The organism is Pseudomonas sp. NPDC078700 (assembly GCF_044542375.1).
Lineage (GTDB): Bacteria > Pseudomonadota > Gammaproteobacteria > Pseudomonadales > Pseudomonadaceae > Aquipseudomonas.
This window is the reverse complement of sequence record NZ_JBITUI010000003.1, coordinates 766,118-817,997: the sequence shown is the minus strand read 5'-3', so window position 1 is coordinate 817,997 and position 51,880 is coordinate 766,118. Positions and strand designations below refer to the sequence as shown.

Below are 51,880 nucleotides of genomic sequence, written 5' to 3'. Positions count from 1 at the left end.
GGGCTAGCCCCAATTGGACGCCGGATAGATTTAAGCAAGCCAACCATTTCACCCGTTAATCAGTATTGCAAAAAATGGGGTGACCATAGATTTTTATGCCTGACCGTTCGCCCAGCGATGCTTTGAACCTTATTTAGGGTATAGACAAAGCCTCAGAATGACTGATAGGTTATCTAAAGGTATTACCTTTAGATAAAGAGGGCTTGGCCATGGCCACGTCTATCAAAATTGATGAAGCGTTGAAAAAACGCATCCAGCACTTGGCAGGTTTGCGCCAGCGCTCATCCCACTGGATTATGCGTGAAGCAATAGCGCAGTACGTCGACCGTGAAGAGTCTCGCGAGCGTTTTAAACAGGAGGCTTTGTCCTCGTGGGCTGCGTATCAGGAAACCGGCTTGCACCTGACCGGCGAGGAAACGCGGTCTTGGCTCAATACGTGGGGCACTGAATCTGAGGCGAAGCTTCCTAAGTGCCACGATTAGTTATTACCGAAGCCACAGCGCAGGGGTTAGAGCGTTGTCGTCAGTTTCTTGCAGAGAAAGACCCAGTGGTCACTCGGCGAGCAGCCCAAGCCATTGAGCGACATTTCGCTCGGCTGGAACAAAGCCCGGAAGTGGGTCGACCATTTCCAGAGCTGCCGCAACTGCGTGAAATGATTATTGAATTTGGTGATTCGGGCTATGTTGCCCTTTATCGGCATGAGCCTGCCGATGACGCGGTTTACGTACTTGCCTTTCGTCATCAGAAAGAAGTGGGGTACTAAGGCTTAAGCGATGGCGGACAAGCTTCGAGCTGTCGCACCCTGCGCCGGGTGCGACATGTATCACTGGCGCTTCAGTCGTCGAAGTCTTCCCAGCCGCCCATTTCTTTCCAGCGGTTGACGATGCCGCAGAACAGTTCGGCGGTCTTCTCGGTGTCGTAACGGGCTGAATGCGCTTCGCGGCCATCAAACTCAATGCTCGCCGCCTGGCAGGCCTTGGCCAGAACCGTTTGGCCGTAAGCCAAGCCCGCCAAGGTGGCGGTATCAAAGCTTGAGAACGGGTGGAACGGGTTACGCTTCATGCCGGTACGGGCAACCGCGGCATTGAGAAAGCCCAGGTCGAAGCTGCTGTTGTGGCCGACCAGAATGGCACGCTTGCAACCGTTGGCTTTCAGTGACTTGCGCAGGCCACGGAAGATTTCTGTCAGCGCGTGCTCTTCGGTCACAGCCATGCGCAGCGGGTGATCAAGCTTGATGCCGGTGAACTCCAGTGCCGCTTGTTCGATATTGGCACCCTCAAAGGGCTCAACCCGGAAGAAGTGGGTGTGGTCAGGGTAGAGAAAACCCTGTTCATCAATCCCTACCGTTGTCGCGGCAATTTCCAGCAGGGCGTCAGTTGCGCTGTTGAAACCTCCGGTCTCAACATCTACCACCACCGGCAGATAGCCGCGAAAACGGGCGGCCATTGGATGACGTGGGCCAGACGGCGCGCTGCTCTCTAATTCATCGTCGTACTGCTCTTCGCTCATGCATTTTGCTCCAGCAGACGCCAGCGCAGGGTTTCACCCGCACGCAGGGGGATAACAGTTTGCTCGCCGAACGGCAGGCTAGCTGGCACATTCCAGTCTTCGCGAACCAGAGTGATGGTCTCGGTGTTGCGCGGCAGGCCGTAGAAGTCTGGGCCGTTGAGGCTGGCGAAGGCTTCTAGTTTGTCCAGTGCATTACGTTGCTCGAACGCTTCTGCATAAAGCTCGATTGCGGCGAATGCTGTGTAGCAACCCGCGCAGCCACAGGCAGACTCTTTGGCATGTACGGCGTGTGGCGCAGAGTCGGTGCCAAGGAAGAACTTGCGGCTGTCGCTGGTCGCGGCATCGAGCAGGGCTTCCTGGTGCACGTTGCGCTTTAGGATCGGCAGGCAATAGAAGTGCGGGCGAATACCGCCAACCAGCATATGGTTGCGGTTGTACAGCAGGTGGTGGGCAGTAATAGTCGCGCCAACGTTGGCTGGTGCGGCTTTAACGAACTCCACGGCATCACCGGTGGTGATGTGCTCGAACACTACTTTCAGGGTTGGGAAGCGTTCAACTACGCGGGTCAAATGCTCATCGATAAACTGCTTTTCGCGGTCGAAAATATCGATTTCGCTGCGAGTCACTTCGCCGTGAACCAGCAGCGGCAAACCAACCTCTGCCATGACTTCAAGGGTGGCGAAGATTTTGTCGATACTGGTTACGCCAGAGTCGGAGTTGGTGGTCGCGCCAGCCGGATATAACTTTGCTGCGTGAACAAAACCCGAGGCCTTGGCGGTGCGAACATCCTCAGGGCTGGTCTGGTCGGTGAGGTACAACACCATCAAAGGTTCGAACTGGCTGTTTGCCGGACGGACACTGAGGATGCGCTGACGATAAGCATCGGCCTCAATGGCATTGCGCACAGGCGGAACCAGGTTAGGCATGATGATCGCGCGGCCAAAAGTACGCGCAACGTCAGTCACGGTGTGCGGCAGTACGCCACCGTCACGCAGGTGAATATGCCAGTCATCAGGACGGAGCAGAGTAAGGCGGTCGATCATGGAAGCTTCCAGGCGGGTAAAACGTGGCTGGAATCCTACCGGAAAACCCCCACCAGAGCACGCCATCAGTGCGTTCAGTGCAGATAACTCTGACCAGCGTGCTTAAGTTTTCCCGTGGGCAACCGATATCAAGAGCAAACCCGTGATTACGTGTGGAGCCCATTGTGCGCCAACTACCTATTACCCCACTGTGTCTGCTCATGAGTATGAGTCTGTGCCTGCCTGCGTGGGGCATTAGCTTTCAGACGCGTCTGGAAAACGTAGAGTGGAAGGTCGAGGGCGATAAGTTTGAATGCCGGTTGTCGCAGCCCGTGGCTGATTTTGGCGTCGGGGAGTTCGTCAGAAAAGCCGGTGAACAAGCGACTTTTCGCTTGCAGACACAAGGGCTCTGGTTGAGCGCAGGTTCAGCAACCCTGCTGGCTGCGGCCGCGCCTTGGCAGCCGGGCCGCGCAGATATTAATCTGGGGCGTGTCGGCGTCAACGACAGCAACACACCCTTTAATAGTTCTCAGGTGCAAGCCGGGCGTTTGCTGGCGGGCCTGCTGGATGGTCGCAGCCCACTGGTCAAACATCTTGCAATTCAGGGCGGTGAACGCGTTGAAGTTCGCCTGTTGCCGGTCAAGTTTAAGCAGGCATACTCCGATTACCTGGCCTGTACGGCCAAGCTCTTGCCGGTCAACTTCAATCAGGTCAGGCAAAGCCGTATCGCTTTCCCCAATGGCGGGGTTGATCTGGATCCAATGGCTGAGGCCAAGCTGCAAATATTGTTGGATTTTCTCAAGTCAGACCCTGCAGTTAATCGTGTTCTGGTTGAGGGGCATTCAGACAACAGTGGCAGTCGCCTGACCAATCGCGATTTGTCGCGGCGTCGGGCCATCGCGGTAATGAGCTACCTTGAGGCTCACGGCGTACCGGCTGATCAGATCACCATGCGCTTTCACGGCGAGCGTTACCCCATAGTGCCGAATAACAGTCCGGCGAACCGGGCGAAGAACCGCCGGGTGGCGATAACTCTGGATAAAGTCCCCGAGCCTGCAGCGGATAAGGCCCCGGATGCGCCAGCACCAGCAACTACACCTGTTGCGCCAGCCGATCCGGCTGCGACCTCGTAATGGCTGTTTTAGCGGTCGCATCGGCTAAACAATTTGTCGCCTCGTCGTCTTAAGCTGTCGCGCCTCTGTAAATTGGCCGCGAGGGTCAGTAGAATGGTCGGCTTTCCGTACAACCCCATGGAGTTCATGGCATGGCCGATGTAAACAAGGTAGTCCTGGCATATTCCGGTGGCTTGGACACTTCAGTGATCCTCAAGTGGCTACAAGACACCTACAACTGTGAAGTGGTGACCTTCACTGCTGACCTCGGTCAAGGCGAAGAAGTTGAGCCAGCTCGCGCTAAAGCTCAGGCCATGGGCGTTAAAGAAATCTACATCGATGACCTGCGCGAAGAGTTTGTTCGCGATTTCGTGTTCCCGATGTTCCGTGCCAACACGGTTTACGAAGGTGAGTACCTGCTCGGTACCTCGATCGCGCGGCCGCTGATTGCCAAGCGCTTGATCGAAATCGCCAACGAAACTGGCGCAGATGCTATTTCTCACGGTGCAACCGGTAAGGGCAACGACCAGGTTCGTTTTGAGCTGGGTGCTTATGCGCTTAAGCCAGGGGTAAAAGTTATTGCGCCATGGCGTGAGTGGGACCTGATGTCCCGCGAGAAGCTTATGGATTACGCTGAAAAGCACGCCATTCCAATCGAGCGTCACGGTAAGAAAAAATCGCCGTACTCGATGGATGCCAACTTGTTGCACATCTCCTATGAAGGCGGCGTGCTGGAAGACACTTGGACCGAGCATGAAGAAGACATGTGGCGTTGGACCAAGTCGCCGGAAATGGCCCCAGACACCCCAACCTACATTGAGCTGACTTACCGTGCGGGCGACATCGTTGCCATCGACGGCAAAGAGATGACGCCTGCTACCGTGTTGGCTGAGTTGAATCGCATCGGCGGCGAGAACGGTATTGGCCGACTCGACATCGTCGAAAACCGCTTTGTCGGCATGAAGTCCCGCGGCTGCTATGAAACCCCAGGCGGCACCATCATGCTTAAGGGCCATCGTGCCATTGAGTCGATCACTCTGGACCGTGAAGTTGCTCACCTCAAAGATGAGTTGATGCCTAAATATGCCAGCCTGATCTACAACGGTTTCTGGTGGAGCCCTGAGCGCACCATGCTGCAGCAGATGATTGATGCGTCCCAGGCCAATGTAAACGGCGTGGTCCGCATGAAGCTGTATAAAGGCAACGTCATCGTTGTGGGCCGTCAGTCCGATGATTCGCTGTTCGATGCCACTATCGCCACCTTCGAAGAAGACGGCGGGGCGTACAACCAGCAAGACGCGGCTGGCTTTATCAAGCTCAATGCCTTGCGCATGCGTATCGCAGCGAACAAGGGCCGTAAACTGATCTAAGCTTAAACAGCTCTTCAGTGTTTCCCTAAAGCCTCACATAGCCTTGTCTATGTGAGGCTTTTTTATGCGCTATCGACGGGCATGGCTGTGGCTGTCCGTGCTACGGACTACCTCGCCAGATAGGGTGGGTGACGCTTTTTTCACCCACCGATTAATGCGCTGATATCCATGTCTCGCTATGCATATTGGAGCATTGCCAAGTTTGGTCCTGGTGAGCAAGTTGCGCGTTGCTACACCCTCTGAATTGTATGGATGGCGCTTTTTCCATCCGAAGGAGTATTAACCATGCATAAATTATTGGTCGGCCTGTGCATCGGCCTGTTTTGCTTGAATGTGCAGGCTGGCGTCATTGACCCGGACTGCACCGCTGAAAAAGCCGCTAAGAGCGCTGCCATGAAAGCCACAGTGGGCGTTGGTGGGCGCTGCGACGCAAAAGAGGCCGCCTCTGACAGCATGGGGTTGGACGACAAAAAAGACAAAGTGGGCGATGCCAAAGACAACGTCTCTGATAAAAAAGACAAGGCACACGATTCGGGTCGTAAAGCGGTTAAAAAAGCGCTTTAACCCCGCAGCCTGAGTGCATGTGGATCGGCATTCTGGCATCTTGTCAGCCTCAAGACTGGCCAGATTCTGTTAGGACGCTCACAATGGGTGTTCTCTGATAAGGCCGCTGAAGCGGCCTTTGCATTTGCCATAACGACTCTATTGGAGCCTTTATCATGCGCTTGCTGCATACCATGCTACGCGTTGGCGATATGGATAAATCCATCGCTTTTTACACTGAAGTGCTGGGTATGACCCTGCTGCGCCGCAAAGACTATCCGGACGGTAAATTTACCCTGGCCTTTGTTGGCTACGGCGATGAAGCGCACAACTCGGTGCTTGAGTTGACGCAAAACTGGGGCACAGAAAGCTACGATCTCGGCAACGCCTATGGCCACATTGCCCTGGAAGTTGAAGACGTTTACAAAGCCTGTGATGACATTCGTTCCAGGGGCGGGAAAATCACTCGCGAACCCGGCCCGATGATGCACGGCACCAGTATCCTCGCCTTTGTTGAAGACCCCGACGGTTATAAGATTGAACTCTTGTCGCCCTCGCGTAACGACTGACTCGTCTTGCTCAACCTATTGTGCTGCAATCCAGCCAATCCACTGAGCATTTCACTGCCACTGTTTACAAGGTATTCCTATGCATAATCCAGTCTCAGCCGTCGACCCAGAAGGCCTGCTTGAATATTCGGTGGTTTATACCGACCGTTCGCTGAACCACATGTCGCAGTCCTTCCAGCTGGTTATGAATGACATTTCGCGCACCCTCAAGCAGGTTTATAACGCTCACGCAGTGGCTGTGGTCCCTGGCAGCGGTACCTTCGGCATGGAGGCCGTCGCTCGCCAGTTTGCGGGCGATAAAAAGTGCCTGATCGTGCGTAACGGCTGGTTTAGCTACCGTTGGACGCAGATTCTTGAAATGGGCAAGATCGCCGCGCACAGCACGGTGCTTAAAGCCCGTCCGGTCAGCAGCGAACGGCAAGCGCCTTTTGCACCTGCGCCGATTGAAGAAGTGGTTGCCGCCATTCACCAGGAAAAACCTGACGTGGTGTTTGCCCCGCACGTTGAAACGTCTTCAGGGATTATCCTGCCGGACGCCTATATGCGTGCCATTGGCGACGCTGTGCACGCGGTGGGCGGTATTTTTGTGCTCGACTGCATCGCCTCAGGCACGCTCTGGGTGGATATGCAGGCCAATGCTGTGGACATCCTGATCAGCGCGCCTCAGAAGGGCTGGAGTGGCTCACCCTGCTGTGCATTGGTGATGTTCAGTGAACTGGCTCGCGAACGTATTGAAAGCACTGAAAGCAGCAGCTTTGCCTGTGACCTGAAAAAATGGCTGCAAATCATGGGGGCTTACGAGCAGGGCGGCCATGCCTATCATGCGACCATGCCAAGTGACTCGCTGGTGCGCTTTAGCCAGGTCATGAAAGAGACCGAGCAGTATGGTTTTGATCTGGTGCGCAACGAGCAGCAAGAGCTTGGTGACAAAGTTCGTGCGTTGCTGGCCGACAAAGGCTTTAAAAGTGTTGCGGCTGCAGGATTTGAAGCGCCGGGCGTAGTGGTTTGCTACACCGATGATGCGGAAATCAAAAGCGGTAAGAAGTTTGCTGCACAAGGCTTGCAGATCGCCTCAGGCGTGCCGCTGATGTGTGACGAACCCGCAGATTTCCAAACCTTCCGCTTAGGTTTGTTCGGTCTGGATAAGCTGAACAACGTTGAACGCACGGTCAATACGCTGGCAGATGCCTTGGACAAGGTGCTGTCTGAGTAAAGACTCGCGTGGCGGGTGAGGGTAAAACAATGCAATAGCGCTGGTCTGGGACCGCGCTATTGCGTTTCAACCTGCTCAGTCATTGCCGCTGCTTTTGGTGGGCAGGACAGGCTGCTAGGCAGGGCAGTGCTTATAAATCGAAATCGTACTCAGACAGCTGTTTGTTCAGGCGGCGTTCGTCGAGAAAATTATCAATGATTCGGCGCTTGGTCAGGTTGGTTTTTGCCACCTCAACCGGTGCATCGCCATCATCGCTATCGTCTGCGGCAAAGTCGTCGTCGATGTCCAGATCTTCTTTGTCAGTGCTCATATCTTCCACTCCCGGCTGCGTTAGCCATTTGCGCACCTTATAACGGCAAAATCGCAGCGGGTAAAAAAGATTTTTTCAATCAGGTGGATAGAAAAGTCACTGCAAAATCAATCGTCAGAGGTTTTCTGCTTGAATTCACACAAATCTTCGATGCGGCAACTGCCACAGCGCGGCTTGCGCGCCTGACATACGTAGCGCCCGTGGAGGATCATCCAGTGGTGCGCATCGAGTAAAAAATCTTTCGGCACAAACTTCAGCAGCTTCTTTTCCACCTCAAGCACGTTCTTGCCTGGGGCAACGCCAGTGCGGTTACTGAAGCGAAAAATGTGGGTGTCGACCGCCATGGTGAACTGCCTGAACGCGGTGTTTAGCACCACATTGGCCGTTTTACGGCCGACTCCCGGCAACGCCTCAAGTGCTTCACGGGTTTGCGGTACTTCGCTGTTATGCAACTCGACCAGCATACGGCAGGTTTCGATGACGTTTTTCGCCTTGCTTGGGTACAAGCCGATGGTCTTCACGTACTCACACAGGCCATCGTAGCCTAAGGCATAAATCGCTTCCGGGGTGTTGGCAACAGGGTAGAGCTTGGCTGTGGCCTTGTTGACCCCTACGTCGGTGGCTTGAGCCGACAAAATCACTGCAATCAGCAGTTCAAAAGGTGTGCTGTAGGCCAGTTCGGTTTTGGGCTCAGGATTGTCTTCATGCAGACGGCGGAAGATTTCGTAGCGTTTAGCCGCGTTCACTCAATGACTCCTGTTACTCGAACTCGGCGACTTTGCACCACCGCCTCCGGTTGTTTGGCCTTGGCGCGTTCAGCCAGCACCGAGTCGATTCGGTTTTTCCCGGCAATCAACAAACCGAGGACGATAAAGGCACCCGGCGGCAAAATGGCGAGTAAGAAGCCTTGGTAATCGCTGAACACTGTAATCTGCCAATTGGCCGCTGCTGGGCCAAACAGCAACTGCATATTGGCAAATAAAATGCCGGTGCCAAGCAGTTCGCGAATGGCACCGATGGCGACCAGCACCGCAGCAAAGCCCAAGCCCATCATCAAACCATCGTAAGCGGCGCGGCCCGGATCGTTTTTTGCGGCAAAGGCGTCAGCGCGGCCAAGAATCACGCAGTTGGTGGTGATCAGCGGGATAAAAATACCGAGAATCTGGTACAGCTCGTAGGTATATGCCTGCATCAATAACTCGATGCAGGTGGTCAGCGCAGCGATGATCATCACAAAGGCTGGCAAGCGCACAGCGGTATTTACCACGCCACGCACCAGCGATACAGCCGTGTTGGAGCAGATCAACACCAAGGCGCTGGCCAAGGCCAAGCCCAAGGCATTTACAGTGGAGTTACTGGTGCCCAGCAGTGGGCATAGACCGAGCAATTGCACCAGCCCCGGATTATTCTTCCACAGGCCGTTCAAGGTGATTTCGCGGTAGCTGGGGCTGGCCATCAGTTGGACTCCTGCTGCACGGTGCGCTGGCTGGCAAACAATTGTTGCTGGTGAGCATCGAAATACTGCAAGGCTTTATGCACCGCCTTGACCACGGCACGAGGCGTGATGGTCGCGCCAGCGAATTGGTCGAAAACACCACGGTCTTTCTTTACGGCCCAGCCATTATCATCTGGGTTGTTGAGCGACTTACCGTTAAAACCGAGAATCCAGTTGCTCTTGCTCAGGTCAATGCGGTCGCCCAGTCCCGGCGTTTCGCGGTGATTGAGGGCGCGTACACCGGCCAAGGTGCCATTGGCGTTAATCCCGATCAGCAAATGAATCGCACCACTGTAGCCATCGGGTGCGGTGGCTTTGAGGATGATTGCGCTCGGTTGGCCATTCTTCAGGGCGATATAAGCATCTTGTGGCGTTTTAACCCCAAGCAACTTCGGGTCAAATACCTGGACGACATTATCCAGCAGGTGATTGTCGTAACTGCTGCTGGGTAATATTTCTGCCAGTGCGCGGACTTGAGCCTCGCGCTGCGAAGTTTCTATACGCGCTGCAGTACCCAATTGAGTCAGCGCTACTGTACCGACTGTGACCACGGCGAAGAGCCCCAGCACCAAGCTGTTTTTGATCATCGAGCGACTGATTTCAGGCAAGGCCACTGGTTATTCTCCGAGCTTAAAGCCACGGGTGGGCTTGCTGTGACCATAGGTGCGTGGTCGTGTGTAGTAGTCGATGGTTGGGGCTGCGAGATTCATCAGCAATACGCCGAACGCGACGCCATCCGGGTAGCCGCCCCAAGCGCGGATCACGTAGACCAGCACACCTACTCCGATACCGAATAGCAAACGTCCCAGGTTACTGGTCGCACCGGAAACCGGGTCAGTGACAATGAAAAATGCGCCGAGCATGGTTGCGCCGCTCAGGAGGTGAAACAACGGTGAGCCGTGGGAGTCCGAGCCGCTACCGTTCCAGAACACCAAGCTCATTATCGCCAGGGCCGCGAGCATGCCGACGGGGGCATGCCAGGTAAATAAGCGTTTGCGCAGCAGGTAAATACCGCCGAGCAGGAAGGCAATGTTGACCACTTCTGCGCCAGCACCGCCGAAGCGCCCAAAGGCTGGGCTTTGTGCCCAGAGTTCTTCGATGGTCAGGCTTTTATTGATTTTCAGGGCATCCAGCGCTGTCGCTTGCGACCAGCCGTCAGGCAAGTTGGCGATGCCGAAAATCTGCTGGAAGGCATCCAGTGGGCCAATCATGTGCGGCGCGGGCCAAGTGGTCATTTCAACTGGAAACGAAACCAGCACCACCACATAACCGACCATTGCCGGATTAAATGGGTTTTGTCCAAGGCCACCATAGAGTTGTTTGCCAAAACTGATAGCAAAACCTGTAGCGATCAGTGTGAGCCACCAAGGCGCGTAAGGCGGCAGTGCCAGTGCCAGCAGCACTGCCGTCACCAGTGCACTGTAATCCTTCAGGAAGAAGCCTACAGGGCGCTTGCGCAGGGTAAGAATCAGCGCTTCAAACCCTAATGCGCAAGCACTGGCCCAGATCAGGTTAATCAGGGTGCCAAAGCCAAATAGCCAAGTCAGTGCGATAACCCCGGGCACGGTCGCCAGCAATACGTGCAGCATGACCTGCTGAGTACGATTGCTGCCCTTGGCGTGGGGCGATGTGATGCGGGGCAAGGCCATTGGCTATGGGGTCTCTGTTGATGTTGAGTCTGTGGTTTGATGGGCAGCCAGGGCTTGCTCGGCCGCACTGAGGCGTGAGCGGGCGGCCTCAAGGGCTGTGGCCTCGGCGGCTTCATCACGCTCCAGCTTACGCAGGTCGGCGCGAGCGAAAGCAACTTCGGTTTTCAGTGCGCGGCTGGCTTCATCAATCGGCCGTTTATCGGTGCGCTGCAACTGCGGTGCTGGCTTGTTGGATGCCTCTTCCGCTGCGTGTAGAGCCTGTTCCGCCGCTATTAACGCCGTTTTCAATCGGTCTAGCTCAGCCACATCGGCTTCGGCTTTTTCAGCCTTTTTAAATGCGGCACGGGCCATGGCCAATTCAATTTTGGCTTTTTTAAGCGGATCCACTGCGCTTGGCTCCGTGGCTGCTGGTGCTGCTGTTTGCAAGCTGACGAGCAGTTTCTCGGCCGTTTCAAGCTGGCTGCGCAATTGCTGCAATTCGGTTGTTTGCTCGGCAGTAGGCGCTTCGGTTTTTTCCAGCTTGCGCAACTGTGCGCGGAGCATGGCAGCGTCGATCTTGGCTTTTTTCAGCTCGGCGTCGTTGCTCGCTGTAGCGGGCTGCGCAGAGGCAACGGGCGTCTGCAAGCTAACGAGAAGCTTTTCAGCGGCTTCAAGCTGGCTGCGCAGTTGCTGCAATTCGGTTGTTTGCTCTGTGGTTGGTGCTTCGATTTTTTCCAGCTTGCGCAACTGTGCGCGGAGCATGGCAGCGTCGATCTTGGCTTTTTTCAGTTCGGTGTCGTTGCTGGCTGTAGCGGGCTGCGTGGAGGCAACGGGCGTCTGCAAGCTGGCGAGAAGCTTTTCAGCGGCTTCAAGCTGGCTGCGCAATTGCTGCAGTTCGGATGTTTGCTCTGTGGTTGGTGCTTCGATTTTTTCCAGCTTGCGCAACTGTGCGCGCAGCATGGCAGCGTCGATCTTGGCTTTTTTCAGTTCGGCGTCGTTGCTCGCAGGGGCGCTTGCGCTGGCCGCAGGCTCGGCGGCTAGACCTGCATCCAACGCTTTTTGTGCTGTTTCGGCGGCGCTGCGTAACTCGCTGACTTGTGTGTGCAGTTCTGGGGTGTCGTGAGTGGCCAGTTGCTTTTCGGCTTTTTTCAGCGCGACTTGGGCCATGCTCGCTTGAATCTTTAGCTTCTTCAATTCATCGCTTAAGCCGCTGGCTTTGGGCGCAACCACACTGCTAGCCGCTTCGGCAGCCGGCGCATTGGCTTGGGCGGCCTTGGCGAGTGCGGCGCGCTCAAGGCGGGCTTTGCGCTCGGCTTCTTTCTTCTCTTCCGCGAGGCGCAAGCGCTCCTGGCGTAATTCAAAGCGCTGTTTGGATTGTTCAGCCTTGAGTTGTTTTTGCTCAAGGTCACGGATCTCGCCTTTGGCGGCGCGGTAGTACTGGACCAAGGGAATACTTGAGGGGCAAACATAGGCACAGGCACCGCATTCGATGCAGTCAAACAGATTATGTGCCTTGAGTTGCTCATGGTCTTGGCCGAGAGCGAAGAAGTGCAGCTGCTGCGGTAATAGGCTGGCCGGGCAGACTTCTGCGCACTCGCCGCAACGAATGCAGGGCATCGCTTGAGTCGGGGCTGGCAGCTCAGCAGCGCTGGATGCCAGTAAGCAATTGGTGGTTTTAATCACCGGCACATCAGTGTTGGGTAGGGTAAAGCCCATCATTGGGCCGCCCATAATCAAGCGATTCAGTGCGTGTTCGTCCAGACCGGCAAAGCTGAGTAACTCGCTGACGGCTGTGCCCAATAGCGCTTCAACGTTCATCGGCCGCGCCAGTGCTTCACCGGTAAGTGTGGTTATGCGCGATATCAGCGGTTTGCCGAGTACCACTGCGTTGTGCAAGGCGACGGCGGTGCCAACGTTTTGGCAGAGCATACCGATGTCTGCAGGCAGGCCACCGCTAGGCACCTCAACCCCGGTGAGAATCTGGATGAGTTGCTTCTCGCCGCCTGACGGGTACTTGGTGGGGAAGACACAGACTTGATAAGGTCGCTCGCCAACCGCTTGCTTAACCGCAGCGATGGCTTCGGGCTTGTTGTCTTCGATGCCGATCAACACCTGTTCGGGGTTAATCAGGTGGGCGAGGATTTCGATGCCAGAAACCAGTTCGCTTGCATACTCACGCATCAGCATGTCATCGGCGGTGATGTAGGGCTCGCACTCGGTGCCGTTGATAACCAGCGTATGGATTTTCTGCGTGGGCCGCGCTGTCAGTTTTACCGCTGTGGGGAAACCTGCGCCGCCCATACCACTGATACCGGCCTGGCGAATCAAGTCCAGCAGCGCGCTCAGCTCAAGCGCTCGGTAATCGGAACAGGGCTGCAGTTCACACCATTGATCCTTGCCGTCGCTGTCAATAACGATTGCCGGCGCGAGCATGCCAGACACATGGGGATAGGGCTGCGGGCCAATAAAGCTGATGGTGCCAGAAGTGGGGGCATGCACGGGTACGCTGACAAAACCGTTGGCCTTGGCGATTAGCTGGCCCTTGAGCACCGAATCGCCAACCGCAACCACCGGCTCGGCTGGTACACCGATGTGCTGGTTAAGCGGCAGTACCAAGCGCGCAGGCAATGGCGCTTGCTGGATCGGACGTTGGTTGGAGAGGTCTTTGCACTCGGGTGGATGAATGCCGCCCGGAATGTCCCAGATTTGCATCAAGCTCATGCCGCTTCGCCTTTGTGACTGCCGGCACGGTCAGTGGCGATCAATTGGCCGGGTGCAAGTGGCTGTTGCCATTTCCAGGTCTGCACGCTGCTGGCCACTTCGATCATATCGATGCAATCGACCGGGCAGGGCTCCACGCAGAGGTCGCAGCCGGTGCATTCAGACACAATCACGGTATGCATCTGCTTAGCCGCGCCGACAATCGCATCCACTGGGCAGGCTTGAATGCACTTGGTGCAGCCGATGCACTCGGCCTCACGGATGTAGGCGACCATTTGCGGCTTTTCACCTTCCACGGCATCCAGCGGTTCAGGCTCGACATCGAGCAGGTCAGCCAGTGCCTGAATGGTTGCCTCGCCACCCGGCGGGCATTTATTGATCTTGTCGCCGCCAGCAATGGCTTCGGCGTAGGGTTTGCAGCCGGGGTAACCACACTGGCCGCATTGGGTTTGTGGCAGCAGGGCGTTGACCTGCTCGGCAATGGGGTCGCCTTCGACCTTAAAACGCACGGCGGCATAACCCAGGATTGCACCACAGACCAAGCACAGGGCCAGCAGCGCGAGTACTGCGCTGATAACCAGGCTCATAACTTGATCAACCCGGTGAAGCCCATAAACGCCAAGGACATCAAGCCCGCGGTGATCATGCCGATGGCTGCGCCTTCGAATGACTTGGGCACATCAGCAATGGCAATCCGTTCACGCATGGCGGCAAACAACACCAGCACCAAGGAGAAACCGAGACCCGCACCAAAACCGTTGGCGGTCGCAGTGATAAAGGTGAATTCGCTTTTATTGGCGTTGAGCAGAGCGACACCCAGCACGATGCAGTTGGTGGTGATCAGCGGCAGGAAAATACCCAGCACGCGATAGAGCAGCGGGCTGGTCTTGTTGACCACCATCTCGGTGAACTGCACCACAACGGCGATCACCAGAATAAAGCTGATGGTGCGCAGAAACTCGATATCCAGCGGCTTGAGCACATATTGCTGGACCAAATAGCTGCACATGGCGGCCAGGGTCAAAACAAAGGTGGTGGCCAAGGACAAGCCAATCGCTGTTTCGATTTTCTTCGACACACCCATAAATGGGCATAGGCCAAGAAACTGCACCAACACAAAGTTGTTGACCAGGATGGCGCTAACCAGAATGAGTGCGAGTTCGGTCATTGCGGGTACCGTTTGGACGGGCAAAGGCCGTATAAAAAGGCTGTCTATTATCGGTGACAGGTGCAGCGCAGACAAGCCAGCATTGGTTGGGGTGTTATTTGGCTATAAGTCTAGCAGCGCCAGTGGCGGGTGCTGGCAGGCGTTACTGCGCCCGCCACTGGTGTGCTGTTTTACTTAACCCGTTGGCCAGGCTTGGCACCGCTATCAGGGCTGAGCAGGTAAATTTCTTCACCGCCAGGGCCAGCCGCTAAAACCATGCCTTCTGAGACACCAAACTTCATTTTGCGTGCTGCGAGATTGGCTACGTACAGTGTCAGGCGACCTTCCAGTTTGCTTGGGTCTGGGTATGCGCTTTTGATCCCGGAGAAGACGTTGCGCTTGGCATCGCCGATATCCAGGCTCAGGCGCAGCAGCTTGTCAGCACCCTCGACGAATTCGCATTTCTCGATCAGCGCCACACGCAAGTCGACAGCAGCAAAGGCGTCGAAGGCGATTTCGGCAGCGATTGGTTCTTTAACCAGTTCACCATTGCCCGCTGGCTGGTGGGTGGCTTCAGCAGCGAGGTCTTCTTTGGAGGCTTCGATCATGGCTTCGATTTTCGCCGGTTCGATACGGGTCAGCAGTGCGCTGAACGGGTTCAACTGGTGGTCGGCCAGCAGGGTCTTGTAGTCATCCCAGCGCAACGGCTCCACATTGAGGAATGCCTCAGCGTCGCTGGCAAGGTTCGGCAAGACCGGCTTGAGGAAAATCACCAACTGACGGAATAGGTTGATGGCTTGGGCGCAAATCGCCTGGACTTCTTCCTGTTTGCCTTCTTGCTTGTTCAACGACCACGGCGCTTTGTCGGCAATCCAGGCATTAGCACGATCGGCCAAACCCATGATTTCGCGCATGGCGCGGGCAAAGTCGCGGGCCTCATAGGCTTCGGCAATGCTCGGTGCAGCTGCTTGGAAGGCTTCTGTCAGTTCGGGCGCTGCGTTACTGGCGACCAACACGCCAGCGTTACCTTTGTGAATAAACCCGGCGCAACGGCTGGCGATATTGACCACCTTGCCGACCAAGTCAGAGTTGACCTTCTGCACGAAGTCTTCAAGGTTGAGGTCAAGGTCGTCAACGCCACGACCCAGCTTGGCGGCGTAGTAGTAACGCAGGTATTCCGGGTTGAGATGGTCGAGGTAGGTGCGCGCCTTGATAAAGGTGCCGCGCGATTTGGACATTTTCTGACCGTTAACCGTCAGGTAGCCATGGACATTGACCGCCGTTGGCTTGCGCAGGCCCGCGCCTTCAAGCATGGCGGGCCAGAACAGGGCGTGGAAGTTCACAATGTCTTTGCCGATGAAGTGGTACAGCTCGGCGCTGGAGTCTTTGTTCCAGAACGCGTCGAAATCCAGCTCAGGGCGCTTGCTGCACAGGTTCTTGAAGCTGGCCATGTAGCCGATAGGCGCATCCAGCCAGACGTAAAAGTACTTGCCCGGCTCATCTGGAATCTCAAAGCCAAAATACGGCGCGTCGCGGCTGATATCCCACTCGTGAAGGCCTGAATCAAGCCACTCGGCGATCTTGTTGGCCACAGCATCTTGCAGCGCACCGCCGCGAGTCCACTGCTTGAGCATGGCTTCAAACTCAGGCAGCTTGAAGAAAAAGTGCTTGGACTCTTTAAGCACCGGCACTGCACCGGAAATAGCCGAGCGCGGATCTTTCAGCTCGGTTGGCTCGTAGGTCGCGCCGCATTTCTCACAGTTGTCGCCGTACTGATCAGGGGTCGCACATTTCGGGCAGGTGCCTTTAATGAAACGGTCTGCCAGAAACATGCCTTTTTCCGGGTCGAAATACTGAGTCACCGAGCGCGTGGCAATGTGGCCAGCGTCGCGCAGCTTGAGGTAGATCGCGGCCGACAGCTCACGGTTTTCTTCGGAGTGAGTCGAGTGATAGTTATCGAAATCCACGCCGAAGTTGGCAAAGTCGGCGGTATGCTCGGCTTTGACGTTATCAATCAATTGCTCAGGCGTGATGCCTTCTTTTTCGGCACGCAGCATGATCGCTGAGCCATGGGCATCGTCAGCGCAGACATAGATGCACTGATTGCCACGCAGTTTCTGGAAACGCACCCACATGTCGGTCTGGATGTACTCCAGCATGTGGCCAAGGTGTATAGAACCATTGGCATAGGGCAGGGCGCTGGTAACGAGAATCTTGCGGGCTTCAGTCATGGATATCGGCTGCACTGGTAAATCAAAGGAGGTCGCTAACTATATAGCCCTGGCAGGTTTTTTTCATCCCGCGCGGTTCGTTAACGGCTTAAAAGTCCGCATCTGTTGCAAGTCAGGCTTTGCGGTAACATGCTGGGCTGCGTTACTTGACCTTTGTTTGGGAGTTTTCATGTCTGTTACCCGTGAAGTAGTTGAAGCCACCCTGCGTCAGTACACCGATCCGCATTTAAATCAGGATCCGGTCAGCGCCGGTTGCCTGCGTGAAATTGATATTCAAGGCCGCCAGGTCAACGTGCGCCTTGAGCTGGGCTATGCCGCTGGTTTATTCAAGAGCGGTTGGGCACAGGTCTTGGAAATGGCCCTGACTAACCTTGATGGCGTTGATGCAGCCAAGGTGCAGATCGATTGCGTGATTGCTGCGCACAAAGCGCAGGACCAAGTGCCCGCGCTGGCCAATGTTAAGAATATTATTGCGGTTGCCTCGGGCAAAGGCGGTGTAGGCAAGTCCACCACTGCGGCGAATCTGGCACTGGCCTTGGCCCGTGAAGGTGCCAAGGTCGGTATTCTCGATGCTGATATTTACGGGCCGAGCCAGGGCATCATGTTTGGTATCGCTGAAGGCACACGACCGCTCGTCAAGGATCAAAAGTGGTTTGTGCCGCTTGAGGCCCATGGCGTTGAAGTGATGTCGATGGCCTTTCTGACTGACGAAAACACCCCTGTCGTCTGGCGTGGGCCGATGGTGTCTGGCGCGCTTATCCAGCTCATCACGCAAACAGCCTGGACTGACCTGGATTATTTGGTGGTGGATATGCCGCCAGGCACCGGTGATATCCAGCTGACGCTGGCGCAGAAAGTCCCGGTTGCGGGGGCAGTGATTGTGACAACGCCGCAAGATTTGGCCCTGCTTGATGCGAAAAAGGGCGTGGAGATGTTCCGCAAGGTCAATATTCCGGTGTTAGGTGTCGTTGAGAACATGGCCGTGCACATTTGCTCGAACTGCGGGCATGCCGAGCACCTGTTCGGCGAAGGTGGCGGTGAGAAGCTGGCCAAGCAGTTTGATGTCGACCTGTTGGCCTCGTTGCCGTTGTCGATGGCGATTCGCATGCAGTCTGACGGCGGCAGGCCTACCACCATTGCCGATCCGGAAAGCCAGATCGCTATGATCTACCAGGAAACAGCACGCACTGTCGGTGCGCGTATTGCCCAAAGTGGCGCTACAGCTCAAGCCATGCCGACTATTTCGGTAAGCGATGATTGACAGCAATTGCCGGCAGTTACCTTGCTCAAGCTAAGGTAACTGCCGGATAGCCTAAAATGCAGGCATAAAAAAACCCCGCCGAAGCGGGGTTTTTTATAGAAAGTACAAGTTAGATAACTTGTACTTCCTCAGCTTGCATGCCTTTCTGACCACGAGTGGCCACGAAAGTTACTTGCTGGCCTTCTTTCAGGCTCTTGAAGCCATCGCTCTGGATAGCTTTGAAGTGTACGAACAGGTCATCACCAGATTGTGGAGTGATGAAGCCGTAACCTTTCTCATCGTTGAACCACTTAACGGTGCCAGTTTGACGATTAGACATGTGTAATCTCCTAACAAAAGTAATATACAGCCCTGGAAAAAACCAGGCCGGGACTGAGTGCAACGAGTACTAGGAGTCGGACGATGTTTGGATCGAAATCTAGGCATCAAGTAGCGATTCGCGGTGACACATGCAGCACAGTGGAAGCACCATACTCGTTTTTCACGCTAAGCGCGAACACTGTGTGCACCTTTCTGTTATTTAGCGACTGATGGAGCAAAAACTGCTCAGTTTTTGCTCATTCGACGCCAGCCTTTGAACCCTATCGCCAGCCCCGGTAAGATGCGCTCACTTTTTCATCATTTGTTCCATCACTCACATTCAGGACGCCCGCCATGAGCATCAAATCGGATAAGTGGATTCGCCGCATGGCCCAAGAACAGGGCATGATCGAACCTTTCGTTGAGCGCCAAGTACGTACCGAAGGTAGCGAGCGATTAATTTCGTATGGTGTCTCGAGTTACGGCTATGACGTTCGCTGTGCGGATGAATTCAAGGTTTTCACCAATATCAACTCGGCAACTGTCGATCCTAAAAACTTTGATGAAAAAAGTTTTGTTGATGTGAAAAGCGATGTTTGCATCATTCCGCCTAACTCATTCGCCCTGGCGCGCACGGTTGAATTCTTCCGCATTCCGCGCAATGTGCTGACTATCTGCCTAGGCAAGAGCACCTATGCACGTTGCGGCATCATCGTTAACGTCACCCCGCTTGAACCTGAGTGGGAAGGGCACGTAACCCTGGAGTTCTCCAATACCACGACCCTGCCGGCGAAAATCTACGCCAACGAAGGTGTTGCCCAGATGCTTTTCCTTGAGTCCGACGAAGAGTGTGAAGTCTCTTACAAAGACCGTGGCGGCAAATACCAAGGCCAGCGCGGTGTGACCCTGCCTAAAGCCTGATTTCAGCGTGTATAAAAAACCTCTCCTATTTGGCGAGGTTTTTTTTGCCTGTTTGATAAGGGACTGAGGCGAGTCGCTAGCAGCCCTGAAGTATTTCAGGGGTTCCTTAGGCAAAAAAAGAGGTGGTCAGCATCAGCTGACCACCTCAATACCATGGAGTCGCTCGGGGAGAGCGCAGGGTTGAAACGCAAGGCAAGGCGCCTTGCAATACGTTCAACAGCCGTCCAAGGGCATATTGTCCACTCAGAAGGTAGGGGGATAATTGCCCGCAGATGCCAGAAATTTGGCCGATGGTGACAAATAGACGTTAGCGCAATGGCTGGAGTAATACCTTTCAATATGTAACGCCAACGAACTGTCCTGCCGATGTGCCTTCTAATGCATACAGGCCCTGATTCAGGGCGGTCGCTCATAACGATGTAATGAGGAGGCACTATGCCTGTTTGGCGAATTACCTACAGCCATGACGAACGCGCCGAAAGCCTTGAAGTTGAGTCAGCGGAAAAGCCCAGTGTCGATGAAGCGACTCAGCGGGTGCTGAAAATGGCGCAGCAAACGCTCAAAACCCTGCCACCCAAAGAGCTTCCACATGAGAACCAAACCCCAGCGGTGCAGCTATTAGAGCGCTACGCGATTACTGTGACGGGCATTTCACAAGAGTGATTCAGGCCCAACAGCGTAAATTCAAGGCAAAAGAAAGGGCGCCAAAGGCGCCCTAAACGATGTTCGTGGAGTAAGTCCACTATGTTTGAGTGGCGCTTGGGCATTTGGTTCAGCCGTTGCGGCTCAATAATTGCGATCTACCGCAGTTTAGCCCTGACGGATTTGCGGCGCGACCTGATCAGCGCTTTCTGGTGGGTCAATAATTACCGGGGCTTGACCGGCATCGACCCACTGCCAGAACAGTTTATATCCAACGGCGAGTACGACGGGGCCAATAAACAGGCCGATGATTCCGCCTGCCAGCATGCCTCCCAACGCACCGATCAATATGACCGGCATGGGTACATCAACCCCCCGACCCAGCAGCATGGGCTTGAGAATGTTGTCCAGCAGCCCACCTACGAATGTGTAGACAGCAAACACAATGGTGGCGAGTGAGGTGCCCTCGGTGAAGAACGCAAACGCGATGACCGGGATGGTAACCAGTGGTAACGGCAACTGCATGATGCCCAGCAGCAGAATCACCATCGCTAGCAAGCCTGCACCTGGAATACCCATAACGACAAAGCCGAGGCCGATGACTACCATTTGGATGAAGGCGATGCCGATCACACCTTGGGCTACAGCGCGAATCGTTGCGGTGCACAGATGGATGAAGCTGTTGCTGCGGTCAGGGCCGATGATTCGGTTGGCAATGCGCATGGCGCTTTTGTGACCACTTTCACCGTAAGCCATCATGACACCGGCAACCACAAGTGAAGCCATGAAGACTAAAAAGCCAGCGCCAATACCTGCCAGCTTACTCAGTAAACCCAGGGCGAAACCCTTGAGATGCGGTGCCACGCTTTGAAGCACACTGGTCAAGTCAGAGGTTGATTGCACCCAGAAGGCATACAGCGGAGGGCCGATCAGCGGCCATTGCTCGACGGATGCGGGAGGCGGCGGAATGTGCAAGGTGCCGTTTTTGACCGTCTCAATCGCGACATGCACAGATTGTGTAAGTGAGGCACCCAAGAAGTACACCGGAACCAATAGCACGGTAATCGCCAGTACGACGATCAGAGAGGCCGAACGGCCATCATGATTACCCAAACGTGCTTTAACGATACGGTGCAGGGGGTATAAGGTCACCGCCAGAATGAGCGACCAAAGCAGCGTGCTCAGAAAAGGATGGAAAACCTGATAACAGCTGTAAACCAAGATCGCAATGAGCGCAGCACGGATAAAGGTATCCAGCAGATTGCGCGAAAACTGCAGCTCTGGTGGTGGCGTAGACGACATTTGAGTTCCTTTCTGAGGGACTGCGCAACGGCTCTTGAGCACTGCGCATGTGTTGATTCCATAGTTACGTAAAGCATAGCCGCTGAGCAAAAAGACACTTAGGGATCCTCTGAAAAAGGTAGCGAGCGACGGGAGTACAAGGCAAAAAGATGCGAAAAAGCGCAGTTTAGTTGTCCTAAATGAGCATTTTGAGCAGATTTTTAACGCCGTATTACCTAGCGCAGTAGTTTTTCAGAGGTTCCTTAGTCAGATGAAGTGATCTGTCGGCAGCGATTTAGTCATCTAGTTTATAGAGGCAATGACAGGATTAACCATAAAAATGTCATGGGCATGAGTGAGCGCTAGTCTCAGCGCTTAACCTGCTTAGGCGCTTAAAAAGTCGATTCGATTGTTTGACTAATGGTTAATAAATTACGGGCAAAAGAAAGGGCGCCAGAGGCGCCCTAAACGATGATCATGGAGTAAGTCCACTATTTCTGAGTGGCGTTTATCCATTTGGTTCAGTTGCTGCGGCAAATAATTATTACTTACCGGGTGTCAGCAGTAGGCGTTTGCTGCCGTAGACCTTGTCGATGTTCTGTGATTTGAACGGAAAGCTCATGTACTGGCCCTTGAGCCAAGCGTCAATGCCATCGGCGTAGTGATCGCTCGCTGGATTACCTGACTGGCCCGAGCTGTTCACCCCATAAAAGGGTTCATCCAGGCCGAAGTCGACGGCCATGCGCATGGCTGGAATCAACCACGTATCAAAGTCCTGGCCCCAGTGATAAGCCGAGACATTCAAGGTGCTGTGGTCACCGCCGGCTGGGTATGGGCCACGATCCAGATAGCTGCTGATCGTACTCAGGCTGGCGCGTTGGCTGGCGCTGAGCATGGGGGCAGATTTACTGCTGTCGCTGATCCAGTTGTAGTTGTGCAGCTTGCCCCACTGCCAGGTGGATGGATCGCTGCCGAGCTTGCTTTGGGTGAAGCTGGCCGCTGCGCTCAGGCTGCGTGCCAGAATCATCGCCTTGGTTTCTTTTTCCGGGGTGCTGATATCGTCCCAGAATGGGCTGTCGTCGCGGGCTAGCAAGTGATCCGCCTGAGCGGAGTAAGAGGTACCAGCGGTTTCCACCAACGCCTTCCACGCTGCACTGGTGTCAGGACCCAATTCATCAAGGAATATTTGCCGCGCGCTTTCATGTAAAAAAGCACCGTACAACGCGGCATCGGCCGAGTTAGCGGCCAGGTTACCGTCGAATGCCATCAAGCGTTTAAGGGTATTGCGCGCATTTGCAGCATCACTTGGCGGCAACGCATCAATGGCCTGCTTCAGGGGGGCGGCCATGCCTGGCGCTTCAAACATGCCCTGCAGTTTGCCAGCAAATAAAGTGGTTTGATCGTACTGCATGGCTTTGATGCTGCGCAGATCCTGTTTGCCACTGTTGAGCAACTGGGCGATGCGCTCGGCGCGTTCTGGATAATGCCATGAGTTAGACAGCTGCATACCATAGCCGGGTGGTACGGTGCGGTTATTGGCAGTTGCGATCCAGCCTTGTTGTGGGTCTTGATCGTAAGGATGCAACATGGGCTCGGCATAACCGTCCCAGTCGTATTTACCGTCCCAGCCAGGTGATGGCATCAGCCCAACACCCGCGCGGCGATTAGGAAAACGCCCGGTGACTTGCCAGCCGATGTGCTCGGCATCTGCGAACACGATGTTTAAAGGCATGGCGCGGATTTCACGGGTGGCAGTTGAGGCTTGATCAGCCGACTGGGCGCGTGACAGGTCAAAAAACGCATCGAGGCTTTTGTCGGTTTCAAACTGGGCTGTCTGCAAGGCTAAGCCATAACCACTGCTGACTTGCAGCGGCTGTAGCATCTGCTTGCGTTCACCCAGCACCGAGTTCAGTAGGGGGCCGTGGCGGGTTTCGAAGATCGTCTCGCGGATTGGGCTTTGGCCTTTTATAAAAAAGGTTTCCTGGCGCTGTTTGGCCGGCTGCCACTTACCATCGGCGAGGTAGTAAAGCGTGCCATTCTGGCGCTTTACTTGCTCCAGAAAGATGTCTTGGTTGTCACCCATGACCATGGTCATGCCCCAGGCGACTTTGCCGTTGAATCCAGCGACCACCGCAGGTACACCAGCGATTGAAACGCCTGCCACTTGATATTTTGGTGCGCGGATCTGTACGAAATTCCACATCGACGGCAATGACAGCGGCAAATGGGTGTCATTGGCCAGCAAGCTCTTACCACTGCGACTCTTTTGCGGGCTGACGGCCCAGTTGTTTGATGCTGCAACGCTAAGCAAACGGGTGTCAGCCACTTGCTGTATCGCCGAGTCGATGGCGTTTAATCCAGCGATCTGGCCGTTTAGTTTCAGGCCTTTAAGTTTGTCGGCTTCATCAAACGGCAAGCCATCGTCAGGATAAACCGGCAACAACCACGCAAGGTTATTGCTGCCCACTTTCTGAGCCATGATCAAGGCGGCGATTTCTTCTTGCAGGTTCACCGAGAGGCCGAAGTTGATCAGGCTGAAGATCAGTGCTGAATCTTCTGGCTTCCAGTAGGCCGGGCGGTAGCCCGACTCGGCGATGTCCATCGGCAGCTTGTCACGGAAGCGGAACATATAGGCGTTAACGCCACGGGCATAGACCTCGAAAATCTTCTTCAGGCGCGGCGATGCGCCTTTATAGAGCAACTCGGCACTCTGCTTGAGGTTTACCGCACGCATCAGGCGATCCACTTCAAGGGCTCCGGGTCCGACCATTTCCGACAGACGACCTTCAGCCAACAGGCGCATGCCAACCATTTGGCTAAGGCGGTCACCTGCGTGGACATAACCGAGCGTGAAAATTGCATCATGCAGGGTGCTGGTTTCAATCAGCGGCATGCCCAGGGCATTGCGCCGCACGACTGCGCCTTTGGCCAAGCCTTTAACGCTGACAATGCCTTGATCAGGCGGCACGCTGTCACCGTAGCGGCTGCTCAAAAATGACTGGCAGCCGCTGAGCACAAGCCCAGCACTGATTAACGCAGTTAGGCCGAATACGGCTGAGGGACGAAACACACGCGACTGCATGCAGCAAACTCCTGGCGGGTGGAGCAGGTCGATAATAGATTCAGCTATGGTCACTAGCCTAGCAGGCATGCTGGCTGGAGTGATGGGTCATTTGAGCTGTTGGCTTGGCGCTGCGTAAGTTAGTCAGCGGCATTCAAACTGGCAAGAGCTGGATTGAAATTATCAGTGCGGCGCCAGGCTCAAGCCTGCTTCACCAGGTCGATCCGGTCTGGATATACACTGCGGTGTCTTCAGGCCCTCGGGCAACATCGGCGCCCATCACCAAGCCATAGCGTTTGGCAATTAGGTAGCGAAAGCCCGTGCCGTAGCTGTTCACTTCTTCTGCGCTGCCCAACTCGTCGAAGTGATCGGCTGCCCGTCCAGTGCCGGTGAATAAGCCAAGGGTCCAACGCGGCGTGAGTTTATAGTCCAACTGAACTTCGGCTACCCCGATCCGGTCGCCTTGATAGCGCGATTTCGGTACGCCACGCAGGTCAATAAAGGGCGGTACATAAGGCGGCAGGTCTTTGTCGCCACGGGCGTTTACCGCATCCATTTGCACGCGCAGGCCCAGATTCCAGCGGTCACTTAATTGCCAGTAGTTCAAGCCAGCAATCTGGTAGCTGGCGTACTCGACATCACTGCCGAGGCTGTCATCAAACACTGTGTAATTGCCGGAGTAGTAATAACCTTTCTGTGGGTTGAAAGGGTTGTCCCGGCTGTCGTATTCCAACACCACGCCCAAGCCTGAGGTGGTGATGGATTTGTTGGTTTGACGCTCCAGAAAATCCTGAACAGCCGTAGGGAAACGTGACAGGTCAGGAGAATTCGCCAGTTTGCTGGTGACTTTTCGATAAAGCTGGCGGCCGCCGACAAATACCTGGGTGCCGGGAAGCCGGTATTTTAGGTCTTGAAAGGCAACAGGGCCTTTGAGGTTCAGCTCAATCGATTTGTTGAGATCCCCAGTCCTTGGCAGTGAATAAAAGTCTAAGTTCGGTGACGCATAAGCCAGCACGCCCCGGTAGCGCAGAGAATCTTCCATCCAGAAGCCAAGATGGCCAATGGCAGCACCCCAGGTGCCATTCTCGGTGCCCATACCGCCCACTATGCTGATGTTTTCCGGCAGCAGGGCTTTGCCTTGGGTGCGCTGTTTGCGTTGCTCCTCTGACTCATGGAAAAACAGCGCGCCCAGTGCCAAACCTGTGCCGACTGCAGGTTCGGTAATAAGGCTGGGCACTGGCAGGAAACCACTGGGTACTTCGGACAGATAGTGACTGGCGTCAAATTGGCCGTCATCAGGATCAGCCAGCTGCTCGCCAAATGTGCTGGCAAGTGCCAGCGAAGGCAGTGCCAGCAACAATGGAAATACAGGCCGCAACCTTTTGTGGCTCATTAATTGGTGGCCTGGCTCGGATTGGCTTTTGCTTGGGGCAAGCCTAGAAACCAGCGGTAGTAAGGATTGTTTTCGTCGGTCTGGAGCAGTTGGCGAACTTCACGGGTCCAGCCTTCGCGGTCGCGCTGATAGGAAAATAAGCCGGCTGCATAGAAATGTTGCAAGCGCTTCCAGTTATCCTCGACCTCGGCCCGGAAGCCTTCGTCAGCCCCCTCTAATGGCGGTGCAGTACGCAGCTCTAGCAAGGCAGGGAGTACGCGGGTGATTTCATTTGAGCGCACCCAAGGGGCGTACTCGATGCGCGGGCGATCGTCAGTGACGGCTGGTGCATCGGCGGCAAATTGCTCAAGGCCCTTGCGGTCAGTGATCCACGTCGCGAGAAGGGCTGCCGGCGAGTCTATGCCGACCTCATGCAGCGCATCGCGAATCTGCGGACGTTCAAAGCGCTGTTTGATTTGTGCGACCGACAATGACATCGGCTCCAGCGAGCCTATCAGCAACATCTCATGAAGTTCAGTTGTCCAGAGGGTTGCGTGGGGGAATACATCGATAAAACTGCGCACCAATGAGCGGCTGTCCTCGGTGTTTTGAGTGGGCAGCGGGAGCCATTGTGCGACCAGGCCGCCAGGCTTTAAGCGGCTGGCTGCAAGTGAGTAGAAATCTCTGGAGTAGAGGTTGACCACCCCGGCAGCTGAAGGCGGTGGTGGTTCTAAGGTCACCAGGTCATATCGGTCAGCGCTGCGCAGCAATTCCCGGCGGCCGTCGCGAAGGCGGATGTCCAAGCGTGGGTCGTTCTCGGCGTTGTAGTTGCCGTTAAACAACGGGGCCGCTTGCAGCACTTCGGGAAGTAGCTCGGCGACCACCGGTTGCTCCAGATCCTCATCGCGAAGCATGGCACCGACAGTGATGCCTGTGCCGAATCCGATGACCAGGGCTGAGCTGGGTTTGCCATCGTGGATCAATAGCGGCAGCAGGGCTTGCAGGCGCATGTAACGCAGCGAAGGCATGGCATCGCCGGTGTTGGACACGCCTTGAATGTACAAGCGATTGAACTGGCGTTCCGCCCGGCCTTGAGTCACCACCGCGACCGTACCGCTGCGACCTTCCTGATAAAACACGATTTTGCCGTTGCGCGCACCGGGCAGCAGTTCCGCTAGACGCTCCGCAGGCGTCAGGGCTCCACCCACGAGCGTGGCAATGCCGATACCCATAATGGCCAAGCGCAGGCCTTTGCCCACATTGGCCCCTTTAAGGGCTGCAACAAGGCCAATCAATGCCGCCACTACGGCAAGCACAACCAAGGTGTGAACCAAGCCAAGTTCAGGGACCAGAACGAAGCCGGTGAGTACAACCCCAACGATGCCGCCCAAGGTGTTCAATGCCACGACAGTGCCTACATCGCGGCCAACGTGGTCGCTGCTGACCGCTAAACGCAGCGCCAGTGGGAAGGCCGCGCCGAGTAGGGTGGTGGGTAAAAACACCACGCACAGCGCCGCGACGGCAAAGCGGGCGGACATGCCGGCCAGGTCGTTGCCGGTCAGTTGCAAGACCCAAAACTCAGCCTGGGTTTGGGCGATGACCAGCCAGTAGCCAAGACCGGATATCTGCAGCAAGGCCAGCAAACCCGCCGCAGCAATTAGCAGGCCAAACAACCCCCATGGGTCGCGGATGCGGTCAGCGCGGCGTGCATACAGGGCACTGCCTAGGACCAGGCCGGTGAGGTAGGTGGCCAATACCACCGAGAAGGCAAAGGCGCGCGTGCTCATAAAGGGCACAATTGACTGAGTCCAAACCACCTCATAACCCAAGGCAACGCCACCGGCGATGCAATACAAGGCAATGGCAAGGCGTGCCTTGTTGGCTCGCGGGGCTGGGGTCGCAACCACCGGTTGGGTCAGTCCTTGATCATTGCGCCGGGCGAGCCAGGCACCGCCACCGGCAAGCAAGTTAAGCAGAGCCGCGGCATAGGCGCTGCCCGTTACCCCTAACGCTGGGATTAGAAAAAAAGCCGCAAGCAAGGTTCCTGCGATGGCACCGGCTGTGTTTCCGGCATACAGGCGACCACCTGCTTCACCGAGCCGACCATCGGCAGGCGATAAAGCGCGGACCAGTACTGGCAAGGTTCCGCCCATGAAAAATGCAGGCAGACCCACTAATAAAAAAGGCAGCAGCCAAGCGAGCAAGCCGAGGCTGTCTTCAAGGCGAGCGAAAAGCCCCGCCGACTGTGACAAGGCATAAGTTGTCGATATGCCGAGGATGGCAACTATCAGTTCCAGCGCTGCATAGAGCCGAATCGGCCGTGTCAAACGATCTGCCCAGCGGCCAAAAACCAGACCGCCCAAGGCCAGTCCGGCGAAGAACGCACTGATGCCAGTGGTGATGGCATAGACCTCAACCCCAACGACCAGTGAAAGCTGCTTGACCCAAAGCACCTGATAGACCAAGGCTGCACAGCCAGAGGTGAATAGCAGTAAAACCGGAATCAGCATGGGCAGAGCAAGAGGGGTTACAGCAGGATCAACAACCTCACCACGGGAGCGGGCGCGAGACGATTTGGCGGCTGAGGACATCAAAAAAGTGCCTTATCTAATATGAGAAAACCTGCGGCAAGTCACCTTGCCGCAGGTTTTAAGATAGCGCTCCAAAGCCTGGAGCGCCAAGGGCTGAGTTACTGAGTTTTTGCAGCTTCTGCCTCTTTCATTTTGGCTTCGATTTTTTTATCTACATCAGCGCGCACCTGGTCGATGCTAAAGCTCGCCGGACGCTGGCTTGGTGGATATTCAACGAAGGTCTGCAGGAAGGCCGCAGCTTTACGGGTGCCTTGGAAGACTAAGTAGTCATTCTTCGTCAGCCAGTCGTAGTATTGGTCAGACACCACGTCAGCACGCTCGTAAGGGTCCATGCGCAGGTTGAACAGCTTCGGTACCCGCAGGCAGGTGAAGGGTTCGCTCCAGACCTGGAGGCCACCGGGTGCACGTTGCTCACAGTACACCACTTTCCAGTCGCCGAAGCGCATGCCGACTAAATCGCCATCATCGCTGAAGTAGTAGAACTCGTTACGGGCGCTCTTGTCGGTTTTGCCGGTCAGGTAGTCGAGTTGGTTAAAGCCATCAAGGTGAACCTTGAAGTTTTTACCATCAAGGTCGGTCCCTTTAAGCAAACGATCCTTGATGTCGGTGTCGCCGGCTATCGCGAGCAGGGTTGGGAACCAATCGAGACCGGAGAACATTTGGGTGGAAACAGTGTCAGGCTTGATATGGCCCGGCCAGCGGATCATTGCCGGTACCCGATAAGCACCTTCCCAGTTGGAGTTTTTCTCGTTACGGAACGGTGTGGTTGCCGCATCCGGCCATGACCATTGGTTCGGGCCGTTATCGGTGGTGTAGATCACGATGGTGTTGTCGGCGATCTTCAGATCATCCAAGCTTTTAAGCAGCTTGCCAACATCTTCATCGTGCTCAAGCATGCCGTCGGCATATTCATTGCCGACCATACCGCTGCGGCCTTTCATTGAGTCACGCACATGGGTAAAGGCGTGCATGCGGGTGGTGTTCATCCACACGAAGAACGGCTTATCGGCCTTGGCTTGTTTATCAATGAAGTTGATTGCAGCTTGGGTGGTCTCGTCGTCGATGGTTTCCATGCGCTTTTTGTTAAGCGCACCGGTGTCTTCGATCTTACCGTCGGCGCTGGATTTGATTACCCCACGCGGAGAGGCCGCCTTGACAAACTCTGCATCGTCTTTTGGCCAGTAAGGGCGCTCAGGTTCCTCTTCGGCGTTGAGGTGATACAGGTTACCGAAGAACTCGTCGAAACCATGGTTAGTCGGTAGGTATTCATCACGGTCACCCAGGTGGTTCTTGCCGAACTGACCTGTGGCATAGCCCTTTGCTTTAAGCGCTTGGGCAATGGTGACATCGCGGGCTTGCAGACCGACGGGCACCCCTGGCATCCCGACCTTGGACAAGCCTGTACGCAATGGTGACTGGCCTGTGATAAAGGACGAACGGCCCGCCGTGCAGCTGTTCTCTGCATAGTAGTCCGTGAACATCATGCCTTCTTTGGCAATTTTATCGATGTTAGGCGTCTGGTAGCCCACAACACCATGAGCATAGGCGCTGATGTTGGTCTGGCCGACATCATCACCGAATATCACCAGGATATTGGGCTGTTCTGCTGCAAGTGTGGCAGAGGCACTTATAGCCGTTGCCATCGCGATGGCTAATCGCGGTATCCATTTTCTAGGGGCTTTCATTCTTGTATCTCCATGTGTGCGACGAACTTCAATAACAACGGTTTAAAAGCGTAGCTGATTGTTGGCCATATTGATGTTTGTATTGTGACAATTTGACCTATGGCTGATTTGAGTCAAAGGGATAGATGTGTTTCCACTCTTTTGCCATATCGACCACTGTCCAGTCGTTGGCTTTGGCGGCATCAAGTGCTTTGTCAAGGCGGCCGATTTTGCTATCGCGGTCATAGGCCCATTCACGATTAGCATCGGTGTGATGGACTATTCCGGCGAAACGCTTGCCATCTCCAGCGGTGGTCCATTGCAGCATTTGCAGGTCACCATCGGAGTTGCCGAAGGCCAGAATAGGGCGGCGGCCGATGATTGACTGAATACTTACAGGCTTACCGGGACCATCGTCATTGAGGGCCAGCTTTGGTTCACGCAAGATCGAGTATTTGCCATCCTTATCTTGGAACTGGGTGGCAAAAGTTGTGCCTATGACTTGCTCGGGTGGGATGCCGTAGACCTCTTCTGCGAAGGTCCGCATAAACTCCACTTCGCCGCCTGAAACTATGTAGGTTTTAAAGCCGTGTGCACGCAGGTAGTTAAGCAGCTCCAGCATCGGCTGGTAGACCATTTCAGTGAACGGCTTTGCGGTTTTCGGGTGTTTGGCACTGGCGAGCCAACGCTCTACGTTCTCACTGAATTCAGTGGTGCTGATGCCCGTGTGGGTGGCACCCACAATTTTCATTAATCCATCCATGCCGCCGGCTGCCAGAGTCTTCTGGTCATCTTCGAGAACAGCCTTGAAGGGTTGTTCGGTTTTCCATTCAGGATGCTCAGGGGCTAAGCGTTTGACTTCGCTCAACGCGAACAACAGCTGAAAGTACATCGGCTGCTCGCTCCATAAGGTGCCGTCGTTATCGAAAACCGCAATGCGCTGAGCAACAGGCACATAGTCCTTGCTGCCTTCCTCAGTGACGGCCTGAACAAATTCCTCGATGGCTTGGCGCGAGGGGCCATCGTTCCAGGAGGGTAGCTCCTCAGCTGCCTGAGTCAGCAGCGGTAACACCAACAAAAATGCAGTTAACCAACGCAGTGGGCTATACGCAGTTGGGCGGTGCATAGGGTCATCCTTGTGTTATCAAATGTTTGGCGTTTAATGCTCGGGGTTTAGCGGTTTCAAAGCCCCGTCGGTTAAGGCAGAGCTTTGGCTTTTGTTAAATTCTGCACGCACCTTAATCAGTAACTGCTTTTGCTCAGCAGCGCTATCTAGAGCGGTTTTAGCCGGGGCGTAGGGCTTGTTTATCAAGGTTAGCAGGGGATTGCTAAGATGCGAAGGCAATTGCTCACATGCATCCTGAACTGTGCCGACATTCGCACTACGTTTGAGCCAAATGTACAACTCGTTATAGGGCACGGATTGATCATTGAGCTTGGCTTTAAGTTGTCGCCAGGCATATTCAGGTGAGGCCTGCCAGGCCTGTTGCCGTGCTGCGCGTTGTTGCTTGAACAGTTGCAGACCGCGCTGCCAGTAAGGCCGGCCGAAGAATCCAAGCAGCGCTGCGCAGAGCAATAAGCCGGTCAGTAGGAGCCAGTGGCGGGCGATATGCAGTTGAGTGTTTTGCCCTAGCTTGCGTAAGTCTTCGCTGATGGAGAATGGCCCGCTGTAGGCGTTCTGGGCTTGAGCTTTAAAGCTGACCTCAGGCACTGAGGCAGTGTGCGCCTGGCCCGTTTGGTCCCACCACTTGAGCTCCAGGGCAGGCAATGTGTAATTGCCCGGCTCGCTGACAACATAGGTCAGGGTGTCGTTACGCATGCCGCCTGTAATATCGCCTCGACCATTGCCCAGTGGCTGGATATCCGGGGTTTGGACGTATTGCTTTAGCCCTTCAATTTCGTTGTGTTGCGGTGTCGGAATCAGCATGGCTTGTGCGCCCACGGCGCGCACGCTGAGTTGACGGCTGATGCTATCGCCAACCCGCAAGGGGTCGTGGGAGCGAACCAGGGTTTGGCTGTACTCGAGTGATTCGGCGATCAACGCATGCCCGCCATCAGGGGTGCCAGCAGGTTGTGCTGCGCTAAAGCTAAGCGCCTGGGTTTGAACCTGTTGGGGTTGACTGGCCTGACCGGGCTGGATCTGAAAGCTCAGTGCGGGAATGTCGAACTTTTGCGCTTGCTGAGGGGTGATCTGATAGTTGAAACGCAAGCCAAAAAAGGTTTTGCCCTGACGTTGTTGAGTCAGGTTAGTGGCTTCCGAGCTGGGCTCGGAGACAATTGCGCCCGGCAACTTCAGCGGTGGCAATTGCGGCGCGCTGGTGAGCCAGGTATCAACCAGTACATCGACTTGGTACTTAATAGTGCCGCCGACCAAGACTTGTTTATCCGGTACCAGACGGCTGTCAACCAGCACTGTGGGTTCGGCGGCCAATACCGGCCATGGCAATAGCAAGCTGAGTAACAGGATCAGATGTTTCATGGTGTGGTCTCCCGCTCAGCATCTTGCAGCAAAAATTTCTGCTTCAGAAAGCGCGCAGGCGAGGTGGTGAGGTTATCCAGCCATTGTTGATCGGATGCAGCTTTGGCCACTGGTTGTGGGGTCTCTTTGCCTTTGTCGGCTTTGTTATCAAATTTGAGCTCGTCCGGTTTTTCGTCCGGGGTTCCGGCTTCTTGCTGGTCTTCGTAGTCTTTCTGTAACGCTTGGGCCAGCGCCAAGTTGCTGGTGGCTTCGGGGAATTTAGCTTGCAGCTTGAGTGCCTGCTGGTAAGCATTTATGGCTTCAGGGAAGCGAAACAGCCGCACATAGCTATTGCCCATATAGAAGAACGATTGTGCGTTATTGAGTGTGGCAAAACTGAGCAGAGCAGCGTCATAGTCAGCGGCCTCATAAGCGGCTACGCCTTTCCAGTAGGGGTCTTTGAAGTGCTCAGCCGCTTGAGGGTAATGCTGGTGCTCAAACGCCCAGCGGCCTTGCTGGTCCGCAGTGAAAAAAGCATCTGCCAAGGCACCTGCCTGTGCCGGGGCAGAGGGAAGAGTCAGACCAATAGTCAGCAGCAAAGCTGCCAGCCAATGCACACGCCAGCCCCTGCGCACGCAGAACAAGGCGATCAACAATAGCGGCCAACATAACCAGTAACCTGCATCCTTCCAGTGAATTTCCTTGCCCTCGTCACGAATCGCCTGAAAGTGGCGTTGGGCGTGCAGCTCTATCCAATCAAGGTCATCGTCATTGAGGGTCAAGCTGCCGAGCGGCGCATCGGCAGCATCGGCCAAGGCTTCGATCGCTTTGCTGTCAAAGCTGGCCTGCACCGCGCGACCGCTGCTATCAACCTGAGGTAGACCTTGGGCATTACGCACCACGCTGGGCTTGTCGCTGCCAACCGCGAGAACCAACACTTGCAGGTCGACGCCTTTGAGATGTTCAGCTATTTGAGGGTTAAGTGCGGGATCGCTGCCATCGGTAATCAGTACCAGGCTGCCCGGACTTTGCTCAGCTTCGAGCAGGCGTTTGGCTTGATCGATGACGCCCAGCACGTCATGCCCGGGTTTTTCTATCAGGCCTGTGGATAGGGCTTCAACGAAGGTATTGAGCAGTGCCGGATCGTCTGTCGCTGGCAAGACCAAGTGGGCGCTGCCAGCGTAGGCGATCAGTGCTGTACGCGCGCCAGCACGGCGCTCTATCAGGTCGTGTAATTTGTTACGCACGGCACTCAAGCGAGTGGGCGGCACATCGTCAGCATCCATGGACGGCGACAGGTCAACTGCCAGTATCAATGGTGCACGGTCATCGAGAAAGTCTGGACGGTCCTGTTCCCAGGTTGGTCCCGCTGCCGCCAGTGCGCCGACAAACAGTATCGCGGCGAGAAAATGCACAGGGCGCAGGCGTTGATTGTCTTGGGGTTTAATCACCAAGTGCTGCAACAGGTGGGGGGCAATGGCCCCTTGTAGCTGGCGACTCAAATCATGGCGGCGCGCCCAGAGTATCGGCAGTGCAATTGCCGGCAAGATGAGCAGCAACCACAGCGGGCGAAGGAAATGCAGGGCACTCAGGTCGATATCCATCTCAACCCTCCTGTTGTGACTGAGGCGCGCGCGGCGAAGCTATACGAACCCAGAAGGCGGCTATGCACTGACTGATGGCCAGTAACAAAAGTGCAGCGGCCAATGGCCACCAGAACAAGTCGCGCTTGGGCTGATGGCTGAAGGTCTTTACCTTGTGTGGGGTGATCCGGTCGAGTGTGTCATAAACTTGCTTCAACGCCGTGCGGTCATCGGCGCGAAAAAATCTGCCATGGGTGATGTCGGCGATATTTTCCAGCATCTGCAGGTCAACCTTCGATTCGCCTGTGGCCTGCGGATCGCCAATGCCAATGGTGTGTATAACGATGCCCTTGCTGGCGGCCAGCTCGGCTGCATGATCGGGGGTGATGGCGCTGCCGGTGTCGTTGCCATCGGTGAGCAGGATCAACACTTTGTCCTGCTCTTTTGCGGTATCGAGCAGCTTGATGGTCAAGCCAATGGCATCGCCCAGCGCGGTGTTGGGGCCGGCCATGCCAATGCCCACTTCATCGAGCAATATATGCAAGCTGGCATGATCCAACGTCAGCGGTGCCTGTGGGTAGGCCCCGGTGCCAAATACGATTAAGCCGATTCGGTCATCTTTGCGTTCATCAATAAAGCCGCGCACAGCATCTTTCACCGCGCTGAGGCGATCAGTTTGTTCGCCATTAGCGTTGCTGTAGTCACGGGTTTCCATCGATTGGGAAATGTCGATGGCAAGCATCAAATCACGGGTTGGCTGGCTATGTTCGATGGGTTTTTCAACATAAACCGGGCGGGCGCAGGCAAAGAGTAGAAGCGCCCAGACCACTGGGTTGACCAGCAATTGCCAGCGTCCGCCAGCGACTTTGGCCTGTCCGGGTTCTTGGCCAACGGCATGGCTCATCGCTCCGAAAAAGGGTACCCGTACGGCGCTGCGTGCTTCGTGATATTCGCTCATGTAGCGCCAGACCAACCAAGGCAATGGCAGCAAAAGCATCAGCCAAGGGTATTCAAGCTGCCACATGATGAGCCTCAATCCACTGGCGGCAGGTGGCAAACAGCTTATCAAGCTGTTCCTGCGGGAAGTTTTTCAGTTGCTCTTTGGGCGCATACGCCAGCACAGACAATTGCTGGCTGAGGTCGGCAGGTAAGGGCGTGGGGCTGGTGTTTTGCAAAAAATCCTGCCAGTGATTGCCGCTCAAGTTGGCAACCTGCGGTGAGTCCGGCATGGACAGCGCGACGCGTTTAAGCAGCTCAGGCAGTTCACGCAGAGCATGTATACGATGGGCCTGATCATGACTGGCGTCTTGCAATTGAGAGAGCCTAAGTAAGGCTTCGCGGCGGTAACGGTTACGCCGCTGATGTCGCCAGCGCAGTACGGCCCACACAGCGATAACCAGCAAGACCACCAACAGCAGTGCGAGCCAACCCCAAGTCTGAGGGAAGTAGCTAAACTCAGGCACAGGCAAGGCCAGTTCCTTTAGCTGGCTAATTTGGGGCGTCATCGCGCGACCTCGGCAAGGCGGCCCAATTCCTGGCGCAATTGTGTGAGGCTGTCTTCGCCCGTATTGAACATCATCAAGGGCACTTGGCTGAGCCTGAGCAGTTCTGCCACTTGGCGCAATCGTCCGCTGAGAAAGTCGCCCAGAGGCTTGCTCACCCGGCGACGGTCAACCTGGAGTTCAACTTGCAATTCCCCTTGCGTGACCATCAACCGGCCTGTGCTGGGCAGGTTCATGGCAATGGGGTCATAGACTTGCATGGCGATTACATCATTGTGGGCTTTGAGTTCGCGTAGCAGTTGCAGTGTGCGTTCGCTGGTGGCAGCAAAGTCGCTGATGATGCAGATCAAATGGTCATGACCGGCCAGGCTCAGGCAGTTACGCAGGGCTTGGTCGAGTTGATCGGCATGCTCGCTGTCGGGTTGGGTGGCAGACAGCTGCTGATTCTGCCGGACGATGCTGCTGCACAGGGCCTCGATCCGCGAACGGCTGCGCAGCGGGCGAATGTGTTCGATGCGATCGTCCCCAAAGACTAATCCACCCACGCGATCACCCGCTTGCAAGGCGATCCAGGCACTGATTGCTGCCAACTCGGCAGCCGTGACTGATTTGAAGTTACGTTGTGAGCCAAAAAACATGCTCATGCGTTGGTCGACCAGAATCAAGGTCGGCCGATCGCGCTCCTCAGTAAAGCTTCTGACAAAGGGCTTGCCATAGCGCAGCGACGCTCGCCAGTCGAGGTGGCGCAAATTATCGCCGGGCATGTAGTGGCGCAACTCGTCGAAACTCAAACCGCGCCCGCGCATTCGTGAAGCGTGATTGCCTGACAGCACACTGGATATGGACTGGCGCGCCATAAAACTCAGGCCACGCACGCGCTGCTCATAGGCCATGAGTTGTGGCAGTGATGCGTAAACGAACCCGTCAGCCGTGACGTTGGAAGACTGCATGCTATTGCTCCTAATCAGGCGGGAACTGCCACCTTCTCGAGCAAACGATCAAGAACTTGATCGGCGTTTACGCCATCGGCTACAGCGTCGTAGCTGAGCAGTAAGCGATGGCGCAATACTGGATGTATAACTGCACGAACATCGTCCGGTGAAACGAAGTCATTGCCTGACAACCACGCATGGGCTCTGGCCACGCGGTCCAGGCTGATGCCGCCGCGAGGGCTGGCACCGATATGAATCCAGCGCGCCAGATCGGCATCATAATCGGCCGGGTGGCGAGTAGCGTTGACCAGATCAATCAGGTAGCGGTCGATCGCTTCAGACACATGCACTCGGCCCACTTCTTCGCGAGCGGCAAATATCACGTCCTGCGGCAAGCGCATTTCTTGTTCGGTGGTTTTTGCCTGATCCTCGGCTCGCAACATGCGCAAGACCTCGGCCTCGTCTTCGGTGTGGGGGTAGTCCATCACCAGTTTCATCAGAAAGCGATCCATTTGCGCTTCAGGCAATGGATAGGTGCCTTCTTGCTCAATGGGGTTTTGCGTCGCCATGACGATAAATAACTTAGACATCGGGTGAGTCTCACCCGCGACCGTTATTTGCCGCTCTTCCATGGCTTCAAGCAGGGCTGCCTGGACCTTTGCTGGCGCACGGTTGATTTCGTCCGCAAGTATGACATTGCCAAACAATGGCCCCGGCTGGAACTTGATCAGGTTTTGCCCGCCGACCTGTTGCAGGATTTCGCCGCCGGTAATGTCTGACGGCAACAGATCCGGGGTGAATTGAATACGGCTCATCTGGGCATCAAGGTGCTCAGCAAGTGCTTTGACCGTGCGAGTTTTGGCGAGGCCTGGAAGACTTTCCAGCAAGATATGGCCATTGGCCAATAGTCCCAAGATTACATATTTAATAGTCTGTTGCTGGCCAAGTACACGTTGGCTGACGAAACGTTCTAAATTAACAACTTGTTCTCTGCATTCCATGGATATTTCCTTCGCAACGATTCAGCCTGTTCTCCTGAATGCTTACTTGAGCAGTAGAAGCTGGCGGGTGTAGGCAAACTTAAAGCATGGGACTTCAGCTTATTAAATGTAGCTGTTAACTGGCTTTCAGCAAGAAATTTAACCTCACCTCTGTGTCGCCAATATACCCCGTTCTAAAGCCCTTGGTGCATGTTCCTGAGATTTTATCTCGTGCGCAAGTGGCTCCCACTAAGCCAATGTTGATTTGAGGGCAAATGGCAGTTGGTACTCAGATACCCTAATTCGAGTTAACGCAGGGTGTAGGATAATTCCTACGGGCTTTATCTAAAAGTCGGCTATTATCAACGTTCGGGTCTTCGCCTGAATCAGCACGGTCTAATGTTTTGGCCAACGTGATCACAGTATCTTTTGACTGACCCTTAAACAGGGCGCGAAAAACTATTACTGCAACACAGTGTTATTAAACCGTCTGCTTCCAAGCCCCGTGGGTAGCCTGAGCACAGCCGTGTTCGAAACATTAAAATTAATAGGGAAATTGATATGTTTAGAAATGCCAAACTATTTGGTAGCACCTCTAAGGATCCTCTGAAAAAGGTAGCGAGCGACGGGAGTACAAGGCAAAAAGATGCGAAAAAGCGCAGTTTAGTTGTCCTAAATGAGCATTTTGAGCAGATTTTTAACGCCGTAATACCTAGCGCAGTAGTTTTTCAGAGGTTCCCTAAGTGGGTGTTGCTTGCGCTATCGCTTACCGCCCTTGGCAGCGTTGCCCAGGCAGCGGAAACCGTCAAAGAAAGCGCTAAAGCACACTTTGTCGATGCAGCCACCGCTCATATTCCGCAAGGTTATCGTAGCTGGACTCACATCGGCACCTTTGTCACTCCGCCAGGAAGCCACACCATTCTCGGTGGTGGCACTCGAGAGGGTGCTCAATTTGGTAATACCTATGTTGAAACTTCCGCACTCGAAATATACAAGGCCACTCACAAGTGGCCGGACGGTACTCAGTTCGTCAAAGAGTTTAGCGAATCGAGCCTTTCAGATACCTGCGACAAAACCACGGGTGTGTGTGAGCAGAACAAAGGCAAGAAATGGCCTCAAAAGATGGTGAGTTGTGACAAGACCACCGGTGTTTGCGTGACCACGCATGGTAAAGGCATTTTCCAAAATAACTTCTTTGGCGTTACCTACATGGTCAAAGACGCTGCACGTTTCCCCAAGGCACCCGGTAACTGGGGATACTTCAGCTTTGGCCCAGCCAAGGATGCAAAATCATACCCGCAGACATCCAAACTACAGCCGTATGAAAAATGTGCGGGTTGCCATGTGGCTAAGGTTGCGGACAAAGACTATGTGTTCAGTGATTTGCACTTGGGTCTGCAATAAATAGCGCTTCGTTTGTTCTAGCTTGTTCTGCGCGCTGGCGGCCTATGGCTCACAGCGCGCTTCTACTTCCATTGTTTTGCCCCGAACAGTCTTATCGAACGGTTGCTGCGGTGAGTGTTCGCAATAGGCAGTCTCTTGCCAGGCGTTCGCTGTCAACCAGCTCTCGGTAGCAGTGGTGCGCAGATAGGCTGTTACAGCTCGAAAATTTATTTACGCATGAAATACCGAGCCTTCTGTAAAAATAGACTAGTGTTGCAAGGAAGATTATTTCGGTTAGGGATCCTCTGAAAAAGGTAGCGAGCGACGGGAGTACAAGGCAAAAAGATGCGAAAAAGCGCAGTTTAGTTGTCCTAAATGAGCATTTTGAGCAGATTTTTAACGCCGTAATACCTAGCGCAGTAGTTTTTCAGAGGTTCCTTAGGCGCAGGATTTGGTTTGTCCGAATCTGTCCTTATTGATGACCTTTCAAACCCGAGTGCATTTACAGGAGTAACAGATGCGTAGACTTATTCTTACCACGCTGGGTTTGGCGGTCGCTTGTTCTGCGCAAGCCTTCGACCGTATACCTAAGAAGGATGGTTTTAGTGGTTATGTCTATCTTGGCGCCAGTACTAACCGCATGGAAAGTAATACGGTTGCGACCTTGGGCGGCACCGATGTCAGCGACAGCCATATTGATTCTTTAAACAGCTCGCCCGACAGCAAGAGCTTTAGCAAAATCCTTCCGGCGTTTGGCCTGTCTTATAAACTGCAAGGCAGCCGCACCGAGTTTTTCGGCGGTACTGAACTTGAAGACTTCCTGACCCAAGACGGCACGCTTGCCCTCGGCGTTCGCCAAGGCATTGGCCAGTTGGGCAACCTCAGCGCCAGCTTTTTGGCCTCGACCCCGGTTGAAGTCTGGGAAGACCCCTATTTGGTCAACGGCAAGCGCAAAGAAACCGACCGCACCAGCAGCGGCGCGCGGGTGGCTTGGGAACACATTTTTCAGTCCGACTTTGATGTGACCCTCACCCACCGCAAAATAGACATCGACGACGAAAATAGCGGTGAGGCATTGGGCCTGACTCCAGCACAGCGTGACTTGCTGGACCGTGAAGGCGACGAAAACAAAGTCGATGTGCGTTATGTCTGGGGGATCGGCACTGATCACATCGTGATCCCGACCCTGAGCTACATCAACCGTGACCTCGATGGCGATGCCATGGCCATGGACGGTTATCAGCTGGAGTTGAACTACGCGTACACCGGTTTTGATCGTTGGGAGTTGGTGACCAACTTGACGGCGGGCCATCTGGAAAGCGATGACGACAACCCGATCTACGATAAAAAAACTGATCTGGACCGCATGGGTATCTCGCTTGCGGCCACCTACAAAGAGCCGTTCGGCCTGAAAAACTGGCGTGCCCGTGTCGTGGCCAACTACGGCGAAGAAGACAGCAACGTCGACTTCTATGACACCAGCATCAAGAGCTTAAGCTTGGGTATGCTTTACAACTTCTGACCTTTGGCCGCTGTTCTGGATACACCCAGAACAGCGTTTTCTAGTGACTCTCCGGATTGGGTGTCAGCTGCTCTAACTGTGGGCAGGCCCATTCAACGAAAGCCCGCACCCGCGGCGAGAGCTGCAGGCTATGGGGATAAACCAGCTGAATGGGTAAATCCACAGGCTCGAAGTCTCTGAGTATCCTCACGAGTCGACCCTCTGCCAGATCATCTGCCACCTGATAATGCATCAATCGGGTAATTCCAACACCCTGCTGACAGGCCAGGCGTGCGGCGCGGATTTGATCGCACACCAGCCGCGGTGCGACTGACTGCATCAGCTCCTTGCCCTGATGGCGAAAGTACCAATGGCGGCCGTGTGAAGCTTGTGTGATGCAGGCATGCGCGTGCAGCGTTTCCGGCGTGTCGATAGACGGCGTGCGAGCAAGGTATTCAGGGCTGGCGCAGGTGATGAGCCGGGTTGCGCCAACCTGACGGGCGACCATGGCCGAGTCAGGTAAATGACCAATGCGCAGCGCCAGATCAAGGCGCTCATCCAATAATGAGATCACCTGATCATTGAGCCTCAGCTCGATCTTGATATCGCGGTGTTGATTGAGAAACTGATTGACCAAAGGCGCGATAAAACGCTGGCCAAATTCTACGGGCGCAGTGAGGCGAAGCAGGCCGCGAACAATGCCGTCCTGTGCGTCCAGGCGCTGTTCCATGTCATCGAAGTCGGCGAGCATGCGCCGGCTCCAGTCAAGGTAGTGCGCGCCTTCATCAGTCAGGGCCATGCTTCGCGTGTTGCGGTTTAATAAACGAACCCCTAGGTAGCGCTCCAATGCTGCCAGTGAGCGCACCAGTGATGCCACTGACTGGCCTGTGGTATCGGCCGCTGAACTCAAGCTGCCGCAGTCGACGATTCGAACGAAATTGGCCATTGCCTTGAGTCTGTCCATTGCCAGCATCCGATTTGTGCAATTAGTGCATAAGTATTGTCAGGTTCGCGCCATAGGTGAAAGTGCAGTTTGCCCTGAAACTTTAGTGATCTTGTTCTCTGAAGGCGGCCGCAGCATGAACCTAAGCCCTAACCCTGCACGAATTTGTGCCTACGATCACATCGGCATTCGTGTCAGCGATAAAAGCCGAGCCATCGCTTTTTATCAGGCGCTCGGGTTTATAGAGAGTGCCACTTTCCCGCTTTATGAAGCCAACGAGATGCTCAGCGCGGACGGTGTGCGGATCAATCTGATCTTCAATGGTGCCCGTCAACCCAAGGCACACAACGCGCTACTGGACGCTCCCCTGAAGTTACCGGGGCTCACGCATCCCGCCTTTGTTGTTGATGACCTGCAAGCCCTTGAGACTTGGCTGCATGAGCAGGGCATCACGATTACTGAAGGCCCGCACCCGATAGGTCCGAGAAGAGTCGCGCTGTTTATCCGCGACCCCGATGGCAATGTCCTTGAATTCAATCAACTGATTAATGGAGATCAATAATGAAACTCTACGATTTAGACGCGTCCGGTAACTGCTACAAAGTCCGGCTTTTAGCGTCTTTGGCTCAGATCGAGCTTGAAGTGGTTGCGGTGGACTTCATAAACGGCGCGCACAAAACATCACCGCTTGTAGACCTGAATCCACTGGGTCAGTTGCCCATTCTTGAGGATGGATCGCAGGTTGTTCGCGATTCCCAAGCCATTTTGATTTACCTCGCTGGGGTATACGGCGGCTTGGCGTGGTGGCCTGCGCACGCCCAGGGTCAGGCTGAAATTATGCAATGGTTGTCGTTCGCGGCTAATGAGGTTGATCACAGTCTTTGCGCGGCGCGCTTGGTGAAGAAATTTGGCGCTGAACTGGATCACCTGCAAGCACTGCAAAAGTCGGCATTGACCCTCTCGCAACTGGATAAACACCTGGAGCACAAGGAGTGGCTGGCGATTGGACGGCCGACCATTGCCGATTGCGCCGTCTACCCTTACGTGGCTCTCGCCCATGAGGGTGATGTGGATCTTTCGCCCTACAGCCACATTGCACGGTGGATGAAGCGGCTAGAGGCATTACCGGGTTACTTAGCCAAGCCTCAGTAGGGAATCGCCTCCATAGCAAAGGCTGTTTAAAGCGTTTTGCGAGTCAACCATGCGCCCCAGAAGAGGCTGCTGAAGAAGCGGGTGGCGTCACCGAACCCGGCGTCATGCAACAGCTTTTGCACCGCTGCCTCAGAGTGTGGAGGATCGGCCCCTTGCAGGATTTTGCCCAGCTTGACCTTCACTTCATCAGCACTGGCCCCTTGTTGCCGCCAGCGTTGCCCCCATGCATCAAGCAATAACGGTTGGCTGGCATAGGCATAATGATTACCTGCCACGATCAGCGGCGCCCCCGGCTTTAAGTGAGCCTGAATGGATTTCAGAAGTGCTCGTTTGGGGTCATCGCCTGGCACGTGATGGAGCACACCAATTAAGGTGGCCGCGTCGAAAGCTTGATCAGCGGCTAGGGTCTCAACAGAACCTAGGTGCACATCGGTTCGATCAAGGAGTCGATTGGCGGTTAACGCCTGTGTTGCGACCGCCAGCATTGGCTCAGAGGGGTCAACAGCAGTGAAGCGCCAACTCGGCTCCAGCTTCGCCATCGAAATGATTTCCTGAGCCGTACCGCCAGCGCCAACCACCAGTATTTTCGCCGAGTCCATACTGGCAAGACTTGCAGCCAGCATGCAGGCCGCCAGATCGTGGCAGGCGTCATACCCGGCCAAGGCAATTCGGCTCTGTTTGCCGTATTCATCAGCCCGTGAAGTATCAAATTTCTCAACAGCGCTGCTTGTGGATGATTTCAAGGTGCGTCTCCGTGGCCTTGAATCACACTACGCTACCGATATGAATAATAAAAATTCATTAATTTTATGCCATGCATTCCTGTGTGGAATGCATAGCGCTGTTTACCACAGCTTGTCATGTTGTGGCTGCAGTCCAGTAGTGACCTAGAGGTTCATGGCCACTGCCAGCCGGTTAAAGGCATTCATCAGGGAAACTGCCAGTGTCAGGTCAGAAATCTCGACATCAGAGAAGTGGTCTTTCAATGCCAGGTACAAGGGCTCTGGCGCACCTTTTTCACTGATATAGGTGAGGGTCTCGGCCCATGCCAAGGCGGCGCGTTCGCGATCGTTAAACAGTTCGCTGATTTTCCAGCCAGCGAGACAATCGAGTTTGGCTTGCGGCACCTCGCATTCGCGCAGGGTCTGGGAATGTGTGCCCAGGCAGTAAGCGCAGCCGTTGATCTGCGAGATTCGCAAATATACCAGTTCAATCAGTGGCAAACCGAGCGGGCTCTTTGCCAGTGCTGTATTGGTGGCGAGCAAGCCTTGGTAAGCGGCAGGTGATAGGGAGGTAAACGGCAGTCTGAGTTGGCTCATGATTTAACACCTGTAGAAAGTGATTGGTGGCAAGCAAGGTTGGCAAATAAGGGGTCGTGAGACAGGAGGGTGCGAGCCTCTTCGAGAGTAGCGCGCACGGCTTCTTCACCGAGCACTAACCCTTGGAGGTAGGTGAACTGCAGGTCGAAAAGGCCGAGTGTGTTCAGTGCATGGCGCAGGTAAACCGTTAGAAAATCCGGTTGGCGTGCGCGCTCGCCTCGGTGAAATCCGCCGGAGCCAACCACTATATGGACGGGGCGATCCTCGATCAGGCCGATCTTACCTTTAGCGCTCGAACTGAATGTCCGCTGGATACGCAACACATAATCGATCCAGAGCTTGAGAGCGGCGGGCACGGTGAAGTTGTGCATTGGCGTGGCGATAAACAGCGCCTCACTGCGTTCAATCTCGCGAATCAACACTTCGGACGATTCGAACACCGGTGAATCAAGTGGCGTAGCAGTGGTGAGCGCATGGGCGTAGTCGCTACCAATGGGCGGCAGCGGATTTGCGCCCAGGTCACGCTCAATAAGTTCAAGCCCCGGATATTGTTGGTGCAAGGAAGCGGTTAACTCCAGTGCTAACTGATGTGCATGGGAAGCATGGCCATGGGGGCTGGCGTTTACCAACAGAACATTTTTCATACAGGCCCGACCTCGCGCAGACCCTGAGTGAAATGCATGCCGCGAGCCAGCAGCCCTTGGCGGAAATAAAAGCGCTGGGCCAAGGGCATATGCAATCCGGTATCGAGCACGAAGTGATCACAGTCTAGGCGTACCGCTTCATCGCGAACGGCATCCAGTAGCCGTCCGCCCAATCCGCTGCGCTGCAGAGTCGGACTGACTACAAGATCATCAACGTAGATGAAACGTCCGTAGAGCAGGTTCTCTAACTCACGGTAACCCGCCAAACCGACAATTTGCCCGCCATTACGCGCAGCGAGTAGACGGTAGCCTTGTTGATTCTGCCGAACCAGTTGCGCGACATAGCTGGCTGAATCTGCAAGTTGTGGGCGCAAGACACGCATCAGGTCGAAACTGTCCAGAAAGGCGTTGTGGCTTTCGAGGTGTTCAAGGGTGAATGGCATGTTCGTCAGCCTGCTCAAGAAAGATGACTTACTTTAGAGTCAGGATGGCTTAATCTATAGATCCAAAAAATGCATAAATGACTAGGCCATGATTGTGCAGTTTGAGTTGGATCGCAGCCAGCCAGCACCTATTTACCGGCAACTTTATCAGCGCTTTCTTGAGTCGATTGCTGACGGTCGCCTGCGTCCGGGGGATCGGGTGCCGGCTGTTCGTGCGCTGGCGGCAGAGCTGAATTTGGCACGTGGAACGGTGGATGCCGCTTACCAGTTACTCATTGGTGAGGGTTACCTGACCGCACGGGGAGCCGCCGGGACTGTTGTTACCCCTCAATTGACCACGGTTTCTTTACCTGCACCTCGTGCATCGGTGGCGTCGATGGACTATCAGGGTACACATTCTGGAGGTTTGCCCCTGGCACTGCAGATGGGCCTTCCTGCACTGGATGCGTTTCCGCGCAAGGTGTGGACGAGACTGGCGGGCAGGCAACTGCGCCAATCAGGTCTCGAAGGCCTGGTCTACCCGGACTCGCGCGGCTATGCACCGTTGCGGATGGCCATTGCTGCTTATCTGGGGATTTCGCGGGGGATTAACTGCCACCCGGATCAAGTATTGGTCTGTGCAGGCTATCGCGCTTGCCTGGACCTGATTAGCCACACATTGATGCGCTCAGGTGACAAGTGTTGGCTGGAGGATCCCGGCTATTTCATGGCGAGAGAAGCCTTGAAGGAGGGTGGTGCAGAGCTTGTGCCGGTACCGGTAGATGACCAGGGGCTGGACGTTGCACAAGGTATTGCACGGTGCCCGGATGCACGCTTTGCTGTGGTTACACCGACTCACCAAAGCCCGCTGGGGATGTCGTTATCACTGGCCCGCCGGTTAGCGTTATTAGACTGGGCCAGCCGCACGGGTAGCTGGGTCATCGAGGATGATTACGACAGTGAATACCGTTATCAAGGGAAGCCTTTACCTGCCCTGAAGAGTCTCGATCAGCAAGGTCGTGTGCTTTATACCGGAACCTTCAGTAAGGTTCTGTTTCCCGGCTTGCGTTTGGCTTATCTGGTGGTGCCGGCTGAGCAGAGTCAGGCATTTGCCCGTCAAGCTGATCGCTTGCATAACCACTGTCCGCACCTGCTTCAGGCGACTGTGGCAGCCTTTCTCAGTGAGGGCCACTTTGCACGGCATTTGAAGAAAATGCGCAGCCTTTATGCGCGTCGCAGGCAGTGGTTGATCGACGCATTGCGCCAGCAGTTCGGCGACCGCTTGCAGATCAATCCGCATGCGGGAGGGATGCATCTGGTCGCGGTGCTAGGCGAGGGTGATGATCGCCTGCTTGCTCAGCGCGCCCGGGCGCAGGGCATTGCTATTGAACCGCTGTCACATTGGTATGTGGAGGCCAAACCCAAGCAGGGTCTGGTCATGGGTTTCACCAACATCATCAGTGCCAGGCATGCTTCGGAAGTGGCGCTTCGACTGGCTCAAGTCATCTAATTGAACGCGACCACAGGGCCTGTCTGAGATTTTAGGCCCAGTGCGGATTATTGCTGTTGGGCCTTGGTTCGAAAGGGTGGCATCGGCTTCAGTTATGCTGGGCCGCGCAGCGTGCTTCAAATGCCCGGTTTAGCTCGCCAAGGCTGATGGCGCTAAGCCGTTTGACCAGTATTGACTCCGCATCGCGCAGCGCGTCGGCCACCGCATCATTGACGACCTGCTCGATCACGCAGTCGGGGTTGGCGTTGTGGTTACCGATCGCAAACACCTTAGGCCCTCCAACCGCCCGATATACATCGAACAAGGATAGCTGTTCAAAATCGCACGCGATGACCCAGCCTCCGCCATGGCCTTTTTCCGAGCTTACATAGCCTGCATCCCTTAACCCGGCCATCGTCCGGCGGATGACAGCCGAGTTTGTGCCAAGCATCGTTGCGATACTTTCAGATGTCATCGGTCCTGCATGTCGCGCCATATGGACGAGGACGTGCAGCATTCGAGAAAGGCGGCTGTCATTTCGCACAGATTGATCCTCTGCCAGTTTCTGGTTGGCATGTGTAGATACTCATGATACTTATAAAGATACATGAATGGCGAGGACAAGAAAATGCACGAGTTCGAAAACCCGGATCACTGGAACGTTGCGGCCAAACATTATCAAAAGACTGCCCATCCGTTCACTGCACATTTTGCAGAGGCTGCACTGGCTCGGGTGGTGCTCACGCCCAGCAGCCGTGTGCTCGACGTTGCCGCAGGGACTGGCGCGCTGGCATTAGCGGCGGCGCGCACTGGAGCGCAGGTTCTTGCAACGGACTTTTCCGCCGCCATGGTGGCATGCGTGGCAGCGGCAAGGTTGCCCAATGTAGACGCGCGAGTGATGGACGGTCAGGCGCTCGACCTCCCTGATGAAAGTTTCGATGCTGTCTTTTCGATCTTTGGCGTGATCATGTTTCCTGATTGGCGCAAGGGGCTCGAAGAGATGCAGCGGGTGACTAAACCCGGTGGGCATGGCGTGGTTGCCACCTGGCAAGACCAGGGCGCGGCAACTTTTCTATTGCTTGGCAATATACGCCGCAAGCTCTTTCCTGAACGTGCAGGTATGACGATGCCTGCGGGTGTGCAGGCATTGAGTAATCCTGATGATTTCGCCCACGCATTGATCGCAGCGGGTTTTTGCAATCCGGTTATTGAGCGGGTGACCCATGATTATCTGCTGGATGTTGCAGCCCTTGATGAACCAGACACCTTGTTTGGCATGTCACCTGACTGGTCCAGTCTCAGTGCATCCGACAAATCAGCAGTAATTGCCGAAGTTCGGCAAATGGCCGGTGCTCAGCCAATCCTCCCCATCCCCTCAACAGCGCTGATTGCTGTGGCGAAAAAATGAGCCGGCGACGGGCAGATATTCTGCGTGAAACGGCTTGAGGTTACCGCTGCCTGCATCACACAGGTACGGAGCGCCAGTAAAGGAACACCATCCAATTCACTGACGGGCTGACCGCTATTGGCCGCACTGTTGCTTTGGGTTTGGACCTAGGATACATCGGTTCAAGCGCCCAACATTAACCCCAACCTTGCAGCACTTGGCTTAGCTCTTTTAGGCGAGAACTTAGCTGAGTGCCAGCGTATGCCCCTGTGTGCTTTGACTGAGCCAGTACCTACACGGGCTGGCATTTTTCCAGTCACAGCAAATGGAGAATGATCATGGACTATCAGCAACCATCCCGGCTGCAAGCTGCCATTCTTGACTGGGCCGGCACCGTCGTCGACTTTGGCTCTTTTGCGCCCACGCAGATATTCGTCGAAGCGTTTGCCGAATTCGGGGTGCAGGTTTCTCTGGAGGAGGCACGAGGCCCGATGGGCATGGGCAAGTGGGATCACATTCGTACCCTGTGCAACATCCCGGAGATTGCCGAGCGTTACCGCGCAGTTTGTGGCCGCACACCGACGGACGCTGATGTCAGCGCCATCTATGAACGTTTTATGCCCTTGCAGATAGAAAAGATTGCCGAGCACTCGGCATTGATACCGGGTGCGCTCGACGCCATTGCCTCTTTGCGCGACAAAGGTTTAAAAGTCGGCACATGTTCGGGCTATCCGGCGGTCGTCATGGCTCGAGTGGTCGAACTAGCCCGCGAAAATGGCTATGTCCCGGATCATGTGGTCGCAACCGACGAGGTGCCGAATGGCCGCCCGCACCCCGCTCAGTCGCTGGCTAACGTGATCGCTCTGGGTATCAATGATGTGGCCGCTTGCGTGAAGGTGGACAACACTTGGCCGGGTATTCTTGAAGGTCGCAGCGCAGGTATGTGGACAGTCGCACTGACTTGCTCCGGCAATGCACTGGGCCTGACGTACCAGCAGTTCAAAAACTTGCCGCAAGACAAGCTGGAGGCGGCCCGTGGGCGCATCAGCCAGATGTTTGAAGGTGCTCGTCCGCACTACCTGATAGACACCATCACCGATTTACCCGCAGTGATCGATGCCATCAACGCCCGCTTGGCGCGGGGGGAAATGCCGCAGAGCAACTGAGTTTACTACTGATAGTCAGTGCCTAAAGCACAACACCGGCGCAAGGCCGGTGTTGTGGGTGATTCAAGCGAGGTTTGCCAGTGGTTAGAAGCTGTACTTCGCAGAAGCGGTAAAGCTTCGGGGTGCGCCGTAAGTCATGGCACCGTAGGCGTCGAAAATATCGAAGTACTTTTCATCGGTGATGTTATCGGCATTCAACTGCGCCGACAGGTTGTCGGTGAATTCATAACGTGCCATCAAGTTGACCAGCGCATAAGCATCTTGCTCGATCTTCTCACTGTTGCCCGCCGGGTTGGTTGCATAGGTGTAGATGCTGTCCTGCCAATTCACGCCGCCGCCAATGGTCAGCTTATTGAATACGCCGGGCAAGCGATAGGTGGTAAAGGTACGCAACAGCTTGGTTGGGTACAGGGTGTTGACGTCGTTGTCATCGGCATCTTCAGCGGTGAATTGGGTGTAACCCAGCGAGGCATTCCAGCCTTCTGCCAGCTCACCGGACACTTCCACCTCGAAGCCTTTGCTGGTCGCACCTTCACTGGCCTCGTAAGCAAAACCGCCAATGGGGTTGGTTGGATCGATCAGTTCACCGGTGTTTTGACCGAGATTGTCTTGTTTGATCTGGAACACAGCAGCCGAGGCGTTCAACCGACCATTGTAAAACTCACCCTTGAGGCCCAGTTCGCTGCTTTCGCCGACAATAGGCTCAAGCTGCTGGCCTCTGCTGTCGCGGACCGATTGTGGCAAGAAAATTTCTGTGTAGCTGGCATAGGCCGACAGGTTTTGGTTGAGGTCGTAGACGATGCCGGCATAAGGCGTCAGCTCGTGGTCCACATCAACCTTGCTGACTTCCGAGAACACATCATCACTGGTTTGCTCGTACCAGCTGTCACGTCCGCCAAGAATCAGTTTCAGGTCGTCGGTCAGGTTCAAGCGCGTGGCAGCGTACAAGCCCTTTTGCCGGGTTTCGCTGTAGCCGTAGTCGCTGCGGGGGGCCCAAGTAGGCTCGGGGAAATCACCGTTGTAGGCATCAAAGTTTGGCACGCCTTGGAAGCCAGACAAGGCATTGAGCGCGTCAGCATCAAACTCTTGCTTGCTGTCGATATAACCGAAGGCCAAGTCGTGCTTACGACCCAGCAGTGAGAACGGGCCGTCGAAGCGGATGCTGTAGTCGTCTTGGTTGGTTTCAGTTTTATAGGTTGCGGGGAACGAAGCCATCGGGCTGCTGCCGTCCCGGCCTGGGTTGCCGGAAAGGTAGAGCAGGGCAGAGTCGCCGCTGCGTTCGCCACGGTTATAGCTGAGCTGCATTTGCCAATCGTTGGCAAAGGTGTGGTCAAGATTTATGAAGTAGGTCTTGTAGGTAGTATCCCACTTGCTCCAGTCAGCCGAAGTGGATTTCGACCGGCTCCAATTGGTGCGGCTGCCATCGGCGTACCAGACAGGCAAGCCGCCCCACATTGGGGAGTCTTCGCTATTTTCCTGATTGCTCAGACCAAACCACAGTGTGGTGTCTGGCGTCAGGTCGATGTCCATGGTGCCGTAGACGGTTTCGCTGCGGGTCGAGTTGTTGTCGATCCAGGTATCGCCATCGGTGACTTCACCGACCAAACGCGCGCGAATAGTGCCCGCTTCGTTAAGCGCTGTGGAAACATCGGCTTCAGTGCCGAAGGTATCCCAAGTGCCGGCGCTAAACTTTACCGAGCCTTTCAGGTCACGGCTGCTGGCGCGTTTGCGGACCAGGTTGATGGACGCCGAAGGGTCCCCTGCACCGGTCATCAAACCGTTGGCACCGCGGACGATCTCGACGCGGTCATACATGGCCAAACTGCTGAAAATCTCGCCAGAGCTCCAAGGTTGTTCATAAATCGTCGGCACACCATCGATCATCAGCGAGTTGAGTTCAAACCCTCGGGCGTTGAACTGTGCGCGGCTGGTCTCGTAGCGGTTGACTGAAACGCCAGTGGCGTTATTGACCACGTCGAGGATGGTTTCTAGGTCTTGGTCTTCGATGCGCTGCTGGGTTACCACGCTGACTGACTGCGGCGTTTCACGCAGGGACATGCTCAGGGGCGTGGCCGTACGCGCAGCTTCGGTGGTGTAGGAGTGGGTATCCTCAGTGACCGCGCTGGGCTTGTAGTCGGCGCTGCCGGTGATTTCCATCGGGTTGAGGGTCACCGCGCTATCGGACTCTTTGCGCTCCGCCGATTCAGCCGCATATACAGATGGACTCACGAAGGCGACACCCACTGCAAGCATGTGCACGGCTAGCGCCAAGGGACGAATTGCCGCAACTGGGCGCAGGGCGACGTTATTGTTAGGACGCAAGGAGAGTAGGGCGGACATAGTGGACTCACATTTAATTATAATGCTGATGCGAATCACTATCATACGCAATCGTAATTTATTCTGAAATGCCCGTTGAGAAGTTATCTTTTGGGATTAGCCACAAGATTCACGTGAGTGAGTCAGCCTAGAGGGAGTAGCCAGGGGTTAAATTGGGTTGAGTCGGCAGTGGGTCGTTTCATGCGTTGGTGCTTGGGCGAGAAGGGCAGTAAGAAGCCGCTAACGGCAAAAGGCTTGCCCGCAAAGTCAAGACGAATGGCATCTACAGAGCGGTAAGCCGTATATAAGTCGATGACCAGCCAATTGGAAGGTCCACTCTGTGTGAGAAGTGGCTAGTGGCAGCTAGACAGTAGCTGTTCCTCGCTGCGCGAGCAGGATTTTATCGGGCGCTGGGGTGGCGAAGAGTTTATTGCCATATTACCGGACGCGAATTTTAGTCACGCGGTTGAAAGTGCAGAGCGTATACGCAAGGCAGTCCAAGCATTAGAGATGCACTGCCCTAATTGGAGAGGCCAGGATTTATCGAAAATCCCTTCAGGGCTTGCAGCCACCAACAGCGCGCTGCCTTTTGATCCGATACATATCGCTATCCGCATGGCTGAGTAGGGTGTCGGCATCCTCACCGTCTGCGGGATAGCAGGCTACGCCGATGCTGCAAGATGGCATTTTGACTTCGCCACATTCAGCGCCCAGCGGCTCGGCCATGAGCGCGAGAA

Annotated in this window: 50 protein-coding genes (1 of these 50 only partly in view); 18 read left to right on the top strand and 32 right to left on the bottom strand. The window is 55.1% G+C overall.

The annotated features are described in order from the left end of the window. The first annotated feature begins 209 nt into the window (after positions 1–209). Together ACIGCM_RS14240 and ACIGCM_RS14235 are read left to right on the top strand one after the other, a co-directional pair. Positions 210–482, top strand: coding sequence for a CopG family ribbon-helix-helix protein (locus tag ACIGCM_RS14240; protein ID WP_397502711.1), 273 nt, complete (start codon positions 210–212; stop codon positions 480–482). Continuing rightward, positions 470–763, top strand: a complete 294-nt coding sequence (locus ACIGCM_RS14235) for a type II toxin-antitoxin system RelE/ParE family toxin (protein WP_397502710.1) — start codon at positions 470–472, stop codon at positions 761–763. Before ACIGCM_RS14240 ends, ACIGCM_RS14235 begins: the two co-directional genes overlap by 13 nt. Positions 764–834: 71 nt before the next feature. Here ACIGCM_RS14235 and rnt read toward each other — a convergent pair whose 3' ends face one another. Further along, on the bottom strand, positions 835–1,509 hold the full coding sequence (rnt, locus tag ACIGCM_RS14230; RefSeq protein ID WP_397502709.1) for a ribonuclease T: 675 nt from the start codon (positions 1,507–1,509) through the stop codon (positions 835–837). Continuing rightward, complete coding sequence (gene pyrC / locus ACIGCM_RS14225; RefSeq protein ID WP_397502708.1) at positions 1,506–2,552, bottom strand: dihydroorotase; 1,047 nt, start codon at positions 2,550–2,552, stop codon at positions 1,506–1,508. Before pyrC ends, rnt begins: the two co-directional genes overlap by 4 nt. Before the next feature lie 179 nt (positions 2,553–2,731). Between pyrC and ACIGCM_RS14220 the strand changes: the two genes are divergently transcribed. The 5 genes from ACIGCM_RS14220 to ACIGCM_RS14200 all read left to right on the top strand — a co-directional run bounded on the left by ACIGCM_RS14220 (position 2,732) and on the right by ACIGCM_RS14200 (position 7,338). After that, on the top strand, positions 2,732–3,664 hold the full coding sequence (locus ACIGCM_RS14220; protein WP_397502743.1) for an OmpA family protein: 933 nt from the start codon (positions 2,732–2,734) through the stop codon (positions 3,662–3,664). Between the two features lie 131 nt (positions 3,665–3,795). Continuing rightward, positions 3,796–5,013 (top strand): argininosuccinate synthase, encoded by a 1,218-nt coding sequence (locus tag ACIGCM_RS14215; RefSeq protein WP_397502707.1) that lies wholly within the window; start codon positions 3,796–3,798, stop codon positions 5,011–5,013. Between the two features lie 285 nt (positions 5,014–5,298). After that, entirely contained in the window at positions 5,299–5,577 is a 279-nt protein-coding gene (locus tag ACIGCM_RS14210) for a hypothetical protein (protein ID WP_397502706.1), read from the top strand. A gap of 155 nt (positions 5,578–5,732) precedes the next feature. Next, the gene (gene gloA, locus ACIGCM_RS14205; RefSeq protein ID WP_397502705.1) at positions 5,733–6,125 is read left to right on the top strand and encodes a lactoylglutathione lyase; all 393 of its coding nucleotides are present in this window, start codon (positions 5,733–5,735) and stop codon (positions 6,123–6,125) included. Positions 6,126–6,204: 79 nt separating this feature from the next. Continuing rightward, a complete protein-coding gene (locus ACIGCM_RS14200) occupies positions 6,205–7,338 on the top strand; it encodes an alanine--glyoxylate aminotransferase family protein (protein ID WP_397502704.1) in 1,134 nt (377 codons plus the stop codon). Between the two features lie 130 nt (positions 7,339–7,468). On the opposite strand, the gene ACIGCM_RS14195 is transcribed toward ACIGCM_RS14200, so the two are convergent. The 9 genes from ACIGCM_RS14195 to metG all read right to left on the bottom strand — a co-directional run bounded on the left by ACIGCM_RS14195 (position 7,469) and on the right by metG (position 16,870). Next, positions 7,469–7,648, bottom strand: a complete 180-nt coding sequence (locus ACIGCM_RS14195; RefSeq protein WP_087515986.1) for a PA3496 family putative envelope integrity protein — start codon at positions 7,646–7,648, stop codon at positions 7,469–7,471. Positions 7,649–7,755: 107 nt separating this feature from the next. After that, complete coding sequence (nth, locus tag ACIGCM_RS14190) at positions 7,756–8,394, bottom strand: endonuclease III (RefSeq protein ID WP_397502703.1); 639 nt, start codon at positions 8,392–8,394, stop codon at positions 7,756–7,758. Beyond that, positions 8,391–9,104: an electron transport complex subunit E gene (locus ACIGCM_RS14185; protein WP_397502702.1), complete on the bottom strand. Its 714-nt coding sequence runs from the start codon at positions 9,102–9,104 to the stop codon at positions 8,391–8,393. The genes nth and ACIGCM_RS14185 overlap by 4 nt, the downstream gene beginning before the upstream one ends. Further along, positions 9,104–9,730 (bottom strand): electron transport complex subunit RsxG, encoded by a 627-nt coding sequence (rsxG, locus tag ACIGCM_RS14180; RefSeq protein WP_397502742.1) that lies wholly within the window; start codon positions 9,728–9,730, stop codon positions 9,104–9,106. Before rsxG ends, ACIGCM_RS14185 begins: the two co-directional genes overlap by 1 nt. A 30-nt stretch (positions 9,731–9,760) precedes the next feature. Then, positions 9,761–10,792, bottom strand: a complete 1,032-nt coding sequence (gene rsxD, locus ACIGCM_RS14175; RefSeq protein WP_397502701.1) for an electron transport complex subunit RsxD — start codon at positions 10,790–10,792, stop codon at positions 9,761–9,763. 3 nt (positions 10,793–10,795) lie between these two features. Then, a complete protein-coding gene (rsxC, locus tag ACIGCM_RS14170) occupies positions 10,796–13,492 on the bottom strand; it encodes an electron transport complex subunit RsxC (RefSeq protein WP_397502700.1) in 2,697 nt (898 codons plus the stop codon). Next, on the bottom strand, positions 13,489–14,079 hold the full coding sequence (gene rsxB / locus ACIGCM_RS14165) for an electron transport complex subunit RsxB (protein WP_397502699.1): 591 nt from the start codon (positions 14,077–14,079) through the stop codon (positions 13,489–13,491). The genes rsxC and rsxB overlap by 4 nt, the downstream gene beginning before the upstream one ends. Then, on the bottom strand, positions 14,076–14,660 hold the full coding sequence (gene rsxA, locus ACIGCM_RS14160; protein ID WP_397502698.1) for an electron transport complex subunit RsxA: 585 nt from the start codon (positions 14,658–14,660) through the stop codon (positions 14,076–14,078). The genes rsxB and rsxA overlap by 4 nt, the downstream gene beginning before the upstream one ends. Positions 14,661–14,830: 170 nt before the next feature. Further along, positions 14,831–16,870 (bottom strand): methionine--tRNA ligase, encoded by a 2,040-nt coding sequence (gene metG, locus ACIGCM_RS14155; protein ID WP_397502697.1) that lies wholly within the window; start codon positions 16,868–16,870, stop codon positions 14,831–14,833. A 169-nt stretch (positions 16,871–17,039) separates the two neighbouring features. On the opposite strand from metG, the gene apbC reads away from it, so the two are divergent. Beyond that, the gene (gene apbC, locus ACIGCM_RS14150; RefSeq protein ID WP_397502696.1) at positions 17,040–18,131 is read left to right on the top strand and encodes an iron-sulfur cluster carrier protein ApbC; all 1,092 of its coding nucleotides are present in this window, start codon (positions 17,040–17,042) and stop codon (positions 18,129–18,131) included. Positions 18,132–18,240: 109 nt separating this feature from the next. Here the strand turns inward: apbC and ACIGCM_RS14145 are convergent, their stop codons facing one another. After that, the gene (locus ACIGCM_RS14145) at positions 18,241–18,450 is read right to left on the bottom strand and encodes a cold-shock protein (protein WP_010484518.1); all 210 of its coding nucleotides are present in this window, start codon (positions 18,448–18,450) and stop codon (positions 18,241–18,243) included. 335 nt (positions 18,451–18,785) lie between these two features. Here ACIGCM_RS14145 and dcd point away from each other — a divergent pair, with 335 nt between their 5' ends. Both dcd and ACIGCM_RS14135 read left to right on the top strand, forming a co-directional pair. Then, positions 18,786–19,352 (top strand): dCTP deaminase, encoded by a 567-nt coding sequence (dcd, locus tag ACIGCM_RS14140; RefSeq protein WP_087515996.1) that lies wholly within the window; start codon positions 18,786–18,788, stop codon positions 19,350–19,352. Between the two features lie 435 nt (positions 19,353–19,787). Beyond that, positions 19,788–20,015, top strand: coding sequence for a hypothetical protein (locus ACIGCM_RS14135; protein WP_397502695.1), 228 nt, complete (start codon positions 19,788–19,790; stop codon positions 20,013–20,015). 147 nt (positions 20,016–20,162) lie between these two features. On the opposite strand, the gene ACIGCM_RS14130 is transcribed toward ACIGCM_RS14135, so the two are convergent. The 12 genes from ACIGCM_RS14130 to ACIGCM_RS14075 all read right to left on the bottom strand — a co-directional run bounded on the left by ACIGCM_RS14130 (position 20,163) and on the right by ACIGCM_RS14075 (position 37,439). Continuing rightward, complete coding sequence (locus ACIGCM_RS14130; RefSeq protein ID WP_397502694.1) at positions 20,163–21,296, bottom strand: AI-2E family transporter; 1,134 nt, start codon at positions 21,294–21,296, stop codon at positions 20,163–20,165. A 523-nt stretch (positions 21,297–21,819) separates the two neighbouring features. Next, positions 21,820–24,357, bottom strand: a complete 2,538-nt coding sequence (locus ACIGCM_RS14125) for a penicillin acylase family protein (RefSeq protein ID WP_397502693.1) — start codon at positions 24,355–24,357, stop codon at positions 21,820–21,822. A 190-nt stretch (positions 24,358–24,547) separates the two neighbouring features. Further along, positions 24,548–25,729 (bottom strand): BamA/TamA family outer membrane protein, encoded by a 1,182-nt coding sequence (locus tag ACIGCM_RS14120; protein ID WP_397502692.1) that lies wholly within the window; start codon positions 25,727–25,729, stop codon positions 24,548–24,550. Beyond that, positions 25,729–28,299: a fused MFS/spermidine synthase gene (locus ACIGCM_RS14115; RefSeq protein ID WP_397502691.1), complete on the bottom strand. Its 2,571-nt coding sequence runs from the start codon at positions 28,297–28,299 to the stop codon at positions 25,729–25,731. Before ACIGCM_RS14115 ends, ACIGCM_RS14120 begins: the two co-directional genes overlap by 1 nt. A gap of 98 nt (positions 28,300–28,397) precedes the next feature. Next, positions 28,398–29,984, bottom strand: a complete 1,587-nt coding sequence (locus tag ACIGCM_RS14110; RefSeq protein ID WP_397502690.1) for an arylsulfatase — start codon at positions 29,982–29,984, stop codon at positions 28,398–28,400. 97 nt (positions 29,985–30,081) lie between these two features. Continuing rightward, the gene (locus tag ACIGCM_RS14105; RefSeq protein WP_397502689.1) at positions 30,082–31,089 is read right to left on the bottom strand and encodes an HAD family hydrolase; all 1,008 of its coding nucleotides are present in this window, start codon (positions 31,087–31,089) and stop codon (positions 30,082–30,084) included. Positions 31,090–31,122: 33 nt separating this feature from the next. Beyond that, a complete protein-coding gene (locus ACIGCM_RS14100; RefSeq protein WP_397502688.1) occupies positions 31,123–32,442 on the bottom strand; it encodes a hypothetical protein in 1,320 nt (439 codons plus the stop codon). Continuing rightward, positions 32,439–34,025, bottom strand: coding sequence for a VWA domain-containing protein (locus ACIGCM_RS14095; protein ID WP_397502687.1), 1,587 nt, complete (start codon positions 34,023–34,025; stop codon positions 32,439–32,441). Before ACIGCM_RS14095 ends, ACIGCM_RS14100 begins: the two co-directional genes overlap by 4 nt. Position 34,026: 1 nt before the next feature. Further along, the gene (locus ACIGCM_RS14090; protein ID WP_397502686.1) at positions 34,027–35,028 is read right to left on the bottom strand and encodes a vWA domain-containing protein; all 1,002 of its coding nucleotides are present in this window, start codon (positions 35,026–35,028) and stop codon (positions 34,027–34,029) included. Next, entirely contained in the window at positions 35,015–35,509 is a 495-nt protein-coding gene (locus tag ACIGCM_RS14085) for a DUF4381 domain-containing protein (protein ID WP_397502685.1), read from the bottom strand. Before ACIGCM_RS14085 ends, ACIGCM_RS14090 begins: the two co-directional genes overlap by 14 nt. Beyond that, entirely contained in the window at positions 35,506–36,456 is a 951-nt protein-coding gene (locus tag ACIGCM_RS14080; protein ID WP_397502684.1) for a DUF58 domain-containing protein, read from the bottom strand. Before ACIGCM_RS14080 ends, ACIGCM_RS14085 begins: the two co-directional genes overlap by 4 nt. 14 nt (positions 36,457–36,470) lie before the next feature. Further along, on the bottom strand, positions 36,471–37,439 hold the full coding sequence (locus ACIGCM_RS14075) for an AAA family ATPase (protein WP_397502683.1): 969 nt from the start codon (positions 37,437–37,439) through the stop codon (positions 36,471–36,473). A 540-nt stretch (positions 37,440–37,979) separates the two neighbouring features. On the opposite strand from ACIGCM_RS14075, the gene ACIGCM_RS14070 reads away from it, so the two are divergent. Beyond that, positions 37,980–38,822 carry a cytochrome P460 family protein gene (locus tag ACIGCM_RS14070; RefSeq protein ID WP_397502682.1) on the top strand — a complete coding sequence of 281 codons (843 nt, stop codon included), beginning with the start codon at positions 37,980–37,982 and terminating at the stop codon, positions 38,820–38,822. A 496-nt stretch (positions 38,823–39,318) separates the two neighbouring features. After that, positions 39,319–40,323 (top strand): DUF2860 family protein, encoded by a 1,005-nt coding sequence (locus ACIGCM_RS14065; protein WP_397502681.1) that lies wholly within the window; start codon positions 39,319–39,321, stop codon positions 40,321–40,323. 40 nt (positions 40,324–40,363) lie between these two features. Here the strand turns inward: ACIGCM_RS14065 and ACIGCM_RS14060 are convergent, their stop codons facing one another. Then, positions 40,364–41,266, bottom strand: coding sequence for a LysR family transcriptional regulator (locus ACIGCM_RS14060; protein WP_397502680.1), 903 nt, complete (start codon positions 41,264–41,266; stop codon positions 40,364–40,366). 115 nt (positions 41,267–41,381) lie between these two features. On the opposite strand from ACIGCM_RS14060, the gene ACIGCM_RS14055 reads away from it, so the two are divergent. Together ACIGCM_RS14055 and ACIGCM_RS14050 are read left to right on the top strand one after the other, a co-directional pair. Beyond that, positions 41,382–41,807, top strand: a complete 426-nt coding sequence (locus ACIGCM_RS14055; protein ID WP_397502679.1) for a VOC family protein — start codon at positions 41,382–41,384, stop codon at positions 41,805–41,807. Further along, on the top strand, positions 41,807–42,397 hold the full coding sequence (locus ACIGCM_RS14050) for a glutathione S-transferase family protein (protein ID WP_397502678.1): 591 nt from the start codon (positions 41,807–41,809) through the stop codon (positions 42,395–42,397). Before ACIGCM_RS14055 ends, ACIGCM_RS14050 begins: the two co-directional genes overlap by 1 nt. A 26-nt stretch (positions 42,398–42,423) precedes the next feature. On the opposite strand, the gene ACIGCM_RS14045 is transcribed toward ACIGCM_RS14050, so the two are convergent. The 4 genes from ACIGCM_RS14045 to ACIGCM_RS14030 all read right to left on the bottom strand — a co-directional run bounded on the left by ACIGCM_RS14045 (position 42,424) and on the right by ACIGCM_RS14030 (position 44,803). Beyond that, the gene (locus tag ACIGCM_RS14045; RefSeq protein WP_397502677.1) at positions 42,424–43,140 is read right to left on the bottom strand and encodes a class I SAM-dependent methyltransferase; all 717 of its coding nucleotides are present in this window, start codon (positions 43,138–43,140) and stop codon (positions 42,424–42,426) included. 144 nt (positions 43,141–43,284) lie between these two features. Continuing rightward, entirely contained in the window at positions 43,285–43,716 is a 432-nt protein-coding gene (locus ACIGCM_RS14040; RefSeq protein WP_397502676.1) for a carboxymuconolactone decarboxylase family protein, read from the bottom strand. Then, positions 43,713–44,360 carry an FMN-dependent NADH-azoreductase gene (locus ACIGCM_RS14035; protein WP_397502675.1) on the bottom strand — a complete coding sequence of 216 codons (648 nt, stop codon included), beginning with the start codon at positions 44,358–44,360 and terminating at the stop codon, positions 43,713–43,715. The genes ACIGCM_RS14040 and ACIGCM_RS14035 overlap by 4 nt, the downstream gene beginning before the upstream one ends. Beyond that, positions 44,357–44,803, bottom strand: a complete 447-nt coding sequence (locus ACIGCM_RS14030; protein ID WP_397502674.1) for a GNAT family N-acetyltransferase — start codon at positions 44,801–44,803, stop codon at positions 44,357–44,359. The genes ACIGCM_RS14035 and ACIGCM_RS14030 overlap by 4 nt, the downstream gene beginning before the upstream one ends. A gap of 88 nt (positions 44,804–44,891) precedes the next feature. Between ACIGCM_RS14030 and ACIGCM_RS14025 the strand changes: the two genes are divergently transcribed. Beyond that, positions 44,892–46,292, top strand: a complete 1,401-nt coding sequence (locus ACIGCM_RS14025) for a PLP-dependent aminotransferase family protein (RefSeq protein WP_397502673.1) — start codon at positions 44,892–44,894, stop codon at positions 46,290–46,292. 88 nt (positions 46,293–46,380) lie between these two features. On the opposite strand, the gene ACIGCM_RS14020 is transcribed toward ACIGCM_RS14025, so the two are convergent. After that, complete coding sequence (locus ACIGCM_RS14020) at positions 46,381–46,815, bottom strand: RrF2 family transcriptional regulator (RefSeq protein WP_397502672.1); 435 nt, start codon at positions 46,813–46,815, stop codon at positions 46,381–46,383. Positions 46,816–46,899: 84 nt separating this feature from the next. Between ACIGCM_RS14020 and ACIGCM_RS14015 the strand changes: the two genes are divergently transcribed. Both ACIGCM_RS14015 and phnX read left to right on the top strand, forming a co-directional pair. Then, positions 46,900–47,679 (top strand): class I SAM-dependent methyltransferase, encoded by a 780-nt coding sequence (locus ACIGCM_RS14015; RefSeq protein ID WP_397502671.1) that lies wholly within the window; start codon positions 46,900–46,902, stop codon positions 47,677–47,679. A gap of 317 nt (positions 47,680–47,996) precedes the next feature. Continuing rightward, positions 47,997–48,824 carry a phosphonoacetaldehyde hydrolase gene (phnX, locus tag ACIGCM_RS14010; protein ID WP_397502670.1) on the top strand — a complete coding sequence of 276 codons (828 nt, stop codon included), beginning with the start codon at positions 47,997–47,999 and terminating at the stop codon, positions 48,822–48,824. An 84-nt stretch (positions 48,825–48,908) separates the two neighbouring features. On the opposite strand, the gene ACIGCM_RS14005 is transcribed toward phnX, so the two are convergent. Next, positions 48,909–51,164 (bottom strand): TonB-dependent siderophore receptor, encoded by a 2,256-nt coding sequence (locus ACIGCM_RS14005; protein WP_397502669.1) that lies wholly within the window; start codon positions 51,162–51,164, stop codon positions 48,909–48,911. A 363-nt stretch (positions 51,165–51,527) separates the two neighbouring features. Here ACIGCM_RS14005 and ACIGCM_RS14000 point away from each other — a divergent pair, with 363 nt between their 5' ends. Next, complete coding sequence (locus ACIGCM_RS14000) at positions 51,528–51,770, top strand: diguanylate cyclase (protein WP_397502741.1); 243 nt, start codon at positions 51,528–51,530, stop codon at positions 51,768–51,770. On the opposite strand, the gene ACIGCM_RS13995 is transcribed toward ACIGCM_RS14000, so the two are convergent. Beyond that, a protein-coding gene (locus tag ACIGCM_RS13995; protein WP_397502668.1) for a diguanylate cyclase domain-containing protein crosses the window boundary here: on the bottom strand, positions 51,699–51,880 show its 3' end. It continues 691 nt past the right edge of the window; the window shows 182 of its 873 coding nt (coding positions 692–873); its start codon lies off the right edge, out of view — the gene reads right to left on this strand; its stop codon occupies positions 51,699–51,701. The two genes, ACIGCM_RS14000 and ACIGCM_RS13995, sit on opposite strands and share 72 nt — an antisense overlap.

Excerpts from the sequence above, each read along its gene's own strand:
- ACIGCM_RS14125 (WP_397502693.1), bottom strand. The coding sequence starts at position 24,357 with ATGCAGTCGCGTGTGTTTCGTCCCTCAGCCGTATTCGGCCTAACTGCG.
- ACIGCM_RS14130 (WP_397502694.1), bottom strand. The coding sequence starts at position 21,296 with ATGTCGTCTACGCCACCACCAGAGCTGCAGTTTTCGCGCAATCTGCTG.
- gloA (WP_397502705.1), top strand. The coding sequence starts at position 5,733 with ATGCGCTTGCTGCATACCATGCTACGCGTTGGCGATATGGATAAATCC.
- ACIGCM_RS14240 (WP_397502711.1), top strand. The coding sequence starts at position 210 with ATGGCCACGTCTATCAAAATTGATGAAGCGTTGAAAAAACGCATCCAG.
- pyrC (WP_397502708.1), bottom strand. The coding sequence starts at position 2,552 with ATGATCGACCGCCTTACTCTGCTCCGTCCTGATGACTGGCATATTCAC.
- ACIGCM_RS14050 (WP_397502678.1), top strand. The coding sequence starts at position 41,807 with ATGAAACTCTACGATTTAGACGCGTCCGGTAACTGCTACAAAGTCCGG.
- rsxA (WP_397502698.1), bottom strand. The coding sequence starts at position 14,660 with ATGACCGAACTCGCACTCATTCTGGTTAGCGCCATCCTGGTCAACAAC.
- metG (WP_397502697.1), bottom strand. The coding sequence starts at position 16,870 with ATGACTGAAGCCCGCAAGATTCTCGTTACCAGCGCCCTGCCCTATGCC.
- rsxB (WP_397502699.1), bottom strand. The coding sequence starts at position 14,079 with ATGAGCCTGGTTATCAGCGCAGTACTCGCGCTGCTGGCCCTGTGCTTG.
- ACIGCM_RS14215 (WP_397502707.1), top strand. The coding sequence starts at position 3,796 with ATGGCCGATGTAAACAAGGTAGTCCTGGCATATTCCGGTGGCTTGGAC.
- apbC (WP_397502696.1), top strand. The coding sequence starts at position 17,040 with ATGTCTGTTACCCGTGAAGTAGTTGAAGCCACCCTGCGTCAGTACACC.
- rnt (WP_397502709.1), bottom strand. The coding sequence starts at position 1,509 with ATGAGCGAAGAGCAGTACGACGATGAATTAGAGAGCAGCGCGCCGTCT.
- ACIGCM_RS14080 (WP_397502684.1), bottom strand. The coding sequence starts at position 36,456 with ATGCAGTCTTCCAACGTCACGGCTGACGGGTTCGTTTACGCATCACTG.
- ACIGCM_RS14100 (WP_397502688.1), bottom strand. The coding sequence starts at position 32,442 with ATGAAACATCTGATCCTGTTACTCAGCTTGCTATTGCCATGGCCGGTA.
- ACIGCM_RS14035 (WP_397502675.1), bottom strand. The coding sequence starts at position 44,360 with ATGAAAAATGTTCTGTTGGTAAACGCCAGCCCCCATGGCCATGCTTCC.
- ACIGCM_RS14005 (WP_397502669.1), bottom strand. The coding sequence starts at position 51,164 with ATGTCCGCCCTACTCTCCTTGCGTCCTAACAATAACGTCGCCCTGCGC.
- ACIGCM_RS14075 (WP_397502683.1), bottom strand. The coding sequence starts at position 37,439 with ATGGAATGCAGAGAACAAGTTGTTAATTTAGAACGTTTCGTCAGCCAA.
- ACIGCM_RS14110 (WP_397502690.1), bottom strand. The coding sequence starts at position 29,984 with ATGAAAGCCCCTAGAAAATGGATACCGCGATTAGCCATCGCGATGGCA.
- ACIGCM_RS14065 (WP_397502681.1), top strand. The coding sequence starts at position 39,319 with ATGCGTAGACTTATTCTTACCACGCTGGGTTTGGCGGTCGCTTGTTCT.
- ACIGCM_RS14090 (WP_397502686.1), bottom strand. The coding sequence starts at position 35,028 with ATGTGGCAGCTTGAATACCCTTGGCTGATGCTTTTGCTGCCATTGCCT.
- ACIGCM_RS14135 (WP_397502695.1), top strand. The coding sequence starts at position 19,788 with ATGCCTGTTTGGCGAATTACCTACAGCCATGACGAACGCGCCGAAAGC.
- rsxD (WP_397502701.1), bottom strand. The coding sequence starts at position 10,792 with ATGGCCTTGCCCCGCATCACATCGCCCCACGCCAAGGGCAGCAATCGT.
- ACIGCM_RS14145 (WP_010484518.1), bottom strand. The coding sequence starts at position 18,450 with ATGTCTAATCGTCAAACTGGCACCGTTAAGTGGTTCAACGATGAGAAA.
- ACIGCM_RS14025 (WP_397502673.1), top strand. The coding sequence starts at position 44,892 with ATGATTGTGCAGTTTGAGTTGGATCGCAGCCAGCCAGCACCTATTTAC.
- ACIGCM_RS14015 (WP_397502671.1), top strand. The coding sequence starts at position 46,900 with ATGCACGAGTTCGAAAACCCGGATCACTGGAACGTTGCGGCCAAACAT.
- phnX (WP_397502670.1), top strand. The coding sequence starts at position 47,997 with ATGGACTATCAGCAACCATCCCGGCTGCAAGCTGCCATTCTTGACTGG.
- ACIGCM_RS14070 (WP_397502682.1), top strand. The coding sequence starts at position 37,980 with ATGTTTAGAAATGCCAAACTATTTGGTAGCACCTCTAAGGATCCTCTG.
- ACIGCM_RS14095 (WP_397502687.1), bottom strand. The coding sequence starts at position 34,025 with ATGGATATCGACCTGAGTGCCCTGCATTTCCTTCGCCCGCTGTGGTTG.
- ACIGCM_RS14200 (WP_397502704.1), top strand. The coding sequence starts at position 6,205 with ATGCATAATCCAGTCTCAGCCGTCGACCCAGAAGGCCTGCTTGAATAT.
- rsxG (WP_397502742.1), bottom strand. The coding sequence starts at position 9,730 with ATGATCAAAAACAGCTTGGTGCTGGGGCTCTTCGCCGTGGTCACAGTC.
- ACIGCM_RS14115 (WP_397502691.1), bottom strand. The coding sequence starts at position 28,299 with ATGTCCTCAGCCGCCAAATCGTCTCGCGCCCGCTCCCGTGGTGAGGTT.
- dcd (WP_087515996.1), top strand. The coding sequence starts at position 18,786 with ATGAGCATCAAATCGGATAAGTGGATTCGCCGCATGGCCCAAGAACAG.
- ACIGCM_RS14185 (WP_397502702.1), bottom strand. The coding sequence starts at position 9,104 with ATGGCCAGCCCCAGCTACCGCGAAATCACCTTGAACGGCCTGTGGAAG.
- ACIGCM_RS14040 (WP_397502676.1), bottom strand. The coding sequence starts at position 43,716 with ATGAGCCAACTCAGACTGCCGTTTACCTCCCTATCACCTGCCGCTTAC.
- ACIGCM_RS14120 (WP_397502692.1), bottom strand. The coding sequence starts at position 25,729 with ATGAGCCACAAAAGGTTGCGGCCTGTATTTCCATTGTTGCTGGCACTG.
- ACIGCM_RS14105 (WP_397502689.1), bottom strand. The coding sequence starts at position 31,089 with ATGCACCGCCCAACTGCGTATAGCCCACTGCGTTGGTTAACTGCATTT.
- ACIGCM_RS14085 (WP_397502685.1), bottom strand. The coding sequence starts at position 35,509 with ATGACGCCCCAAATTAGCCAGCTAAAGGAACTGGCCTTGCCTGTGCCT.
- ACIGCM_RS14030 (WP_397502674.1), bottom strand. The coding sequence starts at position 44,803 with ATGCCATTCACCCTTGAACACCTCGAAAGCCACAACGCCTTTCTGGAC.
- ACIGCM_RS14060 (WP_397502680.1), bottom strand. The coding sequence starts at position 41,266 with ATGGACAGACTCAAGGCAATGGCCAATTTCGTTCGAATCGTCGACTGC.
- rsxC (WP_397502700.1), bottom strand. The coding sequence starts at position 13,492 with ATGAGCTTGATGCAAATCTGGGACATTCCGGGCGGCATTCATCCACCC.
- ACIGCM_RS14210 (WP_397502706.1), top strand. The coding sequence starts at position 5,299 with ATGCATAAATTATTGGTCGGCCTGTGCATCGGCCTGTTTTGCTTGAAT.
- ACIGCM_RS14195 (WP_087515986.1), bottom strand. The coding sequence starts at position 7,648 with ATGAGCACTGACAAAGAAGATCTGGACATCGACGACGACTTTGCCGCA.
- ACIGCM_RS14055 (WP_397502679.1), top strand. The coding sequence starts at position 41,382 with ATGAACCTAAGCCCTAACCCTGCACGAATTTGTGCCTACGATCACATC.